A 57,671-nucleotide genomic window follows, 5' to 3' on the forward strand; every position below is an offset into this window, starting at 1 on the left:
CCGGAAGTTAAGCTCTTCAGCGCCGATGGTACTGCACCGGGGACGGTGTGGGAGAGTAGGTCGCCGCCGGACAATCTTTTGAGGGGAGGGTCACCTGTTGAGGGTGGCCCTTCCTTTGTTTTTGCGTGTGGACAGTGTGTGGGGGGCTGCGGCCCCCCTTTTTTGTGCCCAAAAATAGGACCGTCCGGGAATCGAATAAGCCCGCCCGGTGGAGGAGGAGCCGGGCGGGCTTGCTTCGGAGGGCAAGGCGGCGGAGTGCGTGCCATACCCGAGGGGACTGTGCCCCTGTCAGACGGTCCCGGTCAGGCGGCGACGGGTGTGACGGAAGCGATGGGCGAGTAGATCGAGGCGTCGCCGGACAGTACCTCGCTCGGCCGGCCGTCGATGCCCACCGGGACGTCACCGGCGACGGTGACCCGGTGCAGGCGACGCGGCTGCGCCCCGAAGTCGTGCACGACCCGGTGCTGGGTCGCCCGGTTGTCCCAGACGGCGACGTCGCCGGGAGCCCAGCGCCAGCGGACGGTGTTCTCCGCCAGCGTGACCTGCTCCTGGATCAGGCGGATCAGTGAGGCCGACACGTCGTTGGGCAGGCCGATGATCCGTCTGGCGAAGTCGCCGAGCAGGATCGAGCGCTCCCCGGTCTCCGGGTGGACGCGCACGACGGGATGCTCGGTCTCGAACGTGATCGAGGAGAAGACCTCGGCGTACTTCCGCGCCTTCTCCGGGTCGTCGGAGGTGCTGACCCGCGCGTAGTCGAACTGGTTGGTGTGTACGGCGCGCAGCCCGTCGAGCAGCCTCGCCAGCTCGGAGGGGAGGTTCTCGTAGGCGGCCACCGTGTTGGCCCACAGGGTGTCGCCTCCCGCGGGAGGGACGACGACGGCCCGCAGCACCGAGGCGAGCGGCGGACGGTCGACGAACGTGACGTCGGTGTGCCACCGGTCGACCTTCTGCCCGCCGCTGTAGTCCAGGTCGAGGATGGGGAGGTCGTCGTTGAGGGCGGGGACGGTCGGGTGGGCCGTGGTCAGCGGGCCGAGCAGACGGGCGAAGGCCACCTGACCGGACTCGTCGAGGTGTTTCTGACCACGGAAGAAGATCACCTTGTGGCGGAGCAGGGCCGCGCGGATCTCCTTGACGGTCCCGGCGGGCAGGTCACCACCGAGCTGGACGCCGACTATCTCGGCGCCGACGCGTCCGGCGACGGGGGTGATGACGAGTGACGACATCGTGTCTTCCTTCCAACGAGCCAACGGATCTTCTCAGGATCGGAACCGGGCGGAAGGACACAGCGCGCTGGCCACGCGGCAGAGGTCCACGTGACCTCGTGTCGTGAGGTACAGCGGGGAGGTCATGCCCTCACGGTAGGCTTCCCCGCCGATAATTGTCAACTAATACGGTAGGAAATAAGGGTTATTGCTGGAGCCTGGTTCGCCCCCATGGAATGAGCCTGGTTCGCCCCCGGTGAGCGGGGACGAACCAGGCGGAGCCGTACCGGATGTCAGCCGACGAGGTCGAGATCCCTGACCCGAGGGTCACCCTCGTCCGCGCCGTAGTGGTCGGGCTGGGTGAGGTCCCCGCCGTCGGCGAGCCCCGCCGTACGGGCGACGAGGGTGCCGAGGACGGCGACGAGCAGGTTGACGGCCAGGGCGAGCAGGCCCGCGTAGACCGTCACCTTGGTGTCCAGGCCCAGGTTGCTCAGCGGGAACGCCGATCCGGCGAAGTGCGCCTTGCCGGTCGCCGGGTTGCCGATGCTGTAGAGCATCAGCACCCCGGCGGCCATGCCCGCGGCCCACCCGGCGACCAGGCCGCCCCGGTGGAACCAGCGGGTGTAGAGGCCGAGTCCCACCGAGGGCAGCGTCTGCAGGATGATGACGCCGCCGACGAGCTGGAGGTCGATGGAGAAGCCCGTGTCCAGGAACAGGATGAACAGCACCGCGCCGACCTTGACGAGCAGGGACACGATCTTCGAGACCCTGGCCTCGTCGGCGTCGCTCGCGTCGGGCCTCAGGAACTCGCGGTAGATGTTCCTGGTGAACAGGTTCGCCGCGGCGATCGACATGATCGCCGCCGGGACCAGCGCGCCGATGCCGACCGCCGCGTAGGCGACGCCGGTGAACCAGTCGGGGAACATCTGGTCGAACAACTGGGGGACGATGGTGTTGTTGTCGGGTCTTCCGTCCGTCACGACCGGCTTCACCCCGGCCGCGATCGCCATGTAGCCGAGCAGTGCGATCAGGCCGAGCAGCAGGCTGTAGGCGGGCAGCGCGGACATGTTGCGCTTGATCACGTCACGGTTGCGCGAGGCCAGCACGCCGGTGACGCTGTGCGGGTAGAGGAACAGCGCCAGCGCCGAGCCCAGCGCGAGCGTGATGTACTGCAGTTGGTTGCCGCTGCCGAGCAGGATGCCGTCGCCCGGCGCGGGCGTGGCGGCGAACTTGGCCTCGGCCGCGTCGAAGATCGAGCCCCACCCTCCGAGCTTCAGCGGGATCACGACGACGGCGGTCAGGATCACGACGTAGATCAGCGCGTCCTTGACGAAGGCGATCAGCGCCGGGGCGCGCAGCCCCGACTGGTAGGTGTAGGCGGCGAGGATGGCGAAGGCGATGATGATCGGCAGGTGTCCGGTGACGCCCATCGACTTCAGCACCGCCTCGATGCCGACGAGCTGGAGCGCGATGTAGGGCATGGTCGCCACGATGCCGGTGATCGCGATGAGCAGCGCCAGCGTCGGGGAGCCGAAGCGGACCCTGACGAAGTCGGCGGGCGTCACGAACCCGTGCACGTGCGAGACCGACCAGAGCCGCAGCAGCACCAGGAACACGAGCGGATAGGTGATGACCGTGTACGGCATCGCGAAGAAACCGGCCGCGCCCGCTCCCCAGAGCAGGGCGGGTACGGCCACGAAGGTGTAGGCGGTGTAGAGGTCGCCGCCGATCAGGAACCAGGTGACCCACGAGCCGAAGCTCCGGCCGCCGAGTCCCCATTCGTCCAGGCTGGCGAGGCTGTGCGGGCGGCGCCAGCGGGAGGCGACGAACCCCATGCCGCTGACGGTCAGGAACAGCGCGGTGAAGACGATGATCTCGGTCAGGTGCGCGCTCACGGGTCACCGCCTCCGCTTGGTCAGCCGGTAGACGGCCGTGGTGCAGACGACGCCGAGGGGAACGAAGGCGAGCTGCAGCCAGTAGAACCGTGGGAAACCGAGCAGGCGGGGATCGAGGGCGTTGTAGAGAAAGGGCAGCAAAGGCACGACGATCGGGATGGCCAGCAGCCAGTTCCACGGGCTGCGGTCGCTTCTCTTCCTGTCAGGAGTGGTCAATACGGTCTCCTCGGGGCTGGAGAACGGACAACCGAATGGGGGGTTGACTCCTTCGGCTGACCGGAAGCGTAATTACGTGGTCGTTTCATTGCGATCACGGAGCGCCGAACGGGGTGCTTTGCGCGGCGAACGGTAGCCGTCACCTCCGGTGACCCGGACCGTTGCCGGAGATGTGCGCCTGTCGGCTGTCCTGACCGGATTCACCGGCCGAAGCCCCATGAACGGAATTCGCAATATGCTGGGAACATGCCGAATTTAGGGCCAACGGAACTGCTCATCCTCGGTCTGCTTCTCATCCTGTTCTTCGGCGCGATCGTCACCGGTCTCGTCCTTCTCGTACGGCGCGCGGCCCGGCCCGCGACATTCCTTCCGCATCCTGCGAACACTTCTTCCTCGCGTGGCGGCGCCGACCTGGCCTCCCGGGTCCACGACCTCAAGGTCTCCGGCCGTGCCGAGCAGGCCGTACTGCTCGTCAGGGGCGAGACCGGCATGACCGAGCCCGACGCGCGGCGCTTCGTCGACGCCATCGGGTGACCGGCCCCCGCCTCCTCGACGAGGGCGGCGGGAAAACATGACATGAGGTGTCCTCTTTCTTGGAGAGGGTCGATCTCATGCACACGACACTGCGAGAAAAGGTCGCCCTCGTCGCCGGGGCGACACGGGGGACGGGCAGGGCCATCGCGACGGCGCTCGGTGAGGCGGGGGCCACGGTCTACTGCACGGGCAGGACGACTAGGCGGCACCGCTCGGAGATGAACCGCCCCGAGACCATCGAGGAGACGGCCGAGCTGGTGACCCGGGCGGGCGGCAGGGGCGTCGCCGTACAGGTGGACCATCTGGAGTCCGAGCAGGTGCGGGCCCTGGTCGAGCGGATCGACCGCGAGCAGGGCAGACTCGACCTGCTCGTCAACGACATCTGGGGCGGCGACCCGCTGGCGGCCTGGGACATCCCGCTCTGGAAGCACCCGCTCGAAGACGGCCTGCGCCTGCTCAGGCTGGCGATCGACACCCACGTCATCACCAGCCACCACGCGCTGCCCCTGCTGACCAGGAACCCCGGTGGCCTGGTCGTCGAGGTGACCGACGGGACCGCCGAGTACAACGCCGCCAACTACCGCGTCTCGTTCTTCTACGACCTGGCCAAGGTCTCGGTCAACCGGCTGGCCTTCTCCCAGGCCCACGAGCTCGGGCCGTACGGCTGCGCGGCGGTCTCCCTCACGCCGGGCTGGCTGCGTTCGGAGATGATGCTCGAACACTACGGCGTCACCGAGGAGACCTGGCGGGACGCCCTCGTCAGGGAGCCGCACTTCGTGATCTCGGAGTCGCCCGCCTACACCGGGCGCGCGGTCGTCGCCCTGGCCGCCGACCCCGACCGTGCCCGCTGGTCGGGACAGTCCCTCTCCAGCGGGCGGTTGGCCCAGGTCTACGGTTTCACCGACGTGGACGGCAGCCGCCCGGACGCCTGGCGCTACGTCGTCGAGGTCCAGGACCGGGGCAAACCGGCGGACGCGACCGGTTACCGCTAGGCGGGGCCGTACAGGCCGTGCAGTCGGGTGGCGGCCTCGGCCAGGCGGGTGCGCAGGGACGGCGGGTCGAGGACCTCGGCCTCCGGGCCGAACCTGATGATCTGCGAGTAGGCGACCTCGGGGGACTCCACGGGCAGGGAGAGTGTGACCCATCCCCGCTCGTCGGGTTCCCCGGCGGAGGCGAGGGCGTCGTCGAGGGCCGCGGGGTCGGCGAAGACGGGCAGCGCGCGCAGGCCCTCGGGGCTGAGCCGTACGGTCACCCGGGTGGTGAGCAGGGAGCGGGCGAACTCGGCGGCGCGCCCGGTCCAGAAGGCGGCCAGGTCGAAGCCGGGGTCACGGGTGAAGCACCGGTCGGCGTGGACCTCGACCTCGCTGAGCCGCCCGACCCGGTGGATCACCGAACGGGTCGCCACGTACCAGACCCCCGCCTTGAGCACCAGGCCGTACGGTTCCAGGGTCCGCCTGGCGCCCCGGTAGACGGCCGTCACCGGATGGTCGCCCCACACCGCCCTGGCCAGCGGCAACAGGGACTCGGGGGGCGGCCGGTCGCGGGCGAACCAGCCGGGGGCGTCCAGGTGGAAGCGCTGCGCCGCGCCCGCCTGGGCGTCCCGCACGTCCGGGGGCAGCGCGGCCGACGCCTTCAGCCGCGCCACGGCCCCGACCTCCTCAAGACCCATCTCGCGCAGCGCGTCGGGCACGCCGGACAGGAACAGGGCCTGCGCCTGCGCCCGGTCGAGACCGGTGAGGCGGGTGCGGTAGCCGTCGAGCAGCCGGTAACCGCCGCCCCTGCCCCGGTCGGCGTAGACCGGGATCCCGGCCTCCGACAGGGCAAGCACGTCCCGGTGGACGGTCCGCTCGGAGACCTCAAGCTCCTCGGACAACTCGGCGGCGGTCATCCCGCCCCGGGCCTGGAGCAGCAGCACCAACGACATCAGCCTGGCCGCGCGCATCCCCCGACCCTAACCGCCCCCGCCTCAGCCGGTCACCAGCGGCAGGATGACCGCGGAGGGGTGGGCGGGGTCGTGGAAGACCTCGTGCTCGCAGGCGACCATCGCGCTGCCGGTGCCCAGCGGCTCCCCGGTGCCGAGGTTGCGGGCGATGCGGGGGTAGGCGCCGCCCGCGACCTGCAGGCGGACGCGGTGACCCCTGCGGAAGCGGTGGCCGATCGGCCACAGGTCCACCAGGACCCGGCGCACGCCGTCCGCGTCGGGCAGGGGAGAGCCGGGGACCAGCCGCCGCACCCCGTCGCACACGTCGTAGGAGGTGCCGTCCGGGTGCACGTCGCAGACGCGGACGACCACGTCGGCGTGCTCGGTGCTCGTCCTGACGTACAGCTCGGCGCGGACCGGGCCGATCATGTCGGTGTCCTCGCGCAGCTCGGGCCCGGTGTAGACGAGCACGTCACGGCGGGCTTCCAGGCGCCAGTTGTCACGCGGCTCGGAGTTGCCCAGCAGCACGACCCCGCCCAGCGCGGGGGTCGGGTGCGCGGGGTCGTAGCGGTAGCGGTCGGGCTCGCCGGGGGAGGGGTTGTCCGGGGACAGGGCGAGGCCGGGCTGCAGGTGCCAGCGCCGCTCCCGCATGCCGGGAACCGGCCAGTCGGGGTAGTCGCGCCACTCGCCCGCGCCCGTCACGTACAGCCTGACCGGCTGCTCCCGCAGACCCGAGGGGTCGCCGAGCAGGTGCGCCCTGAACCAGGCGAGCGCGTCGGCGTTGGCCGCCCTGCCGTGCCGGAGGTCGGTGTGGTACCACGGCCCGATCGTCAGGTAGGGGCGCCTGCCCGCGGCCCGCATCGCCGCGTAGTCCTTGAGCTGCCAGGGCAGGAACACGTCGTACCAGCCGCCGACCATGGTGACCGCGGCCTCGACCTCGCCGACGGAGGCGGAGAAGTCGCGCGTCGCCCAGTACGTCTCGGGATCGGCGTGGTGGGACAGCACCTCCTGGAAGAACGGCAGGTCCCGGCCCGCCGACAGCGTGTCCATCTCCCCGAGCGGCCGCCCCGACAGCGCGGCCCGTCTGGTCCTGCGCGGCGCCAGAAGGGCCGCGGCCCCGCCGAACGGGCCGTCGACCGAGACGGTCAGCGTGATCCACATCAGCGTGGACTCCAGCGCGAACGCCCCGCCCACGTAGGCGGCGTCGCGGAACTGGGAGGCGGTGACCGAGGTCGCCATGGCCCTCAGGTCGGGTCCGGCGAAGGGGGCGATCGCCCACTGGGTGTAGCCCAGGTAGGAGGGGCCGTGCATCGCGAGGCTTCCGCCGTACCACGGCTGGGCGCGCAGCCAGGCGAGGGTGGCAAGGCCGTCGTCGTGCTCGTCGCCGAGCGGGTCGAGCATCCCGCCGGAGCCGAACCCGCCCCGGCAGCTCTGCAGCACGACCTGGAACCCGTGCCGGGCGAACGTCCTGCCGTAGGCGAACCCGAACATCCCCCGTCTGCCGTACGGCGAGCGGACCAGGATGGTCGGCGGGCGCACGGCACCGACGGGCACGTAGCGGTCGGCGAGCAGGGTGACCCCGTCGGCCATGGGCACCGGGAGGTCGCGCTGGATCGTGACCCGGTGTGCGACACGCGGCCATGTGATCGTCATGCGGCCCTCCTCACCTGGCCTTTTGCATACCTTACTCGCTGGTTTACCCGTTGGTAACAGTGCTGACCACCTTTGTGCCGACAGCGGAGGGATGGTCCCGTACGCCACGCCGGGAAGGAACGGCGACGTTGCATGATCACAGCTCCCGCCGCTAGGCTTGTGGCATGCGACACCTTGACACCCAGCAGTGGTGGCGCCGCTTCTAGGCGGCGCGGGTTTCGCATTCGCGAGAGCAGACGGACGGCCGCCCCGAGTGAGGCGGCCTTTTCTGCGTCCGCCGCCTCTTTGAGGGCCCAGGAGAACCAAGAGGGACGAGGCAGTAGTGGAGACGAGCGGATATACCACCGCGGGCGGCATAGAGGTCGAGGTCACCGCCTCCGACGTGCCCGAGACGATGCTTGAGGATGTCGTCACGACGCTCGGTGAGCGCCGGGGCGGTGTGCTCTCCTCCGGGATGGAGTACCCAGGCCGCTACAGCCGGTGGCACCTCGCCTACGTCGATCCCTGCCTGGAGATCGTGGCCAGGGGGCGCAGGATCTCCGCCCGCGCGCTGAACGCCCGTGGCCGGGTCGTGCTGCCCGCCGTCGCCTCCTGCCTGCTGGCCGCGGGCAAGCCGACCGGTGAGCCGACCGCCGACCACGTCGAGGTCCACGTCGCCGAGTCGGAGGACATCCTCCCCGAGGAGCTGCGCAGCCGCCGCCCCACGGTCTTCACCGCGATCCGCGAGGTGGTCGCGGCCTTCGCGGGCCAGGATGAGCACCTGGGGCTCTACGGCGCCTTCGGCTACGACCTGGCCTTCCAGTTCGAGCCGATCAGGCAGGTGCTCACCCGCGCGAAGGACCAGCGCGACCTTGTCCTGCACCTGCCCGACCGGGTGATGGTCATCGACCGCAAGCGGGAGACCAGCAAGGAGTTCCGCTACGAGTTCACCGTGGACGGCGTCTCGACCCGGGACCTGCCCCGCGAGGGGGAGAACGTCCCGCTGCCCCCCACGCCGACGGAACTGCCCGCCGACCCGGAGCGGGGCACCTACGCCAAGGTCGTCGCCGCGGCCAAGGAGAAGTTCGTCCGCGGCGACCTGTTCGAGGTCGTGCCCGGCCAGGTCTTCCACGCGGCCTGCACCGACCCGGCCGCCTTCTACCGGACGCTGCGCAAGGTCAACCCCGCGCCCTACGAGTTCCTGTTCAACCTCGGTGAGGACGAGCACCTCGTCGGCGCCTCCCCGGAGATGTACGTCAGGGTCAACGGCGACCGCGTCGAGACCTGCCCGATCTCCGGCACCATCGCGCGCGGCAGCACCCCGATCGAGGACGCCGACGCGATCCGCACCCTCCTCTCCAGCGTGAAGGAGGAGTCGGAGCTGACCATGTGCACCGACGTGGACCGCAACGACAAGTCCCGCATCTGTGTGCCGGGGAGCGTCCAGGTCATCGGCAGGCGCCAGATCGAGATGTACTCGCGCCTCATCCACACCGTGGACCACATCGAGGGCCGCCTGCGCCCCGGCTTCGACGCGCTGGACGCCTTCCTCACCCACATGTGGGCCGTCACCGTCACCGGCGCCCCAAAGACCTGGGCGATGCAGTTCATCGAGGACCACGAGGCCACCACCAGGCGCTGGTACGGCGGCGCGGTCGGCTACATCGGCTTCGACGGCTCGATGAACACCGGCCTGACCCTGCGCACCGCGCAGATCCGTGGCGGCGTCGCCACCGTCAGGGCGGGCGCCACGCTGCTGTTCGACTCCGACCCCGACGCCGAGGAGCGGGAGACCGAGCTCAAGGCGAGCGCCCTGCTCGGCGCCCTGGCCACCGTCGGCGCGGGGCAGCGGGTCGAGGTTGTCGAGGAGAAGACCACCGAGCGGCCGGGCGAGGGCGTGAAGGTGCTGCTCGTCGACCACGAGGACTCATTCGTCAACACGCTGGCCGACTACTTCCGCCAGCAGGGCGCCGAGGTCGTCACGCTCAGGCACGGCTTCCCGGCGACGATGATCGACGAGATCGCGCCGTCGCTCGTTGTGCTGTCCCCCGGTCCCGGCTGGCCCTCCGACTTCGGCCTGACCGGTCTCATCGAGGCGCTCTACGAGCGGGACCTGCCGGTCTTCGGCGTCTGTCTCGGCCTGCAGGGCATGGTCGAGCAGGCGGGCGGCTCCCTCGAACTGCTGTCCTACCCCGAGCACGGCAAGCGGGGCAGGGTCAGGCGGCTCGGCGAGAGCGCGCTTCTTGAGGGCCTGCCCGAGGAGTTCACCGCCGCCCGCTACCACTCGCTGCACGCCAAGCAGCCGGGGGTCGCGGGCTTCACCCCCACCGCCCTCACCCCGGACGGCGCCGTCATGGCGATCGAGGACGTGGAAAGGCGGCGCTTCGCCGTACAGTTCCATCCCGAGTCGATCCTCACTGCGGAGGGTGGCGCCGGGGCGAGGATCATCGCCAACGTGCTGAGACTCTGCCGGACCTCTCGCTAAAGACACACCCGATCACGCCGGGTAGCCGTAGAGTGCTGCTCCTGGTGTGAGGTTGGTGCCAGACCACGGGCGGATCGCGATGCCGGTTCGCCCGTGGTCGTTTCCGTGTTCGGGGAGGAAGAACGGCATGAGAGCGGGTGACACACTCCCCGTCGAGCTGCCCGACGCGGTCAGGGAGGCCGTCCTGGCCCCGCTGGTCGACCACGACTTCCATCCGGTGCGCGGCGACGACCTGACCCGCGCCCGCTTCGAGACGCTGATCACCGTGGCGGACGCCCCCGCGCCCCCGGGCACCACCCACTTCGACACCCCGGCCGGGCTGGCGGTCCGCCGCTGGTGCGCGCCGGTCCTCGGCCTCGACCCGCACGTCCCCCCGGCCGTCTACCTGGCACGCAGGGCCGAACTCGGCGCCGCCGAGGTCAACCGGCGGCTGCTGCGCGCCGCGAGGATCACGGCCTTCCTCGTGGACACCGGGCGGGACGGCCCGGAACTGCTGCCCGCGGAGGAGATCTGCCGTCTCGACGGCGCCGCGGCCGGTGAGGTCGCCGGGGTCGAACGGGCCGAACAGGCAGTGGCGATCTCCGCGGTCTCCGGCGTCTCCTACATCTCCGACCTCAACCACGCCCTGGCCGACCTGGTTTCCCGGGCCGTGGCTTTCACTGCGACCCTCCCCGTGGTCTTCGACGCGGCACGACCGAGCCGGGGAGCGGTGATCGCGGCGGCCAACCGCCGCCTCGCCGCCCCGAAGGAGGAGCTCACCGACCCCGTCCTGCTGCGCCACCTGCTCTGGGCGGCCTTCGACGCGGCCAGGGAACGCGGCCTGCCGGTCCGCTTCCATCTTCCGAGGTACGGCCCGCACCGCGCGCTGGCCGCCTTCCTCGGGGCGACCCAGCAGTTCGGCGTGCCCGTCGTGCTGCTGGGCCCCCTCGACGGGGAGGCCCTCCACCTGGCGGCCACCTTCCCGCACGTCTACGTGGACGTCGGCTCCGTCCCCGCCCACGCCGCCTCGGGGGCCGCCGCCGTCGGGCGGCTGCTTGAGCTGGTCCCGTTCCACAAGCAGCTGTTCGGCTCCGGTGGCAGGGGCGCCGCGGAGAGCTGCCACCTGGGCGCGCTCCACTGGCGGCGCGGCCTCGCGGGGGCGCTCGCCGTACGGCTGGCGGCGGGGGAGTGGAGCGTCCCGGACGCCGCGCGGGTGGCCCTGATGGTCGGCTCGGGCAACGCGCGCCGCGTCTACCGCCTTTGAAGGTGGCCGGGGGCGCGACGGTAAGGTTGACCCGCCCAACCCCGACACAGGAGGTCTTCGCCCGTGGAAGACAGCAGGCCCCGTTTTCTCGACGACGTCACCGTCGAGCTGGTCAAGCACAGCGCCTCGGACTCCGACGTGCTCTGGGCGGCCCGGGTGTCCACCGCGGGGGAGCAGTCCATCGAGGAGATCAACAAGGACCCCGAGCGTTCGAAGGGCCTCATCAACTTCCTGATGCGCGACCGCCACGGCACCCCCTTCGAGCACAACTCCATGACCTTCCTGGTCAAGGCGCCGATCTTCGTCTTCCGTGAGTTCCAACGCCACAGGGTTGGATGGTCTTACAACGAGGAGAGCGGGAGATACAGGGAGCTTCAGCCTGATTTCTACATTCCCGGTCCCGAGCGCAAACTGGTGCAGGAGGGGCGGCCGGGCAAGTACGTCTTCGTCGATGGCACCGAGAAGCAGCACAAGATCGCCGTGGAGGTGATGGAGTCGGCCTACCGGAGCTCCTACGAGGCATACCGGGAGATGCTGGAGGCCGGGATCGCCCGTGAGGTGGCCAGGGCCGTGCTGCCGGTCGGGCTGTTCTCCTCGATGTACGCGACGTGCAACGCCCGTTCGCTGATGCACTTCCTGTCGCTGCGCACCAAGAGCGAGCAGGCCAAGGTGCCGTCGTTCCCGCAGCGGGAGATCGAGATGGTCGCCGAGCGGATGGAGGCGGCCTGGGCGGGGCTCATGCCCCTGACCCACGCCGCCTTCGTGGCCAACGGCAGGGTCGCTCCCTAGCGGTTTCTCCTCAGTGGGCGGAGGCCTGGTAGAGGTAGAAGCCAAAGGACCAGTAGCCGCTGTTGTCGCCGGGGTTGGGGTCGTTGACGCCGAACAGCAGCCGGACGGGCGGTCCCGACCAGACCGTGCAGCCGGCGAACGCAGTCGCCTGGTGGACCGGCCCCACCCAGCCGCCGGGGTTGTTGTTGAACCGCAGGATCGCGGAGTACTCCAGCGACCCCGGGTACGGCCAGCCGCTCGGCGCCGTGACGCCGTTGCCGTCCTCCAGGTAGCTCGGTCCCCAGGGCCAGCTGTCGAACTTGACCCTGTAGTAGTGGGACGGCAGCAGGAGGAAGACGTCGCCGTTCTGGAGGAGGTTGGGCGGGTTGGCGCCGCCGGGGATGCCCCCGCCGCCGTTGCCGTAGACCCTGAAGTCGCTGGTGCTGACGTCGGCCGCCTCGCCGCGGCGGCAGGCGGCCAGGGCGCCCGCGGTGTCGGCGTGCGCGGCCTGCGGTGTCGCGGGTACGGCGAGCAGCGGGAGGAGGGCCAGTGTGGCGCAGGCGAGTGCCCTGGCGGCGGTGTGACGTGACGATCCTGATGGGAACATGGCGACCCTTTCGAGGACGGGGTGTGTCCTGAGGATCAGGTCGGGTCCCACCCCCGGTGAAGGGGAGGCCATATGTCCGTACAAGGCCGTACAGCCTCCCCGGCTTTCACGCCAGGCGCCTCTCCAGGCGGGTGCCACGGCGCAGGGTGATGGACATCAGGTCGCTGGGGCCGTCGAGTTCGAGGCGGTGCCAGCGGCCGCGCGGGACGACGAAGGCCGTTCCCGAGGTGAGCGTGACCGGCTCCTGGGGCTCCTCCTGGCCGTCCTCGGGCCGCAGGTAGAGGCGGGCTCCGCCGTTCAGCACGCACACCGCCTCGTCGGCCTCGGGATGCATCTCCCAGTGGTCGCCGTGGACGTCCTCGTCGGTCTCGACGTGGAAGGCGGCGACGGTCCAGCCGTCGGAGTCGCCGCTCATCCGCCGTGGTCCCGGCAGGACCGTCCCGTCGTCGTTGAGGTTGATGCCGAGGGCGAACATGTCGATGGGGTTCATGAGATGGGTTCCTCTCTCTGTTATCCGTGGGTCGCCGCGGGTTCCCGCGGGGACGTGGAGGCGGTCGGCGGTGCCGTACGGCCCGGCCTGGGCAGGACGGTCAGGGCGACGGCGACGGCGACGGCGAGCAGGAGGCCGGAGACGGCCAAGCCAAGGGAGTAGCCCGAGGTGAGGGCCTCGGGGGTCGCGGCCGCTCCGGTACGGGCCGCGGCGACGGTGGTGAGGACGGCGAGGCCGACGGAGCCGCCGAGCTGTCGTGAGCTGTTGAGCAGCCCGGAGGCCATGCCCGCCTCGCGGGGCGCGACGCCGCTTGTCCCGGCCGCGGCCAGCGGGGCGAAGCACATGCCGAGGCCGACGCTGGTGACCAGCGAGGGGCCGAGGATGTCGGCGGCGAAGCTCCCCGAGGGGTCGATCAGGCTGAACCAGCCGAAACCGATCGCGGCGAGCGCGCCACCGGGGACCAGCAGGGCGCGGGGGGCGTGGCGGGCGGAGACCCTGGTGGCGATCACGGCTCCGAGCACGGTGCCGAAGGTGAAGGGCAGGAACGCCAGGCCCGTCGCGGTCGCGCTCATGCGCAGCACGCCCTGCATGTAGAGGGAGACGAAGTAGAAGGCGGCGAACATGCCCGCGCCCGCCAGGAAGATGAACAGGTTGGCCCCGGCGACCGAGCGGTCCCGCAGCAGGCCGAGCCGGATCATCGGGGTTCTCGGCCCCCCTGCCCTGGCGGCCTCGACCCCGGCGAAGGCGGTCAGCAGCGCCACGGACGCCACGAGCGTGCCCAGGGTGGCCGGGGAGGTCCAGCCCCCCTCTCCCGCGCGGACGACGCCGAGGACCAGCAGGGTCACCCCGCAGGTGCCGAGGAGCGCGCCGAGCAGGTCGGGACGCTCTCCCCGGGGGCGGGGCGGGTCGGCGGGCACGGCCAGCATGGCGAGCGCGAGTGCTGCCACCACGACGGGGACGTTGACGAGCATCACCCAGCGCCATCCGGCGTGGTCGGTCAGCAGGCCTCCGGCGAGCACTCCCGTCGCTCCGCCCGCGGCGTTGACCGCGCTCCACACCCCCAGCGCCCTGGTCCTGGACGGCCCCTCGGGGAAGGTCGTCGTCAGCATGGCCAGCGCGGCGGGGACCAGGGCCGCGGCGGCCACACCCTGGACCGCGCGGGCGGCCACGAGCAGGTCCGCCGACTGCGCCAGCCCTCCGGCCAGGGAGGACAGGCCGAACAGGGCGAGGCCGGAGGCGAAGAGCCTGCGCCTGCCGTACAGGTCGGAAAGTCTGCCGCCGAGCAGCAGCAGGCCGCCGAAGGCGAGCGCGTAGGCGTGGACCACCCACTGCAACTGGGCGGGACCGAAGTCCAGGCCGACGCGGATGGCGGGCAAAGCGACGTTGACCACCGATATGTCGAGGGCCGCCATGAACTGCGCGGCGGCCACCGCGGTCAGAATCAGCCCCGGTTTTTTATACATGTATAAAAATTAGCCCGACATGGGCGTGGGCGTCAACGGAACCGGGTGGGGTGGGCCATCATGGACCCCATGGCACAGTCGGTTCCGCAGCGCCCACGGGTGGGCAGGCCGCCACGGATCTCCCGGGAGGAGGTCCTGGCCGCCGCCCGCAGGGTCGTCGAGGAGGGCGGCGTGGGAAGCCTGACGATGCGGCGGCTGGCCGCGGAGGTCGGCAGCACGCCGATGGCGCTCTACCACCACGTCAAGGACAAGGAGGAGTTGCTGCTGCTGCTCCTCGACGACTACGCCGCCGGGCTGGCGCGCCCGGCCCTGCCGGAGGACCCCCGTGAGCGGCTGGTCACCGCCGCGCTGGCGATGCACGACGCGCTCGCCGGGTGCGCGTGGGTCGTGGAGGTCCTCGTCGCCGACGACCTGATGTCGGACGCCGGGCTGTGGTACGCGGAGAACATCGTCGATGCCGCCGTGGCCTGCGGCCTCACCCCCGAGCGGGCCGTCCACGCCTACCGGTCCATCTGGTACTACACGGCCGGGGAGATCATCATCAGGGCGGCGGGGCGCCGACGCGCCGCCGACGACCGGCCGACCCACCGCGAACGGGTCTTCGCCGACCTGGACGAGGAGACGCTGCCCAGGCTGGCCTCGATCGGCGGCAGGTGGGCCACGCTCACCGCGCAGGACACCTATCGCCAGGGCCTCGAAGCGCTGGTCGAGGGACTGCTTCCCTAGATGCCGAGCGCTCTGGCGAGCACGTCGTGCAGGTGGGTGTTGGGGTGTTTGCCGGTGAACAGCTCGGCGAGAGGTCCCTCCGCGGTCACCGGGACGTCGACGCCGGTGTGACCCGTCGTGGTCCAGTCCATGACGAACCTCAGGGTGCTGCCGTGGACGGGGAAGGGGCCGTCCTCGGTCGAGGGGGCGCTGCCGCTCTCGTCGGTGTCCGAGGTGTTCTCGACGGTCAGGCCGCCGCACTCGTGGTCGCCGGTGACCACCAGGAGCGTGTCGGGGTGGGTCGCCACGTAGGCGCGGGCGACCTCGACGGTCCTCTCCAGGGACCGCATGGACTGCAGCACCCGGGTGGCGTTGTTGTGGTGGGAGAACTCGTCCACACCCTCCTCCTCGACGAGGAGGAAGAAGCCCTTCCTGTTGCCGCCAAGGATGTCCAGAGCCTTGCCGGTCATGGTGGCCAGGTCGACGGGCGGGGCGTAGACGTCGCCCTCGCCCTCCGGCCGCTGCTGGAACATCTCCTCGTTGGCGAACAGGCCGAGCAGCCTGCCGCGCGGCGCGGAGGCGAGCCCCTCGGCGCTGGAGACGTAGTGGTAGCCGTCCCTTCTCGCCTGTTCGACGAGGTCGCCCCTGGTGCCGCGGCTGCCCTCGGAGGGGTCCTCGGCGGGCCTGTCGGGCCAGGCGCCGGGGGCGCCCCTGGGCAGCCACCAGTCCTCGCCGCCGCCGAGGATGACGTCCGGCCTGCTGAAGGTGAGGTACTGCCGGGCGATCTCGTCCTGGGCCGAGCGGTCGGCGGTCCTGGAGAAGAACGCGGCGGGGCTGGCGTCGGTGACCTGGGCGGTGGTCACCAGCCCGGTGGACTTTCCCGCCGCCTTGGCCTGCTGCCCGAGTACGGCAAGCGGCCTGCCGTCCACGTCGACGCCGGTGGCGCCGTTGTAGGTCCTGACGCCGGTCGCCCACGCGGTGGCCGCCGCGGCGGAGTCGGTGACTGCCGCCGAGGGGTCGTGGGGGCTGGTGGTGAGCTGCCCGGAGACGGGGAGCCGGTCCATGGCGAGCCGGCCGTCGAGCCCGGCGAGGTAGAGGCGGGCGGCCTCGCGGTGGGCCGCGGCCATGCCGTCGCCGTTGATGAGGATCACACTGGTCGCGCGGACGTCCTGGCCGTTGCCGGGGGTCGTGGTGGAACGGGCGAACAGGACGGGGGTGAGCACGCTCGTGACGGCCGCCGTGACCACCGCGGTGACCGCGACCGTGAGCAGGCACCGCCTGTGTGAGAAGTCCATGTGGAACCCCCATGACGCTAAGGAACGGCTTCGCCCACGCGCAAGCCTGGCCGACACCGGCGATGCCGGCCAGCACCTTCCTGACCCCGGTGTGTCGCCTCCCTGGAAGGGTCAGTGGTCGATGACGTACAGGGACCGGGAGCCCTGACTGAGCCTACGGGCACCACCCGGGGCGCAGACGGCCACGTCGGCCACCCGCGCGCCGAACAGCTCGGGCAGGTAGATCGCGGGCTCGACGCACACCGTGGTGCCCTCGGCCAGCACGGTCTCGTCGCCGGGCAGGAAGCGGGGGTCCTCCTCGTGCCCGAGGCCGATGCCGCGCCCCGGGCAGGGAGCCGCGTAGTTGCCGTAGCCGCTGCCCTCGATCACCTCCCGGGCGATCCGCCCCGCCTGCGCCGCGGTCAGGCCGGGGCGCAGCGCGTCCAGGAGCGCGTTCTGCGCGGCGAGGACCACCGAGTACATCGCCTCGAAGTCCTCGGGGGGTTCGGCGACCGCGAAGACGCGGGCCACCTCCGAGCAGTAGCCGCTCCACCGGCCGCAGACCGAGACCAGCAGCGCGTCACCGGGGTTGATCACGCGGTCGCACGGCGTGTGCCCGGCCAGCGCGGTGTGCTCGCCCGCCGCGACGACGACGGAGAGCACCTCCTCGCACCCGGTCTCGACCATCATCGCCCACAGCCTGCGCGCCATCGCCCGCTCGGTCGTCCCGAACCACGACAGCTCACGGGCCATGAGCAGCACCGCCTCCGCGGCCGTCGCGGCGCGCTCGGCCGCCGCCAGCTCCTGCGGTCCCCTGCGCAGCCGCAGCGGTGCCAGTACGGCGGAGGCCAGCACGAGTTCGGCCTCGATCCGCAGCGAGAACAGCTCCCACGCCCGCATCTCGGAGTCGATCCCGACCCGGCGCGCCGAGGAGGGGATGAGCGCCGCGGCCTCAAGCGGCCCGGCGACCAGGGCGGGTGGCCCCTCACCGGTCAGGACGAGGAAGCCCTCCCCCTCCCCGCCCAGGTAACGAAAGTCGGGGGAGGGGCGTAACACCAGGGCGTCGATCCCCTCCTCGGCCATCCTGAGCCGCACCTCGTCGATCATGCGGCGGTCACGCGGGCTCGTGCAGCCAGCAGGCGACCGGACCGAAGTCGGGTTCGCGCTCCCGGCACACGTCCATCGCCACCGGGCAGCGGGGATGGAAACGGCATCCCGGTGGCGGGGCGGCCGGGTCGGGCACGTCCCCCGGCAACTCGGCGGGCAGTACGCCCGCGCCGTCCGGGGCGGGGATGGCGCCGAGCAGGGCCCGGGTGTAGGGGTGGCGGGGGTCGTTCCACACCTCCTCGGTACGGCCGACCTCCACGATCTTCCCGAGATACATCACCGCGATCCGGTCGGCGATCAGCCGTACCACGGAAAGGTCGTGACTGATGAACAGCAGGCCCGCGCCCGAGGAGACCGCGAGGTCGCGCATCAGCCTGGCCACCTGCGCCTGCGCCGAGGCGTCGAGGGCGGAGATGGGCTCGTCGCCGATCAGCAGGGACGGCCTGGCGGCCAGGGCCCTGGCGATCGCGATCCGCTGCCGCTGGCCGCCGGAGAACTCGTGCGGGTGCCTTCCCGCGAAGTCGCGGGGCAGCCCGACCCGTTCCAGCAGGTCGGCGGGGGAGGAGGTCGTGTCACGCCCGGTGCGCAGGCCGTCGGCGATCTGGGCACCGACCCGGCGCCGGGGGTTCAGCGACGAGTAGGGGTCCTGGAAGACCATCTGGATGCCCGACAGCGCCGGGTTCCTGCGGCGCAGCCCGAGCGGGGTCACCGGGTGACCGCCGAAGGTGATCGACCCGGAGGTCACCGGGTTGAGCCCGCACACCGCGCGGGCCAGCGTCGACTTGCCGCAGCCCGACTCCCCGACGAGGCCGACGACCTCGCCCTCGGCGACGCTCAGGCTCGCCCCGGCCACGGCGCGGACCAGGGGGCGGCCCGGGGTACGGTGCTCGACGACCAGGTCGTCCACGCTCAGCAGCGTCGCGCGCTCCGTCACGGCCGTTGGGTCTGTCATGCCTTCTCCCCGGGCAGCGAGTCCAGCAGGGCGCGGGTGTAGGGGTGCTCGGGGTCGCGCAGCACCCGCCCGCGCGGGCCCGTCTCGACGACCAGGCCCTCCTTCATCACGCTCACCTCGTCGGCGACCGCCGACATCACGCCGAGGTCGTGGGTGACGAGCAGCACGGCCAGGCCGAGGTCGTCGCACAGGCCGCGCAGCAGCCGCAGCACCCCGGCCTGGACCGTCACGTCGAGGGCGGTCGTCGGCTCGTCGGCGATGAGCACCTTGGGCGAGCAGGCCAGCGCGATGGCGATCGCGATGCGCTGGCGCATGCCGCCGGAGAACTGGTGCGGGTAGCGGTCGATCGCCGAGGCGGCGCCGGGGATACGGACCTGGCCGAGCAGCTCGATCGCCCTGGCCCTGGCCTCTTTCCTGCCCAGGCCCAGGTGGTGGCGCATGTGCTCGGTGAGCTGGCGGCCGATCGTCAGCATCGGATGCATGCTGGTCGCCGGGTCCTGGAAGACCATGGCGACCTCGCCGCCGCGTATCTTGTTGAGCTCCTTGGCGGACATGCCCAGCAGGTCGCGCTCACCCAGGGTGATCCGGCCAGTGGCCTTGGCGCCGTGCGGGAGCAGGCCGAGCACGGCCAGGCCGGTCATCGTCTTGCCCGAGCCGCTCTCGCCAGCCAGGCCGTGCACCCGGCCCGGCTGGAGGTCGAGATCGACGCCCCGCAGGATCTCCCGGTCGCCGACGGCGACCTTCAGTCCGGAGATGGTGAGGGTCAAAGCGCACGCTCCTTGATGGCGCGGGCCGTACGGGGGTCCAGGGCGTCGCGCAGCGTGTCGCCGAGGAAGTTGAAGGCCAGGACGACGGTCAGGATGGCCAGGCCGGGGAAGGTCGCCACCCACCAGCTGTCGAACACCTCGACGCCGGAGGCGACCATGGCGCCCCACTCGGGGGAGGGCGGCTTGGCGCCGAGCCCGAGGAAGGACAGGCCGCTCAGCAGCAGCAGCGCGGTACCGATGTCGAGGGTCGCGAGCACCAGGATCGGGCCGGTGATGTTCGGCAGCACGTCCACGCGCAGGGAGCGCCAGGCGGAGAAGCCGAGCAGCCGCCCGCTGATCACGAACTCCCGCTCGCGCACCCCGAGTACCAGTCCGCGGGTCACCCTCGCGTAGGCGGGCCAGGCGACGACGAGTACGGCGAGCACGGCGTTGGCCAGGCTCGCGCCGAGCGCGGCGGCGACGACCATGGCCAGGATAACGGTGGGGAAGGCGAAGACGAGGTCGGCGAACCGCATGATCGTCTCATCAGCCCATTTACCGAAATATCCGGCGCAGGCGCCGAGGAGGCCACCGACCAGCACCGACAGCGCGACCAGCAGCAGCGTCAGCGGGATCGACAGGCGCGCGCCGTACATGACCCTGCTCAGGATGTCCCTGCCGAGCTGGTCGGTGCCGAACCAGTGCCCGGGACCCGGCGGGGCCAGCCTGGGCAGGTCCTGGGCCAGCGGGTCATGCGGCGCCAGCAGCGGGGCGGCCACCGCGATCACGAGCCAGGCGACCGCCACGACCCCGCCGACGATCGCCAGCGGCTGCCGCCAGGCTTGGGGGAGTTTCACGTGAGTCTCACTCTGGGGTCGATGACGCCGTACAGCACGTCGACGATCAGGTTGATGACGAGGTAGACCGCGCCGATGACCAGGCCGACGCCCATCACGGCGGGCAGGTCGAGGGTGGTCGCGCTCTTGAACGCGTACTGCCCGACGCCCGGCCAGGCGAAGATCGCCTCGACCAGGACCGTGCCGGACAGCAGGCTGCCGAAGGCGAGACCCGCGACCGTGATGATCGGCACCAGCGCCGAGCGCAGCACGTAGCGGAACAGGATCACCCTGCCGGGCAGGCCCTTGGCCCGCGCGGCGCGCACGTAGTCCTGACCCATGACCTCCAGCACCGCCGACCTGGTGAACCGGGTGAGCAGGCCGATCGTGTAGAGGGCGAGCACCAGCGCGGGCGTGGCCAGGTGGCCGACCGCGGAGGCGAACACGTCCCACTGCCCGGCCAGCGCCGAGTCCACCGTGTACAGGCCCGTCACGTGCGGCGGCGCGCTCATGCCGGGGTCGATCCGGCCGCTGCCCGGGGTGATCTGCAGGCGGTAGAAGAAGATGTAGAAGGTCGTCAGCGCCAGCCAGAACGTCGGCACCGAGATGCCGACCAGGCTCAGGACCCGCAGCACGTGGTCGGAGAGCCGGTCACGGCGCAGCGCCGCGATCACCCCGAACGCCACACCCGCCACGAGGGAGATCAGGATCGCGGTGCCCGCGAGCTCCAGGGTGGCGGGGACGGCCTCGGCCAGGTCGTCGAGCACCGGGCGGTGACTCTGCTGGCTGGTGCCCAGGTCACCCTGCAGCACACCCTGCAGGTGCAGCAGGTACTGCTGGGGGAGCGGCTTGTCCAGGCCGTGCTCGGCCTTCCACTGCGCGACGATGGCCGGGTCCCCCAGGGCCCGCTGGCCCAGGTTGGCCGCCACCGGATCGCCGGGGACGAGGTTCGTCAGGACGAAGGTGACCAGCGTGATGCCCACGGCCAGCAGCAGCGCCGTGAGCACCCTGCGGACCAGGAAGCGGACCAGCGGGCTCGGGCCGCCGCCCCGGCGAGGGGCCGCCCCGGCGCTCTCGCGCTTCGGGGCGGCCTCCGAGTTCTTACTTGGTACCGAGGTCGGCGACATCGACGGTCCAGACCGGGTGGAACTCCAGGCCGGTGACGGAGGCGGCCGTCACGATGTTCTGGCTCGGCTGGATCAGTGGGATGAACGGGCTTGAGGCGTTCAGCTTCGTCTGGACGTCCACGTAGGCCTGCTTGCGCGCGTCGTCGCCGATCGCCGCGGCCGCCTTGTCACCGGCCGCCTCGATCTCCTTGTCCGCGCCCGCCTTCCAACCGGCCCGCAGACCGACGGTCTTGCCCGGCAGGAACACCAGGTAGTCGCTGGGGTCCGGGTAGTCGGGACCCCACCACCACAGGCCGAGCTCCTCCTTGCCGTTGCGGTAGTTGTCCAGCGCGGTGGTGACCGGCGAGGGGGCCAGCTCGACGGTGATGCCGACCTCCTTGAGGTTGGCCTGGATCCGCTCGGCGATGCCCTGCAGGGACAGGCCGTTGAGGGTCAGCTCGCTGGGGTACTCCAGCTTGACCTTCGGGTCGGTCACGCCGCTCTCCTTGAGCGCGGCCTTGGCGCCCTCGACGTCGCGCTTGGCGCCCTGGTCTGCGGGGAGCGCGCCCAGGATCATCGAGGGGATGACACCCGGCGCCTGGACGGAGCCCTCACCGGCCAGCTCAAGCAGGCCCGTGTAGTCGATGCCCTTGCGGACGGCCTCGGCGAACTTGGGGTTGGAGGTCGTCTCGCTGACCGCGGAGTTGCGGTTGGCCAGCAGGAAGACCACGTTCGCCGACGGCGTCTTGTTGACCTGCAGGTTCCCCGGCAGCCCCTTGACCTGGTCGCCGGACAGGTCGAGCGCGACCTGGCTGTCGCCACGCGCGACGTTGAGCTTCTGCGTGGCGGACTCGACGTTGCGGAGGACGACCTTGTCGTAGACCGGCTTCTTCGGCCCCCAGTACTTGGTGTTGGCCTTGAGCACGACCTGGCTGCTGATGTTCACGGACTCGATGGTGTACGGCCCGGAGCCCACGGAGGCGGAGTTGAGGTACTGCTCGGCCTTGTCGCCGGGGTCGGCGGTGGCGCCGTGCTCCTTGGCGAGCTTGGAGTTGATGATGCCCAGCGCGGGGTTGGGCAGGATGTACGGCAGCGCCGGGTTGGCGGTCTTCGAGGTCAGGGTGATCGTCGTCTCGTCGGTCTTCTCGACCTTGACCCCGTCGAGCAGGAAGGACGGGGTGCCCTTCATGTCGCGCACCCGGTCGAGGGAGAAGACGACGTCGTCGGCGGTGACGGGGGAGCCGTCGGCGAAGGTGGCGCCCTGGTGGAGCTTGAGGGTCAGCGTCTTGCCGTCCGCGGAGAGCTCGTAGGAGTCGGCGAGGGAGGGCACCGGCTTGGTGACGTCCGAGCCGTCGAAGGTGAGCAGGGTGTCGTATGCGGCCTTGCCGACGATCAGGCCGGTCGGCTCGTAGGTGCGCCCCGGGTCGGCCGTCTTGAGGTTGAAGGACGTGTCGATCACGAGCGTCTTGGCGGCGGTGCCGCCTCCCTGTGACGCGGGGGCGGAGGAGCCGCCGTTGGAACAGGCGGCAAGGGCGAGGGCGCCGGTGAGCAGCACCGGCAGCAGCGCCGCCTTCGCCCTGGGGCGCCGGGAACGGATCGCCATTTTTGTGTCCTCCGAAAAGGGGCTGTGGTGGACGTTTGGTGGTCGATCGTCCAGGATTGGCGGGCAGAAAGTCCAGGTCATGGCGTTAAGCTGAGACAAATCTGACCCGAGAGGTATGATCATGACCGAAACGTCAAGGAACTCGTCTCCAGATGGCGGTCAGGCTGGACGGATCGGTATCGGCCTTGACCTCGACGCGACGCACCTGAGGATCCTGGAGGTGCTGCGGGAGAACGGCAGGATCTCCGTGGCCGCCCTCGCCGAGCGTGTCGGCATCTCCAGGGCCAACGCCTACACCCGTTTCGAGGCGCTGCGCGCCGACGGCGCCATCAGGCGTTTCACCGCCGAGATCGACCATGTCCGCACCGGACTCGGCATCACCGCGCTGATCTTCGTCACCGTCAGGCAGCAGATGTGGCGCCAGTTCCGCGCCCAGCTCGCCCAGATGCCGGAGGTCGAGTACTGCGCGATCACCACGGGCCAGCACGACGCGATGATCCAGGTCCGGATGGCGGACGTGGCCGCCGTGCACACGATGGTGACCGAAAGGCTGGCCAACATCCCCGCGGTCAAGGCGACCGAAACCGTCTTCATCCTCGACGAGGTCCTCAGACGTCCCTACGTCCTGCCGAGCGACCGCGGCCCGGCGTGGACGGCTCGCCGCCCGGCCCCCGATCCGGCGGGCGGCGAGGTCCCCCTCGGCAAGATGCGCTTCGTGGGCGCGGCGGAGGGCCGCGCCCAGCTCCAACGCGACCTCTGACCCGGCCCTGGCCGTTTGGTCAGGCGGCGGGTTTTGTCGTGACGGTTCTTTTCCCGGGTGATTTTGTCCTGTGGCCGGGCTGTAGTCAGGCGACTTCGGCGCACACGCTGACGTGCACCGTTTCGTCCCCGGCGAACTGGAACTCCTCGACCAGGCGCAACTGTCCGTCGGCGAGCGGCTCGATCCGGCTGCCGCTCCTGCCGCTCGCCCGCTCGCCGTTCTTGAGCAGGTGCACGTAGGTCAGCTCGATCCGGTCGCCGTCCCTGATGCCGACGAAACGTCCGGTGACCACGGTGTCGCCCGTGTAGTCACCCCAGACGAGGCCGTCGGACTCCCGATAGGTGAACTCGGTAGGTCCGTCAGGATCCACGGCGCTCGCGGTCGAGCTGACCATGACGAACCTACGGCCGTCGAGAAGGTTGTTGTCGTTCACGCCTTCGTATCGTGCCGTTCTGCGAGCCGTACGCAACCCGGGCTGGACGTTTCGACGGCGGGGAGGGGCGACGCCGGTGATCCGTCCAGCCGGACGCCCGCTCTGCGGGAGACGCCGAGATCCCGACGACATGACCGGCACCGACCCGTGCCGGAGCGGGCGCTGTCGTGACCTCCGGCCGCGAGAACTCAATCTCTCACATCGGGTGAAAGGGGTGACAAGACCCGAAGGAACGGAGATGGATCCGGACGACGCGGAGGTGATCGAGCGTGCCCGGCGCGACCCCGACTCCTTCTCGGCGCTGTTCGACCGGCACGCGCCCGCTCTCCACCGTTACGTGACGCGGCGCCTGGGCGACTCGCTCGCCGACGACATCGTGGCGGACACGTTCCTGACCGCCTTCCGGCGGCTCGGACGCTACGACGTCGGTCACCGTGACGCCCGCCCCTGGCTGTACGGCATCGCGGCCAACCTCATCGGCAAGCACCGCCGCGCCGAGGTCAGGGCCTACCGCGCCCTGGCCAGAACCGGCTTGGACGAGGTGGCGGAAAGCTACGCCGACCGGGTCGACGCCCGGGTGACGGCCTTGGCCGCGCACCGCGAGCTGGCGGGGGCGCTCGCGGTGCTGTTGATGATCGCCTGGGCGGACTTCAGCTACGAGGAGGTGGCCCAGGCGCTCGGCATTCCCCTCGGCATTCCCATCGGCACGGTGCGCTCGCGTCTGCACCGCGCCAGGAAGAAGACCCGTGAGGCTCTGGGCGGAACCGATCCGTCCGCCGTCAAGGAGGAGTCCGGCCGTGGATGGCCTGAAGCTGCTGAGCGACCTGCGCGGCGACGCGCCCGAGCCCGGCGCCGACCGCCTGCACTCCCTGCGCGCGTTCCATGAGGCGCCGCCGGCCCTGGCTCCCGGCCTCGTTGCTGGCCGCCGCGGTGATCGTGGTCATGGGCGGCGACGGGCGGCCGGTCATGCCGCCGCCCGGCTCCGTGGAGACGACACCGGTGAGGCTGGAGGGCGTGCTGGAGCGGGCGGCACTGGTGGCGGGGAGACGCGGTCCGGACATCACGCCGAAACCCGACCAGTGGATGTACAGGAAGGTCGTCGACAGGCAACCGAACGACACCAGGAGTACTGGACGCGCTATGACGGCACCCGCCAGGCCTCTCGCCAGAACGAGGGCGCGATGGGGATGAACATCTTCACGCCGAATCCCAAGGACGACGACCTGACCCCGCAGGAGTACGCGGCCAAGCTGGCCGCACTGCCCACCGACCCGGACAGGTTGCTGGCCCAGGTCAAGGGTGACAGGCACTGGGCGGCGAAGCCGGAGGGCGACCCGGGGGACAGGGAGCACCCGGACGCGCGGGCGTTCCGCGTGCTGTCGGTCTATCTCGATCAGGAGGTCCCTGTGCCGCCCAAGCTCGCGGCGGCGATCTTCCGCGCTCTCGCCAGGATTCCCGCGGTGCGGACCTACACCGGCGTGCGTGACGCGCTGGGCAGGCCGGGCATCGGTATCGTCTACGACCCCGGGGCTCCCGGCGCCCCCGGCGTGGGCGTGGGGTACGACGAGAAGGGCGAGGTCGTCTCGCGGAGCTACATCGTCCTCGACCCTACGACCTATCGCTACCTCGGCAGGCGGGTGGAATACCTGCGAGACGAGATCATCAACGGTGAGGTGGCCTTCCGGAAGGGAAGCTTCTACGCGAGCGCCGAGGTCGCGTCGGGAGTCGTCGACAAACCCGGACAGCTCCCTTAGGGTCCGCGCCTTTCGGCGGGGCCGTACCAAGGGCGAGGGAGCGTCGCGTTCAGTCGGCGCTCGGGGCGCCCTCGCGGGAGCTGACGCCGACGATCTCCCGCATCTCGCCGAGGGCGGCGGTCAGCTCGGGGATCGACCCCTTGCCCTCCAGCACGAGCGTCACCGCCACGGTCCTTCGCGGCTGCCGGAGCTCGCGGTCCCGCCCACGATCACGGCCGCGGTCGCGCCCCGGCTCCTCCTCGGGTTCTTCGGGTTCTTCGGGGAGGCCGGGCATCCCGCGTTCGACCGAGACCTCGGTGACCGCGAAGTCGCGCTGGGTGCACTCGACCAGCACCCGGCGCAGTGCCCCGGTCCCGTCGAGGTAGACGACCCGTAACTGGGTCGGCGTGTGCCGCGAGAGGGGCAGCCTGCGCCCCAGCGCGTTGAGGCCGTACACGGTAAGGAAGTGGCAGGCGGTCACGGCCACGGCGAGGATGGGAAGCCCGCCCCCGCAGGCCATCCCGACCGCCGCGGTGACCCACACGACCGCGGCGGTGGTCAGTCCTCGTACGGCGTCGCGCCGTACGAAGATCAGGCCACCCCCGATGAACCCGATGCCCGAGACGATCTGCGCGGCGACGCGGGAGGGGTCGAGGGAGACGTGCTCCCCAGGCACGTCGCTGAAGCCGTACTTGCTGACGAGCATGAACAGCGCCGCACCCAGACCGACGAGCGTGTGGGTGCGCAGCCCGGCGCTCTTGTTGCGCGCCTCGCGCTCCAACCCGATGGCGGACGAGAGCACCAGCGCCAAGACCAACTCGGCGATCTGCGGCACTCCCTGCCCCGGGGACAACGTGATCACCTGAGGGGTTCTACCCACTGTCTCATATCCGATTCGGTTGGATATAGCGGCGAAACCACTACCAACAGATGGACGTTGTGCGACGCTAGGGGGCAGCAACTGACCGTGTTTTGTTGCGCACCGACGGTCGGGCGCCGTCGTGGCCGCGGCGCGATTTCGAGATTCCAGACGAGGGGCGCGGGGCGTCTTCACGCTCGTGAGCGAAGCTGTGAGCCGCTCTCGCGCGGTCGGCGAACGAGCGGGTCGACTGGAGCCTGATGACGACGTTTTCTCGCTCGAAGCGTATGACCGTGAACCGCAACGACGGGGCCGTTGCCTCCCTTTGAGACGACTTGGTGTGAGTCGCATGCGTTGAGTTTGTGAGTCAAGTTCACAGCATAATGTCTGCATATTGCAGTTCAAGTAGAACTGATGTAATTTCCAGCACACAGAAGCCATCTCCACGGGAGATATGCGCGTCTCTGGTCGCACGAGGCGGCTTCCAGATAGGCAAACCCATCCGTCCTAGGGCTTCGGCGTGCTCCGCCGGAGATGGAGGTGGCCTGGATCGTGAAGCGGATCCGTTGCCAATGCGGCGACTCCGAACACCCGGCCCCGCTGGGGCCGCTCTCTCGTTTCGACTGTTTTCGGCATGTGGACCGGGTGCTGGTGGGCGCCGCGGTAAGGGTGACCGCCGAGGACTTCCTCGCCGCCATCGGGCATTACCCCCCAGAGGGACGGCAGGCGATCTTCCGTTTGGTGGGGCTGCCCAGCCTGAAGGCGATAACCCCTTCGGCTGCCGCCAACCTCGTCCGCATGCTGTGCGGTCCGGACGGCACGAGGTCAAGGCTCATCGACGCCCTGAGCAGGTTGGTCACGTGGGCCTTCGGAAACCGCGACGACCTGTCCGCCGAAGACTGCGTCCTCCTGCTGAACGCGGAGACCGCGGAGAAGGTGCTGGTGGAGGCCGGCTACATCGGGACGGCGCTGCAGAGGACGGCGCCGCTGCCCGCGAACCTGGTCGACCTCATCCTCGCGGACGTCGTCCGCAGGGATCTGCCGCTCTCCGCCGTCGCCCTGGGCATGCTGGTCCCGTCGGCTCACAGGCTGGGAGTCGAGGCCGAGACGGTCGTCCGGGAACTGTGGCGACAACTCCGGGACGAGACGCCCGGCCTGCCGGAGCCCCCCGCCGGAGCCGATGTCCTCTGCGGGATCGCCCTTACACCTCCACGGGAACCCCTGCCGGGCGCGGGCACCATCGAAGAGGAAGGCGGGCAGATGCCCGAGAAGCACCTGATCGACCCTTCCACCCCTGACCTCCGGCACTCCCTGCGGCGGCTCGAAGAGCACTTCGCGGCGGCCGCCGAGGCAGCCGGGCGCGTGCATGGGGACCTGTCCGGTGGGGTGAGGCCTTCCGACGTGGACATTGACGTGATCGTGCGGGCCCTGGACGGATTCGACGAGGTGAGGGAGCAGCTCCGGGGCGCGGGCGCGACGGAGATCACGGTGACCACACTGGACGGGTTGGGGAAGGCCCTCGACCACGCCGAGGCCGCGCGGTCCCGGGCCGAACGCGTGGGCGCGCTGGCGGGTCTGCGGGGACCGGACCTTCTCGACGAACTGCTCGCCGAGGTCCGTGAGGCTGCGATGAAGGGGCCTTCGGCCGGGCTTGAGGCTCTGGCCGAGCTGATCGAGCTGTCCGCCGATCCCGACGCGGTGTTGCTCGCCGACGACCTTGAGGATTCTGCCAGGAGGGAGCTGCCACCGCGGTGGCAGCCGGTGATCCGGGCGGCCCTCGGCGGACGTCTGAGACTGGAACCACAGGTGGACGACGACCTTCCCACGAGGGCTCCGGCCATGGAGGCACAGGAGGAGGAGCCGGGATCGGATGACGAAGGAGGGGTGGAGCCTCCCACCGTCCCCGACGACGAGCCCCCCTCGGGGAACGCCACGGCCGAACCGGACAGTGCGGAGGAGCCGGATCTGGCAGGTTTGGATCGCATGCTGGAGAGCAGGTTCAGGCCCCGGTCCGAGACGGGTGTGGCTCAGCCGGGTAAGGCGCGGCCGGCGCCGAAGCCCTCGGTGGCTGTGGAGCCGGAACCGCCCCGGCCCGCACAGGCCGCCGATCCCGGGCCGCCGTTCGCCGAGAGCTCCGAGGAGACACCCGGGAGGTACGGCCAGGAGGAGGCCGTGGCGCTTCGCGCGCGGCGGTTCGGCCTCGCGGCCTGGATTCGCGCCGCCGAGGGACGTCCGGAATCCGAGATCGCCGCGCGGCGGTGCGCCGCCCTGGCCGCCGACATGAGCGCGTTCGCCGGGCGGCTCTCCGCGGCGTTCGGCGAGACGGCCCAGCGGATCGTGGCCGACGACCTGGCCGACGACGCCGCAGGTCGCCTCCTCGCCTGGGCGGCATCGATCCGCGCGGGGCTCGTCCATCCCACTCACGCCTCCGAGCGCCTGGTGGAGGATCTGGCCTCGACGGTCCTGGGGTATCCGGCCATGACCGCGTGCGGGGAGGCCTTTCAGCAGGCGCTGCGCTCCGGCGTCTATCTCGTCCCCGGTCTCTCCGGCCAGATGCGCGACTCGGCGCAGGCTGAGCGCGACCACGAACGCACGGTTGCCGCGTGCGCGCGCCTGCTTGAGGAGGGGCCACACCGGAACATCAAGTTCGCCGCGGCCACCGTGGTGTGGAAGTCGCTCATCCAGCCGGACGGAGCCGTGGGCAAGCTGGTCGGAGTCGCGGCCCGCGACGATGTCCGCCTCCTGGAGGAGACCGTCCAGAAGCTGGACGGGCTGCGTACGGCCGGCAGGATCGACCGCCTGATCGACGACGAGGCGAAACGCCAGTCAGGCTCCCGCAAGGCCAAGATCATCGCAGGGGCGCGGGCCAAGCTGGTCGAGATGGTCGAGGAGGCCCTGGACCTCGTCGCGGACTGGGCCACCGCCGTCCGGGGAGTGCAGATCCGCCGAGGCAACGGGTCGAACGAATGGCTGTCACAGGGGCTGGCGAAGCTCCGGGAGGCGGTCGGCCCCCACCGGGCGAGCCTCGCCGAGGAGTTCGGTGCCCTGGCGAAGACGGGAGACCTCGTGCTGGCGGCCGCCGCGGCGGGAGCGGCGCACCTGATCACCGACACCTTTCACCTGCTCGACGGCGAGGCGCTGAGCGAGACAGAACCGACGGTGGCCGCGGTGCTCAACCAGGACCTTCTACTCGCTCCCGAGGTGAGGCTTGACCCGGAGACCCTGCGTCCCCGGGAGACTCCGGCACCGGAGGCGCTGGCCCGGCTCGCGACGGCGGACGCCCCCGACTGGAAGGAGGCCTTCGAGGCCCGGGCCGCCCTCGGGGACCACGAGGGGACGCGCGCGGTGGTGACGGCGATCGAGCGCCAGGACCCGGAGCTCGCGGCGGAGCTGTGGGCACGCAGGAAGAAACTCGTCGAGGAGGCACGAGAGAGCAGGGACGAGCGGATCGAGGCGCTCAGGGACCTGCTGGCCGACCGGCGCAGGAAGGGGGTGCTCACCGAGGCCGACACGAGGAGGATGACCGGCAGATTGCAGGCTCTGGCGGAGCCCGGCAGGGAGGACTTCGGCGTCATCGCGGAGAGTGCCGAGAAGACGGAGACCGAGATGGAGGCGGTCTACGCCGCACGGATCGCCGAAGAGGAGGCCCGATTGGCGAAGAAGAGCGCCGAGCACCCCGACGTACGAGCCGCGGCGCCTCGCATCAGAGAGCACATCGCCAGGGGTGAGCTGACGACCGCCCGTGAGTATCTGGCCCAGGCCGAGGCGGGTAGGCCGCTGCCCGCGGATCAGGAGTCCTTCAATCATTTCAGTCGTTTCTTCCCGAGTTTCCCTCAGGCCTTCGAGAACATGTCCATCCTCTCCTCGGGAGGGCGAGCCAGGAAGCGGGAGAGCGACGAGTGGGTCAGGAACCTGTTGGAGGCCGTCCGGGCCGGTCGGGACGTCGCCGATCCGGACCTGCACAGTGCCATCTCCGAGGCGGGGCTCGACCTCCAGGCGCTGCCCGCCGGACGGCGTGAGGAGCTGAGAAACGGGCTGCGCCTGTGGAGGTCGCTGGCTGAGGGGCCCAAGGCCGCCAACAACCTGAGAAGCGCGATCGAGGCCGTGCTGCGGATGATCGGGCTGGAAGGCCGGCAGGAGCCGGGAGAGGTGGCGCAGAACCGGTTGTGGGTGACTCTGAAAGAGGTTCGGACCGGTGACGCGCTGCTGCCGGAGTTCGGTTCGAGGATGAGCCCGTCGGGAGACAGCCTGCGGCTGCTGTTCGTCTGGCGCAGACCGGGGCCGCAGCAGCTGATCGAGTGGCTCAAGGACGAGCCCCAGGACCGGACCGTCCTGGTGTTCTACTTCGGGGTGCTGTCGCCGGGCCAACGCGAGCAGCTGGCCACCGCCGCCCGCAGGCGCCCCCGGCCGGTCGCCGCGGTGATCGACGACGCCGCGATCAGCTACCTCGCCGCGCTGCCCGAGGCGAGCTGGACGGCCGTGGTCAGCCTGCTCGCGCCGTTCGGCGCGGCCAACCCCTACGCCCCCACCGGGGACGTGCCGATGGAGATGTTCTACGGCCGCGACGCCCAGCTGGAGAGTGTGACCAGCGGCTCGGGCTCGTCGATCGTGTACGGCGGGCGCCAGCTCGGCAAGTCGGCGCTGCTGCGGGAGGCCGAACGGAGCCTCCGCAGAAGCGACCCCGACCGTGTCGTGATCCTGGAGACCGTCCAGGAGATCGGGAAGATCGTCCCGGAGAGCGCGCTGTGGCCACGCCTGGCGGGCAGGCTCGCCGACGCCGGAGTGCTTCCCCAGTCGGGGGCGGTGATGAAGGACCGCGGGGACATCTGCCGGGCGGTCAGGCAGTGGATCGAGCACGACCCCACCCGGCAGGTGCTGATCCTGCTCGACGAGGCCGACGCCTTCCTCAACCAGGACGCGGCCAACGCGAAGTTCACCAACGTCGAGGCCCTGCGCGACCTCATGCAGAGCACCGACCGGCGGGTCAAGGTGGTCTTCGCCGGACTCCACCAGACCGCCAGGTTCCAGAGCCTGTCTAACCAGCCGCTGCCGCACCTGGGCACGCCGATCCCCATCGGCCCGCTGGACCCGCAGGACGCCTTCGACCTGCTCACACGGCCCCTTATGGCGCTGGGTTTCCGCTTCCCGGACACCCTGGCGGCACGTGTCATCGCCGAGGCGAACAACGCGCCCGCGCACATCCAGCTCTTTGCCGATGTTCTGCTGAGGCGGCTGCGCCGGATGCCGGTCCACGGTGGCGGCCTGCCGTACGAGATCACGTCTGAGGACGTGACCACGGTCTGGCGGGACAAGGAGCTCACGGTCGGGTTCAAGGACCGGTTCGAGTGGACGCTGGACCTGGACAAACGCTACAAGGTGATCGCCTACTCGGTCGCCTTCCACGCGCTGTCGAACGGCATGGACGTGACGATCGGGGTGCAGAAGCTGCAGGAGGACTGCCACACCTGGTGGTCCGAGGGTTTCGAGGGGTGCACGGGTGACGGCTTCCGCGGCCTGCTTGAGGAGTGCGTCAACCTCGGAGTGCTCTCCTCTGACGCCGGAGGGTACCGTCTGCGCACGCCTCACATCCTCACCCTGCTGGGCGGGGCGGAGGAGGTCTACGCCGTGCTCGACAAGGCCGAGGAGTTCGAGCGGCCGGACTCCTTCGACGCGCACTCCTACCGGGCCCCCTACCGCAACGGCCCCGACCGCTCCCCGCTCACCGGTGCCCAGGTGACCCGGCTGCTGAGCCACCGGGACAGTCTTCATCTCATCACCGGCTCCCCGGCTCTCCACCTCGAACGTGTCGGCGCGGCGCTGGAGGAGGAGGCCGGACGACAGCACGTCGCCCAGGTGTGGCGGGCGGGCAGGGAGTACACCTTCGAGGGCGCGGTTCAGCGGGCCAGGGACAGCGGCGGACACGGCGTCGTGGTCGTGGATCTGTCCGGGCGCTCGCGGGAGCAGGCGTCCGGGTTCCTCAGGACGGCGGTGACCGCCCTGTCGCAGGAGGGAGGCGGTGGGACGCTGGCGCTGGCGTTGCTGGCACCCCCCGAGCTGATTCCCCTCTGGCTCGCCACGGGTATGGACACGGACGACCTGTCACACCTTGTCTGGATCATGGAGCTGCGGCGTTACGGAGAGGCGGACGTACGCCAGTGGATGAACGACGTCGATCTCGGCTATCGCGGACCGGCCAGCCAGGAGGCGCTGTTGGGATGCACCGGGGGATGGCCGATTCTGATCAGCAAGGTTATCGAGGGCGGACCCGCCGACCGCGACGACGCGCTTGAGCGCTGCCGTGAGTGGACCCGGGCCAACGCCGAGGAGTTCGTCAGGTCGACAGGCGTGCTCAGGGACGCCACGCTCGGCTGGGCCTGGCGGCAGGTGATCGACGTGGGACCCGCACGCCCGGACGAGCTGGCCGAGTACCTGGAGGGGATGGCCGACAGCGAGGCGGGTACGGCGCGTCGCGACCGCCTTCACGCAGACGGATACCCCTCCTGGGCCGCTACGGTCGAGGCGCTCCGGCTGCTCGGCGCGCTGGAGACGAGGGCCGACGGCGTCTTCACGTGCGAGCAGATCCTGGCCGAGGCGACCGGGGCACTGGAGACCCGCCCATGACGGCTGATCCGCTGATTCCGCTGCTGCGCGCGGCTGCGGAGGCCGTTCTCAGCCGCCCCACGATGGCCGGGCACACGGGCGGAGCCGAGAGGTTCGCCGCCGACCACAGGGCCGCGCTGCTCGACATGCTGGCCCAGTCGGACGACCTGCGGAGACTCTGCCGGGAACGACTGCGGATTCCGCGTTCGCGGCAGGCCGAGCGGGATTTCGCCGGGCTTCTCCTGCACGCCGACCCGGAGGTCCGGGCCGCGGCGGTCAGGTTCGCGCAGACGGCGGACGGCAGACAGGCCGACGCGACCGCCGACCGCGGGATCCGCCGCCTGCGTGACAGGAACAAGCAGCTGCAGGAGAGGCTGCGGACGGCCACAGGCAGGCTGGACAACGCCCTGGCCGACATGGAGGCGAACCGGCAGACGGCACGCGAGGCGGGGGAGCGGGCCGAACGGCTCGACGCCGAGCTCTCCGCGACGCGGCGGCGCCTGCGCGACCCCGCGTCCACGGCGTCGGCGCTGCTGGCGTTGTTGCAGGAGGAACCACGGGAGCCCGAGGGCGATTCACGGAGCCGTGATCCGCACCTACGGCGGGAACCGCCTCCGGCCCCGCTTCCCTCTCCGCTGGAGACGGCGGCTCGGCTTGCGGAAATCAGTCCCGAGTCGTTCGCCCGCGCGCTTCGGGCGTTGATCGAACCTCCGGTGCCATCGGCCACGGTTGTCGTCTCTCAGGAACGAGACCTCAGGGTCGTGCCGCTCGGGGGAGGCACGGGGATCGGTGGCTCCTGCCTGCTGGTCGAGGCCGGAGGCACCCGCGTGCTCATTGACGCCGGTCTCGTTCCGGGGGACCCGTCCAGGCCGCCCGCGGACATCGGACAAGCGCTGGACGGCCCCCTGCACGCCGTCGTGGTGACGCACGCCCACAACGACCACTGTGGATACGTCCCGGCGCTGACCGACCGGCTGCCGGACCTGCGGATCATCGCCACGCCGGAGACCACCCAGCTGATGCCCGCCATGTGGCTCGACTCCGTGAAGATCATGGATCAACGGCGGCGGCTGGCCGACACCTGGAGTGTGGACACCGAGCCGCTCTATCCGCGCGAGGCGGTCGCCGAGGCGTCGCGACGCTGTGAGGAGCTGGCCTTCGGCGTGCCGCGGCGGATCGGGGACCTGACGGTCGAACTGTTCCCCGCGGGCCACATCCTGGGAGCCGCGGGAGTCGTGGTGCGAGCTGGGGAGTCCCGCGTCGTCATCACGGGGGATATTTCAGGATTTCGGCAGGAGAGCGTTGACGGCTACGCCGTCCCCGAGTCAGCCCACTACGCCGACCTGTTGGTGATGGAGTCCACCTGTTGCGCGGAGAACCACCGCGAGCGAGAGGGCATGGTCGGTGAGCTCGTCAGGGCCGTTGAGGGAATCTACGCCCAGGGAGGCCGGGTGCTCATCCCGGCGTTCGCGCTTGGCAGAGCACAGGAACTGGCCCTCGTCATGCGAAGCCATCTTCCGCACGTGCCGGTTCTGGTCGACGGCATGGCCGCCGACATCAGCAGGTCGTTCGAGGCCGTGACCGCGGACGGCCCCCACCCGCTTTCGGTCTTCGGCGGCAACGTCGGCCGCGCCAGACCCGGCGACATGGACAGGTTCACTCGCGGAGTGGTGATCAGCACCTCGGGAATGCTCTCCGGAGGGCCCGCCGTACGGTGGGCGGCGAAGATCCTTCCCGACCCCAAGAGCGCTCTGTTCCTGTCCGGCTATCAAGACGAGGAGTCGCCGGGCAGGAGGCTCCTGATCTCGGCCCAGAGCGCCTCTCCCCATCTGATCGTCGACGACATGGGTGAGGAACGGAAGATCCCGATCAGGGCGCGGGTGGACATGATGAGGCTGTCCGCGCACGCGGACAGGCGAGGACTGCTGGAGATCGCCGACGAGGTGTCGGCGCACGAGGTGATGCTGGTTCACGGGGAGGCCAGGCGTCAGGCGGAGTTCCGCGAGGTCCTGCGGCTTCGGAGGCACACCACGACGGGAACGGGAAGCTGGAGGGTGAGCTGACATCTTTGAACGGGTTTCACGACACGGTCCAGTGATGCGATGGCTGGTGGGCGCCGGAGATCGAGGGGCAAGGCCGCAACACCTGGTCCACACGCGGGGGCGAAGGCTTGACCAGGTGAAGGAACCCATACGTGATCTGCCGGCTGTTCGCTTCGAAGCCGACGACCGTTCGATCCCTCCTACCAGGCGGTGAGTAAGCTCCTCACGGCCCCTTCCGTCGCCTGCTCCTCCGACAAGGAGAACGATTACGACGCGTTACCGGCCCCAACCCTCGGAGAAGGTATATTCCCAGGTCGTCGGCCTGTGTGCGTGAATGTGATTCACGTGCACGGCGTTGGTGGTCGACGCACAGTAAAATCGTGGGATATCTTGACGTCCACATATTTCCGCCCGAGGGGGTGGAGTCCATTCGGGGAGTGCGGGGCCGATGATGGCAGGAGACGAGGCGACCGTCACCGCGGCCGACATCGCGCGGATGGCGGGGGTCGGGCGTGCGGCGGTGAGCAACTGGCGCAAGCGGCACGAGAACTTCCCCGAGCCCGTCGGAGGTACGGCGACCAGCCCGGCGTTCTCCCTCCAGGCCGTCGAGGCGTGGTTGCTCGAACAGGGCAAGGTGGAGGAGCTGCCGCTGCGGGAACGGGTCTGGCAGCAGATCCGTGCGGTCTCCGACGATCTCCGACTCGGTGAGAGCGTCGCCGAGGCCACTGAACTACTGCGTCGCGGCGGAAAGCCGTACACCCTCTCCGCCTCCGTGTGGGGGGCCGTCCGGCAGTACGCACAGCAGGAGGGAGAGGCTGAGGCTGTCCGCTTCCTGCTGGACCGCTACGCCGACGTCCACTCCCGCAGGCTGGCCGAGACCCCCGTCGAGGTCGCCGACCTCATGGCGCGGCTGGCCGGACCGGACATTCGATCGGTTCTCGACCCGGCCTGTGGGCTCGGAGTCCTTCTCGCCGCGGCGCACGACGTTGAACACGCCTACGGTCAGGAACAAGAAGACTCCCTCGCCAGGCTGGCGCAGTCACGCCTGACGTTGAGTGGGGTGGACGGTACCGTCAAAACGGGTGACTCCCTGCGTGAGGACGCCTGGCCCGGTCTGACCGTCGACGCGGTCGTGTGTCATCCGCCCTTCAACGAGCGCAACTGGGGATACGACGACCTCACGGCCGATCCTCGCTGGGAGTACGGCCTGCCGCCCAAGACGGAGCCCGAGCTCGCCTGGGTCCAACACGCGCTCGCCCACCTGAGACCGGGTGGAATCGCGGTGCTGCTCATGCCCGCGGCGGTGGCCAACCGCAGGTCAGGCCGTCGAATCCGCAGCAACCTTCTGCGCGGTGGGGTTCTTCAGGCCGTCATCGGCCTCCCTCCGAAGACGGCCTCGGGCACCGGGCTTCCCGTGCACGTCTGGGTGCTCCGCAAGCCGTCGGGCGACGGCCGTACCCCGTCCCGGGTGCTGATGGCCGAGGTCGATCCCGGTGACGCCGATGCGATCGTCGAACGCTGGCGCGGGTTCCGGACGGACCCGGAACTTGACGTCGACCGGCCCGGCGAGAGCCGTACGGTTCCGATCATCGATCTGGTCGACGAGGACGTCGACGTCACCCCGGCCCGCCACCTGGGGACGCGGGCGGTTCCCGCCGACGCCTATCCTCTTCTTCGCGAACGCCTGGCCGGGTGTCTCGGGCGCCTGTCCGCCCTGCTGCCCGAAGCCATGGCGGGAGCGGGCCGGGAGTTGCCGACGGTCGGCCTGGCGGAGCTGGAACGGGTCGGTGCGCTGGTCATCCGTCAGGCTGGACGGTTCGAGACCGACGGTGTGGGCGTCCCCGTGCTGACCGACCGGCACGTGCTCGCTGAAGAACCGGTGGAGACACGCACTCTGCCCGAGGGAAGGACAGCCGTCGAACCCGGAGACGTGGTCGTCGCCGCCAGGGGAGACAGCCTGGCGACCCTGGTCGTCGAAACTCCGGGCCTGCTGCTCGGGCCCCGGCTCGTCCTGCTCAGGCCGGATCCGGACCGGCTCGACCCGTTCTTCCTTGCTGGGTTCGTCAGGGCGTTGTCCTCCGCCGTGACGGTCGGCACCCAGTCGGGTGCGACCCGCTTCGACCCACGCAAGGCCCAGGTGCCGCGCCTGGCGCTGGAGGAGCAGAAGCGGTATGGAGAGGTGTTCCGCCAGGTCTTCGCCTTCGAGATCGCCTTAAGGGAACTGAACGCGTCTGGCCGTTCGACGGTGACCGTGCTGCTTCACGGCCTCACCCATGGAACGTTAACCCCGCCCGGAGCGATCTCCTAGGGAAGAGCTGTCGTTCCCCTGTTCGGCTGGCTGCCACGGCGTTAGGATTCGGCGACCTACCGCAAAATCCTGGGTTTGTGGTGTTACCGCCATCCCCGAACGTGACTCCCAAGAGGTCTTATGGCGTTGGACAACCGGAAGGTTCAAACGGCGGTTCTTGACGACCCCGGATCGGAGATCCCGCTTTCCCTGCCCGAGGATTACCGGTACGCCAAGCCGTATCTCGACCAATACGAGGGACGCACCTTCTGGTGCGGTAACAAGTGGCTCGACGGGTGCGGTTGGCAGCTCATGAGCAAGGTCTACAAGGACAGGGTGTGCCACTTCGCGCACTACCCGGACTTGAACGGCACGGCTCCCAAGTGTGAACGCAGATACGTCGGAGTGGACGGCGCTGACCACCTCTACATTCACCGGGGACTGAACGGCGCGTTCAGAGGCGCTCGGCCACAGCGCTTCCAGGGGAGCATGGCCGACGGGCAATGCACGGACCTGACCGTGAGCGCACCGAAGGGCAGATCCTTGATTCGGGTTCAGCTCACGAACCTCCCTCCGGAAGAATGGACCGAGGCTGACCGAACACTTCGCCGGGGCGCCCGTGATGTCGAGTGGATGTTCGGGCCGAGAGCGACCCGCACTGCCAGAAACCTTGTCGATCGTGACGGATACGCCCTCCGGGTCAGATGTGACACGGAAGACGGCGCGCGGATCGTCAAGGTGGGAACCGAGACGCGAGACGGTGACCTCCTCTGGAACGATCTAAGCGAATGTGAGATCTCCGAGCGAGGGATCGTCACCCCCATTCTCCGGGACGTACGGCTCAAGCCCCACAGGCGGACCACCGGGCCGGTGGGCCTGCCCCAGGCGCCGACCGAGGCCGCTAACTGGGTAACCCAGGCGCGCACCGTCAACATGCGCATGGTCCTGCGCGATGAGGAATGGGTTCATGCCAGTCTGATTCCGCTGACAGGCCAAGTACGCAAGGCGCGATCTGCTCGGGACGTTGAGGAGGTGGCACGCCTGCTCGGTGAGGTGTATCACCTCCTCGCCGTGGATGACAGACAGGCGCTGCTGAGACTGCCGAGGTTCCGCCGCAGGTGGCAGGAGATCGACGAGTGGAAACGGTGGGTTCTGGACCAGCGGCGGGCGAAGATCTCCTCTGGACCCGCCTGTAGAGCGGGCGTCGATCGGAAGAAAGCCGCACCTGCGCGGCCCAAAGCCAAGAAGCAGCGAACCCTTCCGCCTCAGCAAGCTGATCGAGTCAGGCAAGAAGAGATCCGCGCCCAGCTTCACGACCTGCTGGAACAGGTAAAAAGTGCGAGGAGAAAGGGAGAGGTTGCTCTTATGGTCGACCTTCTCTCCACAGCTAGAAAGGTGGTGGCCACCGCTCCGGCTTCGGACCTCAAGAGCGAGCGCACGCAGATCGAGAGTTACAAGAAATGGCTGGAAACGTTTTCTGGATGGAAGGCTGCCGCTGACCAGGCTGCCGCGATTGACCCTCCTACTCGTAAGGTCGGCTCTCGGAAAATCGCGGGGGCCGATACCAAGCGTTGGCAGACATCCGAGCCGAAACCAGCGAAGAATGGATTTGCGGAGCGCCAGAGGAGAATTTTCGCGTCCGCGAGAACGGTTGATCTGGTGAACGGTGTGCGACGTCTCCTGACCGGTGTCGCGCAGGAGCAGGCGACCATCGACTGGAAGCAGGTCATGGGCCGGGTGGCCACCGGGCCGGTGTTTCAGGAGCCCGTCGACTGGCCTGCTGTCCTTGTAGCCGTGGACACACCGGCCGTCGAGGTTATCCCGATGTTGTCGGCGCTCATCACGCTGCCCGGCGGAGGCATGGATCCGGTGTTCCGTCAGGTGTTGAAGGGACTTGGCTTCCAGGTTCCGTCGACGGACGAAGAGCTTCGGATGGTGTGGAAGAGGGAGGTGGAACGTGTGCACGCCCGCTACGCCAAGCCGTCCCGGTCGATGCCTCCGCGTCTGGTGCCACGACAGGTCTGATGTCCGAGGGACAGGCCCAGACCAGAGATTGAAGCCTGTGAACTGAAGACACAAAATAAACGGTGGTTGCTTTTGTCGTCACGCGAGGTGCGGTAGTCTTGGGTGTGCGGGCTTCCTGGGGTGTTCGGCGGAGACTTTCGTGTCCCGGTGGACGGACGCTGGTGTGACGATGTCTCCTGTGGCCTGGGAAGTTTCCCCGTCTGTCGCGTCGACCGGTCGTGGTTGGCGAAGATGGGGAGCGCGAATCATTGGAAACACGGAGGGACGACGGTGAGCGGTAACCACCAGAAGTATGCGGACTTCATCTGGTCGGTGGCCGACCTGCTGCGCGGTGACTACCGGCAGTCGGAGTACGGCAAGGTCATCCTGCCCTTCACCGTGCTGCGCCGGATCGACTGCGTGTTGGAGCCGACCAAGAAGGCCGTGCTCGCCGAGGCGGAGAAGCTCAAGGTTGGGTCGCTGCCGCCCAGGTTGGTCGAGATCAAGCTGAGGAACGCCTCGGGGGCGAGCTTCTACAACACCAGCCCCCTGGACCTGGGGAAGGTGAGTGCCGACTCCGGCAACGTGCTCAAGAACCTTCAGGCCTACATCGGGGGCTTCTCCCCGGGCGCGGTCGAGGTGCTGGACAAATATCGCTTCGACGAGCAGATCACCCGCCTGGACGAGGCCGGGCTGCTCTATCTGGTGCTGTCGAAGTTCGCCGCCATCGACCTGCACCCAAGCGTGGTGGACAACCACCAGATGGGCTACGTCTTCGAGGAGCTGATCCGGAAGTTCTCCGAGATCTCCAACGAGACCGCCGGTGAGCATTTCACCCCGCGCGAGGTCATCCAGCTGATGGTCAACCTGCTGATGTCCCCCGACGACCAGGACGTGATGACGCCCGGCATCGTCCGCACCGTCTACGACCCGGCCTGTGGCACCGGCGGCATCCTCAGCGCGGCCGAGGAGTACATCAAGGGCTACAACGCCAAGGCCACGGTCAAGGTCTTCGGCCAGGAGCTCAACCCGGAGTCGTGGGCGATCTGCCGCTCCGACATGATGCTCAAGGGCCAGGACCCTTCGAAGATCGCCTTCGGTAACTCCTTTACCCAGGACGGTCACCCTGACGGCAGGTTCGACTACCTGATGGCCAACCCGCCGTTCGGCGTGGAGTGGAAGAAGGTCCAGACGCAGATCGAGGACGAGCGCGACAACCTGGGCTGGGCGGGCCGGTTCGGCGCGGGCACTCCTCGCATCAACGACGGCTCGTTCCTCTTCCTCCAGCACATGATCTCCAAGATGAAGCCGGTCGAGCAGGGCGGCTCCCGCATCGCGATCGTCTTCAACGGCTCCCCGTTGTTCACCGGCGCGGCCGGGTCGGGAGAGTCGGAGATCCGCCGCTGGATCCTGGAGAACGACTGGCTTGAGGCGATCGTCGCGCTGCCCGACCAGCTCTTCTACAACACAGGCATCTCCACCTACTTCTGGATCCTGTCCAACCGCAAGGCCGCCGCCCTGAAGGACAGGGTGATCCTGCTCGACGCTCGTGTCTCCTGGGCCAAGATGCGCAAGTCCCTCGGCGACAAGCGCAAGCTCATCCCCGAGGACCAGATCACCGAGCTGACCGCGATCTACAAGAACGCGCTCGCCATCGCGGCCGACCCCGAGCACGAGCACCACGCCAAGGTGAAGGTCTTCCCCCGCCACGCCTTCGGCTACCAGCGCATCACCGTGGAACGCCCGCTCCGCCAGCGCTTCGAGGTTACGGACCTAACCACTGAAGCAGTGGGGGAGACCAAGGCGGTGGCCAAGTTCGCCCAGCGTGACGCGCTGCTCGCCGCTCTTGGCTCCCTGGTCGGTACGGCCTGCGGCACGAAGTTGGAGTTCGCCGGCAAGCTGGATGCGGCGTTGGCCGAGCACGGGCTGAGCAAGCTGCCTGCCCCGGTGGAGAAGGCCGTCTGGACGGAGGTCGCGGTCAGCGACCCCGAAGGGCAGCTCCAGACCGACCGGAAGAACAACCCGCTGGCGGACACGGACCTCCGGGACAACGAGAACGTACCGTTGACGTCGATGAACTCCACCCCTGCGGAGCGGGAGGCGGAGATCGAGGAGTACATGAGGGGCGAGGTGCTGCCGCATGTACCGGACGCCTGGGTGGACCACTCCAAGACCAAACTCGGCTTCGAGATCCCGTTCACGCGGCACTTCTACGTGTACAGTCCCCCCCGGCCGCTGGAAGAGATCGACGCGGAGCTCAAGGGACTTGAGGCCGAGATTCAGAAGCTTCTCGGTGAGGTGACCAAGTGAGCTTGATGCGTCTTCGTTACGTGGCTCAGATCAACCCTTCCTGCCCTGCCTTCGACGGTCTTCACGACGAAGCTGAGTTGACGTTTCTCCCCATGGAGAACGTATGGCCTGGTGATCGCCTCGACCTCGGTCAACGGCGAACCAAGAGCAGTGTGGCGACCGGGTACACGCGTTTTCAGAACGGAGACGTTCTAGTTCCCAAGATCACCCCTACGTTCGAGGCTTCGCGATCCGTTTGGGTCGCCGATGGACTTGTTAACGGAACGGGGGCTGGCACGACTGAGTTGCATGTCCTACGTCCAGGAGCAGAGATTGATCCAAGGTTTCTGCTATGTATAACTCACTCACACCCGTTTCTGAAGTTAGGCGAGGCCGAAATGTATGGCGTTGCCGGCCAGAAGCGGGTTCCTGATGAGTTCATCCGAAACTTTGCGGTTGAGGTTCCTCCTCTAGAGGACCAGCGACGAATCGCCGACTTCCTCGATGCGGAGGTTGCGCAAATTGCGAGGATCGAGCTGGTTCAGCGTGCCGCTCTCAGTAAAATCGATGAACGTGACCGGGCATTCCTGGATTTTGAGCTTGATCGGCTATTTGCGCGATTTGGGGCCATTCCCTTTCGTCGGGTAATCCGTAGGATTGAACAGGGATCCAGTCCGCAGTGTGACAGCACTCCTGCAGAGGATGGGGAGTGGGGTGTGCTCAAGATAAGTAGCGTGAAGCGTGGAACTTTCTTTCCGAAGGAAAACAAGCGACTTCCGGAAAGTGTGATCCCTGTGCGGCGCTACGCAGTGAGAGACGGTGACTTACTCATAACCCGGGCGAATACGCCCGAGCTGGTTGGAGATGTTGCCGTGGTCGATCAAAGCCCCAGGATGCTTCTCCTGCCAGACCTTATCTATCGCGTGGAGCTTTGGGGTGGACTGCTGCCTGAATTCTCCTCTATCGTTCTCCGGGGCAGCCGTGTGCGTGGGCTGATTCAGGCAACAGCGCGCGGTACATCTCAATCAATGGTGAAGCTACGGGGCGAAGACATTCGAGAGTGGCCAATCCCAAACGTCGATCTTGCTGAGCAGCGTAAAGTGATCAAGAGAGTGGCAGTCCAGCAAGCGGTGACCAGCTCGCTTCGTTTCCGGATTGGCCGTCAGCTTGAGCTTCTTGCTGAACGAAAGCAAGCGCTGATCACGGCGGCGGTTACCGGGCGGATTGATGTCACCACGATGAGGGGAATTCGGGAGTGAGTCGTCCACCTGGTCAGCAGATGCCGAGGCAGGTGGCCCATGTGGCTGCCGCGATCAAGAGAGACTTCGCGGACCTGGTCTCCATGAAGGATTTCCTCAAGAAAGACGAGGGAGAGAGGGAGTCGGCTTTTCTCTCTCGGGGGCTCGCGGCGCTCTTCGCGCGGGACGTCACCGGCTGCGACAATGCGGCGGCGGCCGCCTGCGTCGTCGACGGCCGGGCCGACTACGGTATCGACGCCGTCGCCATCATGGACGGGGCCCCGCAGATCTGGTTGATCCAGTCGAAGTGGAGCAACAAGGGTACGGCGGGCTTCGGCGTTGGAGAGGCACTGAAGCTGGTCAACGGGCTCAGGCGGATCGACCAGCGGCAGTACGACCGGCTGAACGATCGTTTCTCCGCCCTCGCTGACCGTGTGAACGCCGTACTGGACGACGCGCGCGCACGCATCACACTCCTCGTCGTGACGATGGGACCGGGAGAGCTTTCCGCCGAGGCGGTCGAATGCTTCGAGGACGCCAAAAGTGAGTTCAACTCGCTCGGCGCCATGTTGGATTACGAGGTTCGCAACGCGGCGGACGCGTGGCAGATCGTTCGCAACGAACTGACCGATCAGGTCACGCTCCAGGCCAAGATGGCCAACTGGCTTCGAGTTCAGGCTCCCTTCGAGGCTTACCAGGGAAACGTTTCCGCCGATGAGGTCGCGCAGTGGTTCGGTGACCATCATGGAAGGCTGTTCGAGCAGAACATTCGCAAGTCACTGGGGCTCACCAAGGTCAACAACGAGATCGTCAGAACCCTTACGGAGAATCCCGACGCCTTCTGGTACTTCAACAACGGGATCACGGTTCTCTGCGACACGATCGAGGCCACGCCGTTCAGCAGGAGCGACCCTCGCGGGCCGGTGACCCTCAAACTGGCCAACGCCAGCGTCGTCAACGGAGCACAGACCGTGGCCGCCGCCTATGAGGCGTCGAGAAAGAACCCTGACGCCTTGCTCGATGCTCAGGTGAGCGTCAAGGTGATCTCTATCCAGGACTGCCCTGACGGATTCGCTACGAACATCACGACCGCCACCAACACGCAGAACAGCGTGGAGCGTCGCGACTTTGTCACCTTGAAGCCGGCCCAAGGGGAGATCCGGGACGACTTCCTGTTCCACCTGCAGAAGACCTATGTTTTCAGGCGTGGTGAGTTGGACCCGCCCCCGGAGGCGGGATGCTCAATTGTGGAAGCCGCTTTCGCCCTCGCCTGCGCGCACAACGACTCCCGTCTGGCGGTCCGGATCAAGGTTGAGCCAGACGAGTTGTGGCAGGAGGGAACGCAGGGCATCTACACCCGCATCTTCCAGAAGCCCCCGCCTGTGCAGCAGATCTGGAGAGCGGTCCTCCTGCACCGGGTCATCAGGGAGGTGCTTCACAAAGCTGTCGCGGAGCGTCAGGGGCGTGCGGCCGGAGTCGCCGAGCACGGCGGCCTCCTCCTGGCGCACCTCGTCTTCCAGCATGTCGGCAAGAACCACTTCGACGACTCGGACGAGGAATGGGCGGAGTTCGTTGCGGATGCTCCCGGCATCGCGGTTGACCTGCTGAACCGGATGACTCACTACGTGGACGCGGAGTTCTCCAACACCTCCTTCATCAGAAGTACGTTCATGAACGAGGTCCGTTGTCGGGTCCTGGTCAAACGGGTGCTTGACGACATGGCGTCCAATGCGCCGCTGCCGGTGGCTTCGAGGGAATATCTCCGACCGATCCCCAAAAAACCACGTAAGCCGAACGCGGTTTCTCTCCTTGTGGACGCCGCTCGCATCCCCGAAGGTGCCTCTCTCACATTCAAGACCGGCAGCGCCGTCGAGGCGGCCACTATGCAGGATTGGTTCGCGGAGAACCCCAGCCGTAAGCAGGCGACATGGGTCAACGAGAGGTCCAAGCCAATTCTTTGGGCTGCTGACGGCGAACGTTATTCGCCTTCCGGACTCGTCACGCACATGTGGCGACTCGCGCAATGGGAGAACGCACCGGTTGCCGTTCAGGGCACACTCAGATGGGTGGTTCCAGGACAGGGCACCCTTGTGGAGCTGGCCGACGCCGTATGGAGGGAGCGAGAGGCCGACGATCAAGGAGAGCTGGAGTTGGAGAGCGAACCTCAATGACGTTCAGGGCCATGCGACGAGTTCGAACCAGACGGATTTGCCGTTGGGGTGGGGGAGCCAGCCCCAGTTGTGGGCGAGTTCCCTGACGACGGTGAGGCCCCTGCCGGAGGTCGCCGTGGGGGCCGCGTTCCTGATCTGGGGGATCGTGTTTGAGGAGTCGCAGGTCTCGACCACCATCAGCTTTCCCTCCCGCATGACCGTGATGTGAACGGGAGGTGCGGCGGCGGGGTTCACGGCGCCGTGCACGATGGTGTTGGTGACGATTTCCGAGGTGAGGAGTTCGGCGGTTTCCGGAACGGTTTCCGCCGTGTTCCATTCGATGGCGATGTCGCGGACGAAGCGGCGGGCGGATGCCACGTTTCTGGCCTCGTGGGGAATGCACTTCTCGCCCAGTATGCAGAGGGCGGGGTCCACTATGTGGAGGCATCCGGTTCGTGCTGTGTACGCGTTGAGAATCTCTTCCATGGGGTTTCTCTTCCGGTCTCGGTTCTGTATGTTCAGGATGCCGAGAGCCGACTACGCTTGGTGATGAAACGATTACCAAGGTTGGGCTTTGGGGTTCAGGGCGTCGTCATTGAATTCCGGCAAGGGGGGCATCGTGGTCAACCTCTACACGCCTCAGGCGATATGGGGCAGGGAGCTGCGTCACTACCGGAGGGCCGCGGACCTCACCCAGGGACAGCTCGCCGAGCGCATCCACTTCAGCGAGTCCCTGATCAGCGGGGTCGAGACGGGGCAGCTCCCGGCCAGCCCGGAGTTCGCCGAGAAGTGTGACCGGGTCCTCGACACGGGCGGGGCACTCCACCGCCTCCTCGACTGGAGGAAGGGCCAGGTCTTCCCTTCCTGGTTCGGCAAGTGGCGAGACAAGGAGCGGGAGGCGACCACTATCCGGACCTATCAGCCGCTGGTGTTTCCGGGGCTGCTGCAGACCAAGGCTTACGCGCGTGCTCTGCTCGGCGACGATGTCGCGGCCGCGGCCCGACTTGAGCGGCAGGCCATCCTGACCCGCGAAGACCCTCCACCGCCCACCCTCCGGTGTGTGATCGACGAGTTGGTCCTGCACCGTCCGGTGGGCGGGCCGGAGACCATGCGTGACCAACTGAATCATCTGCTGGAGGTCGCCAGCCCCCAGATCAGCGTGCAGGTCGTTCCGCGTGACTGTGTACGTGCGGGCATTCTGGCGGGGTTCGCGATCGCCACCCTGCCGGGCGGAACCGAGATAGCGTATTTGGAGACGGCCACTCGCGGATTGACGACCGGCGACCGGGACGAGGTGGCGATGGCCGTGAAGCAGTTCGAAGCCATTCGGATAGAGGCACTGCCTCTGAGCATGTCGTTAGATCTCATCAAGAGGACTGCAGAGGAAAAATGGACGTGAGCAAGGCGCGGTGGCGCAAGTCGAGCCTCAGCGGCAACAACGGTGGTGATTGCGTTGAGGTCGCGGAGCTGAAGGGGGTCGCCAAGGGGCATGCCGATCTGGTCGCCGTGCGTGACTCCAAGGACCCCGAGGGCCCCAAGCTGTTCTTCACTCCTGCTGAGTGGGACGCCTTCCTCAGCGGCGTGAAGGCCGGACAGTTCGGCTCGCCTCTCGGAGACCGATAACCCCGAGGTCGTCCGCTCCGGCCTACGACGAACCGCAGGGCCGGGAGGTTCTGATCTCGGCCCTGGCTTCACGTCGATCCGATGCGTCGACCTGAACGGCCATCACGGCCGTTTTTCCACGGCACGCCGTACCCCCTCGTCAGCTCATCGCCGTATCCCGTAAAAACTCACCTGCTCTACGTCACCGCATCAGGGTGAAAGGAACGTGATCGTGGCCCCCGTACACCACGAGAAGGTCTTCGAGGACGCCATCGAGTCGGTCCTTCGTAAGAAGGGCGGGTGGGTGAGAGGTTCGAACGACCTCTACGACCACGCCCTGGGGCTGAACCCGACCGAGTTGCTGCACTTCGTGCAGGCGACTCAGCCGAAGGAGTGGAACCGGCTGGTCGTCGCGCAGGCCGGGGACGAGGCGGGGGCGGCCCGGCGGCTGGCCGACGTGGTGGCCAAGGCGATCGACGCCGACGGTGCCCTTGAGGTGCTGCGGCACGGGGTGAAGGACCGGGGCATCACCTTCCGGCTGGCCTACTTCCGGCCCGCGCACACCATCGCCGCCGACGCGCTGGAGCCGTACGACAAGAACATCCTCAGTGTGGTCCGGCAGTTCCGCTACTCGGCGAAGACGGCCGACACCCTCGACCTGGCGTTGTTCGTCAACGGCATTCCGGTCGCCACGGCCGAGCTGAAGAACCCGCTCACCGGGCAGACCGTCGAACACGCCAAGCGGCAGTACCGCGAGGACCGTGACCCCAAGGAGTTGCTGTTCGCCAGGCGGGCTCTTGTGCACTTCGCCGTCGACACGGAGCTCGTGTTCGCGACCACGCGTCTGACCGGGAAGAGGACCCGGTTCCTGCCGTTCAACATGGGCAGTGGGGGAGCGGGTAGCAAGGGCGGCGCGGGCAACCCGCCGATCCCGCCGGACGGCACCTACCGGACCGCCTACCTGTGGGAGCGGATCTGGCACCGTGACACCTGGCTGGACCTGCTCAGGCGGTTCCTGCACGTCGACGACGAGGACATCAAGAAGGGCAAGGGGCGCAGGCCGTCCCCGGGGAAGGTCCATCGGCTGCCGTTGATCTTCCCGCGCTACCACCAGTGGCACGCCGTCCAGAAGCTGACCGGCCATGCGAGAAAGCACGGGTCCGGGCACAACTACCTGGTGGAGCACTCGGCGGGCTCGGGCAAGTCGAACACGATCGCCTGGCTGGCGCACGCGTTGTCGAACCTGCACACCTCCGCGACCCCGGGCGACCTCGACGAGACGGCGCTGGCCAAGGGATACGAACCGAACCAGCCGGTGTTCGACAAGGTCATCGTGATCACCGACCGGGTGATCCTCGACCGGCAGCTCCAGGAGACGATCTACCAGTTCGAGCACACGCCGGGCGTGGTCCAGCGGATCGACCAGGACTCCGCCCAGCTCGCCGAGGCGCTGCAGGGGGAGACCGCGAAGGTCGTCATCACCACGCTGCAGAAGTTCCCGCACATCCTGCAGCAGGTCGAGGGGCTGCGCGGCAGGAGGTTCGCGGTGATCGTGGACGAGGCGCACTCGTCGCAGACGGGGGAGGGCGCCGCCGCCCTCAAGCGGGTGCTGCGCAGGCTCGGCAGTGACGACGTCGATGAGGACGGCAACCTTCTGACGGCGAGCGCGCTGGCTCGGGGCAGGCACGACAACCTGTCCTACTTCGCCTTCACCGCCACCCCGAAGAACAAGACACTCACCCTGTTCGGCACCCCCGGCAAGGACGGCAATCCGCGCGCGTTCCACGTCTACTCGATGCGGCAGGCGATCGAGGAGGGATTCATCCTCGACGTGCTGAAGAACTATGTCACCTACAAGACGCTCTGGCGGCTGATGAGCACCGAGCCCGACGACCGCGAGGTGGACAAGCGCAAGGGGCAGGCGCTGCTCACCCGGTTCGCCCAGCTGCACCCGACGAGCATGGAGCAGCGGGCACAGATCATCGTCGAGCACTTCCGCAGGCACACCGCACCCCAGATGGGCGGCCGATCCAAGGCGATGGTGGTCACCCCCTCGCGTGAGCACGCCCTCAGGCTCGGCCAGGCGATCCGCGACTACGTGGCCGTCAACGGCTACTCCGGTTGCGACACGCTGATCGCCTTCTCCCAGACCCTGAAGCTCAAGGATGAGCAGGGCGTCGAGACGGAGTACACCGAGGCCAAACTGAACGGCTTCGGGGAGCGGGAGCTGCCGGAGCGGTTCGCCTACTGCCGGGCTGACGACACCTCGCCCAATGCCACAGAGAAGGCGGAGTACCGCATTCTGGTCGTCGCCGACAAGTATCAGACCGGGTTCGACCAGCCGTTGCTGACCACGATGTACGTGGACAAGAAGCTGGCGGGGGTGGCCGCGGTGCAGACGCTGTCGCGGTTGAACCGTACGCACCGGCTCAAGTCGCAGGGCGACGTCTTCGTCCTGGACTTTGCCAACGAGGCCGAGGACATCCAGGCGGGGTTCCAGCCGTACTTCGAGGGAACGGCCGTTGAGGAGGTGGACCCCAACCTGCTCTACACGCGGGCGGCGGCCGTACAGGGACACGCGTTGTTGGTGGTGTCGGAGATGCAGGCACTCGCGGAGGCGTATCTCCGAGCCGAGCGGTCCTCGGCGACGCAGCAAGAGTGGGAGAAGGCGCACGCGGCGCTCTACCGCTTCACCGAGCCCGCCGTCGCACGCTTCACCGAACGGCAGCGGGAGGACCTGGAGAACGACGACGACTCCGCCGAGCGGTTCCGCGCCGACCTGCGGGCCTACGTGCGGCTTTACGGCTTCCTGTCGCAGGTCGTGCCCTACACCGACGACGACCTGGAGCGGCTCTACCTGTTCGGCCGGTTCCTACTGAACAGGCTGCCGCGCAGGGAGGACCCGGCCGTGGACGTCGGTGAGATCGACCTCACCCACCTGAGGATCAGCAAGACCGGCGAGCACGACATCAGCCTCAGCCCCACCCAGACGGGCGAGGTGACGCTCCCCGCCCCTTCCGGCGCGGGCGGTGGCGCAGCGGACGCCGAGATGACGTCACTGAAGGCCCTGATCGCCTCGGTGAACGACAAGTACGGCCTGGGCCTGTCCGAAACCGACCAGATCTGGGTGGAGCAGCAGTTCGAGGAGGCCGCGCGCAACGACTCGCTCATCGCCGCCGCGCTGGTCAACGACGAGGCCAACTTCGGTGAGGTCTTCGCCGACCATCTGGAGAAGGTCGTGGTCGACCGGCACACCGGCAACACGGGCCTGGTGCAGCGCTTCTTCGACGAGTCACTGTTCCGCAGTCGGATCACCGATCTCGGGCGCAGGCAGGTCTACCGGATGATCCGCGAAGGCACGCTCGACTGATCTGGATCATTTGCCGCTCAACCGGTAGAACTAGGGGCGTCCTCCACCACGAACGGAGCCCCGGTGCAGCGTGGCACGGTTGTCGGCGACCGCTACGAGCTTGTCGAGGAGCGCGGCAGCGGCGGAATGGGCCAGGTCTGGAAGGGGTTCGACCAGACCCTTGACCGGCACGTCGCGGTCAAGTTCATCCGCTGGGCCGCCTTCACCACCGAGGAGCGCCGGGAGGCCGCGATCAAGCGGTTCCGGCGTGAGGCACGCGTCACCGCACGGCTGAGGCACCCGGGGGTGCCCGTCGTCCACGACATGGGCACCCACGCCGGTGAGCTGTTCCTCGTCATGGAGTACGTGGACGGCTGGACGATCGACGACCTCATCGACTCCCACGGTCCGCTCCCGCTGTCCTGGGCGGCGGCCGTGACCACCCAGGTCTGCGCCGTCCTCACGGTCACGCACGCAGAGTCGCTGATCCACCGTGACATCAAGCCGCGTAACCTCATGATCTGTCCGGACGGAAGCGTGAAGGTGCTGGACTTCGGCATCGCGGCGATCCTCGGCGCACCGGAGCTGACGAAGATCACCAAACTGGGTGAGGGGGTCGGTACACCGTTCTACATGGCGCCGGAGATGGGGATCTCCGGTAAGGCGAGTCCGCAGAGCGATCTGTACGCCGTGGGCTGCGTCCTGCACGAGTTGCTGACCGGTACGCGAGTCTTCGAGTCGGAGGTTCCCGCCGCCGAGTTGGGACGTCACCACACCGAACCTCCGCCGCCCCTGCGCTCCCTGCGTCCGGACGTCCCCGAGGGCGTCGAGAAGCTTGTTCTGGAACTGCTCGCCAAGAGCCCGGCCGACCGTTCCTCGGACGCCGCGGATGTCTACGCGAGGCTGCTGCCCTTCGTCGGGGAACCGCCTCCCATCCCCGGTGTCACGGTGTCGGCGCCGTCCCCGGATCCGGCGCGGATGTACGCGAGCGTGGTCGGCCGCATCGCGGAGACCGCGCTCGCCGGTCCTTGGCCTGCCACGCCTTCCCGAGGCGGCCGGGTCTCGGAGCGTGACGTCGCCGCGGCCAAGGAGCGCGCCGAGGAACTGGCCGAGGACGGCAGGTTCAGCCAGGCGATCGAGGTCATCCAGGAAGTGCTCGACCCGGCCGTCGAGACCCTGGGGGAGCGTCACCCGCTGGTCTTCGCGCTGCGGATGCACCTGGCCAACACCCGCTTCGCGGCCCACGACTACCGGCGGGCCGCACCGGAGCTCGAACGGGTGATTCCCGGACTGGCGGAGCTGCTCACCCCCGACCATGAGACGGTGCTGAACTGCCGCTTCAACGCGGCCCTCTGTCACGCGGCCCTCGGCCGCCACGACCGGGCGCTTGGCCTGATGACCGTCCTGCGCCGGGACATGGAGCGGGCATTGGGGGCGACGGCGCCGCTCACGATGGAACTGCGACGGCAGATCGGCGAGATCCACATCGCGCGAGGTGACATCGCTGCTGCCAGACGCGTCTTGGCGGACCTGCGTGCCGAGTACGGCACGGGCCACCCCGAGGCCCAGGAACTCGACGACCTGCTCGTCAACCTGGAGCCGGGTGTTTGAGAGGTGATGGGTTCGGCCGGCGACCTCATACCCGGTGCCGGAAGCGGTCCAACCGTGCCAGAGTGATCCACATGCTCCCCCCGCACATCCCCGACGAGCCACCGCTCACCTACGCCGACAGCTTCGATGTACCGGTCCTTTTCCGCAACGGGCCTGCGAAGAAGCCCTGGAGGCAGTGGCGGACGGCCAAGCACAAGCCGTGGGCGGGGTCAGGCGGGTTCCCGGCGACCGACGGCTGGTATGTCTCTACCACCACCTGGCGGGAGATCATCAAGGCCGCCATCGAGGTCGGCCGCGATGTCACCCCGCATTTGCAGAACCAGCCGCGGTATGCGCACGGGGAACTCGTCGCTCGGGTTTCCCCGCTGTACGCCTATCTCGGCATGCACCCCGTACGAGGCACCAAGGGCCGGCGCCTTACCCTGAACCCGGTGTACGCGTACGGCACCGAGCGCAGCGCGAAGAACGCAGCCGCCTACCGGCTGGGTATGACGATGACCGAGTGGGCCTGCCGCTCTCTACTGGGCCTCGGTCAGACCGAGCACCTCGAACTTGGTGGCCCGATCTTCGCCCTACGAAACGCGTTCAAGGATCCGCAGAACAAGCTGCCCGACCTGTGGGGACAGCACCAGGCAGAGGACCTGTACTGGCTGATCGAGGCCAAGGGTGGCAACGTGGGCCTCAGGACGCTCCACAAGGGGTGGGCGCAACTGGCTGCCGGCAGCAAGCTCCTCGGCTCGTACGCCCACCGCATCGTCCTGGTTGGGGCGTCCGTGCGGCCTGGAGACGACCTCTTCCTCACCATCGACCACGCCCGGTACCCCGGACAGTCGCCGCTCACTCCGGCCGGATTCAACATCAACGACGAGTCAGCGGTCGGCCCAGGCAACCTTGAAGACCGTCTCGGTGACAGCGATGACGCGCTCATCGGCGCGGCCCGCGCCCAAATGCTTACCTATCTGGCGCTGCGCTCCGCTCCCGTCTCGCAACTGCGCACCGTGCCCGTTCCCGCTGACCGCGCGTCCCGTCATCGACGCTTCGGGCTGACCACGCCTCTGGAAGGCGACGACCTCACCCGCGCCATGCGGGCAGAAGCCCGCAAAACAGCGCCCCACACTGAGCGGCACACCCTGCGCGCCCGTATCCGTTCCATGGGCCTCGACGACTTCCTCACCTGCCGCATTCCCGGAACCGAGGTTCGCCTCGGCATGTCCCGGAAGCTGTTCGCCGCCTGCGAGCGCCTCCACGAGGAAGACCTCGCCATCGCCCAGCGCACCCCGGGGCTGCGCGCCGAGGACCAACCGGCCGATAACCAGGAACTCAGCGACGACGCTCAAGAAGAACAGCGACTCACCCAGCGGCGAATCTTCCGCGACCAGCAGGAGGAAGCCCGACCCCGGTTGCGTCCTCTGCTCCGCCACGCCTACGAGCGAGGAGAGACAAGCGACTGGAGTGATCTGCTGCGCCGTCCCCAGGAGCCAGAACTCGACATGGAAGGCGACGAAGGGCTCCTCGAAGCGGCGACACCGGAGACGTACCTGGCCGTCAGCCACTACAGCCTGCCCCCAGCACGCGCCTAGCCATTAGGGCTGACCTCAGGTCAAGTGTCTGGAATGCGGGGAAGCCCCGAGGTGAGGTGGTCGGTGCTGCCGAGATGAGTTTCGGCCGGGCACAACAGGGATTGTTGACGTGCGGGGTGAATGCTACGTACGCATCTGATCATCCAGCCGAGGCCAGCGCTCGGAGAGCAGCTTCAGTGGGTGCTTGATCCCGCAGATTCCGTCTGACTTGGGCTTAGGTGTCTCGCCAGGTTCCAGTGAGGCGGCGGATCATGAGATTGATCATCGCGATGTGGATCATGGTTTCGGAGCCGACCGGTAGGGCTTCGTAGTTGCGGGCCAGGCGGCGGTGGAGCATGAACCAGCGATGGGGTAGGACGGTGAAGCCTCGGATGCCGGGGGTGGCGGCGTGCTCGACAAGGTGTTGCCGACGGCCGCCGTCAACTCTGGTCTTGCGGATGGCGGGGCGGACGGCGCTCGTAGTCCTCGATCAACGAACTGTGACCGGCTTCTATGATCCAGCCTTCGCTGAGGGTGGCATACGCGTTCCCCGACACGCCCGCGACACACCGGACCCCGGCCTCAGAGGACGGGGGAGAGCCGTGTCTGGTCACCGTACCCGACCATGTGGGCCACGCCAGGATGGGGCAGTCGCCGTGGTGGGGTGCCGTGGTTGTCCGGGCGGTACTCGAAGTGCCACCACTCGTTGTCGTAGACGCGGTACAGGTCGTGGCGGGCGCCGTACTCCTCAAGCCAGCGGGCACCCTCGTGCGGGCGCACGTCCAGTGCGATTCCCCTGACGTGGCTGGACTCCGCCGGGGGCAGCACGAGCATCCGTGCCAGGGCCGGGGAGCCGGAACGGCGCACCTCCTCGTCGAACATCCGCTGCTGGCCGAGGGGATCGCGGTATCCCGAGGTGAGGCCGATGAGCTGGCCGTGCCGCCAGAACGCCTCGGTGCGCGCCGCGGTGAACGCCGCCAGGGCGCCGTCGGTGAGCCCGGTGAGGTCCTCGGCGGGGAAGCGCATCCGCAGCGCCCAGCGGCACGCCGCTTCGTGGGCGCGGCGGGGATGGAGGACGAGTGCCACGGGCAACAGGAGTACGGCGAGCACCAGTGTGACCACGAGGAACAGCCGGTCTCGGGGCCGAGAGGGGATGGTACGTGGTTCGTTCATGGCGACTACGATTGGCGCCGAATGTGCGTGCTTTGTCTGCCGTATGTCACCGTTTCTCGACGGCGACTGACGGCGACCGGCGGTGCGGCCGTGACACAACCAGGACATGGCGCGGACGACACGGGGATATGCCTGGCGGACAGTGGATGAGGTCGGCCAGTGAGCGAGCTACGGAGCGTGCTGTGAAACTCGGCAGCGTGTCGCGAGTGTTGTTGATCGAGGACGACCCGGCCGTGCGGGAGGGCCTTGAGCTGGCCCTGACCCGGCACGGGCACCGGGTGCGCGGGGTGGAGTCCGGCGAGCAGGGACTGGAGTGGCTGCGCGCGGACCTCCCCGACGTCGTCGTGCTCGACCTGATGCTGCCCGGGATGGATGGTTTCGAGGTCTGCCGCCGTATCCGGGCCGCCAGGGAGGTGCCGATCATCATGCTGACCGCGCGCGGCGACGACATCGACGTGGTGGCCGGGCTGGAGGCGGGCGCCGACGACTACGTGGTCAAGCCGGTGCAGCCCAGGGTGCTTGAGGCGCGCATCCGCGCGGTGCTCCGGAGGGTCGGCCGGGACCAGGCGGAGCTGGAGCGGTACGGGGACCTGACCATCGACCGGGCCGGGCTGGTGGTCGCCAACCGCGGCGAGCAGATCAGCCTCACCCCGACCGAGCTGCGCCTGCTGCTCGAACTCTCCGGCACGCCGGGCCGGGTGCACAGCCGCCAGCAGCTGCTGGAGTCGGTGTGGGAGCACGGATACTTCGGCGACTCGCGTCTCGTGGACGCGTGCGTGCAGCGGTTGCGCGCGAAGATCGAGGACGACTCGGCGGCACCCGTCTACGTGCAGACGGTACGTGGGTTCGGCTACCGGTTCGGGCCGGTGTGAGGCTGCCGGTGGCGTCCTGGCCGAGCCTGGGGCTGCGTGCCCGGCTGCTGCTGGCGTTCGCGCTGCTGTGCGTGGTCACCACGGCGGCGGTGGCCGGCGCGAGTTATGTCGAGGCCCGCAACGCCATCCTGGAGCGGACCCAGAACGCCGCGGTCGAGGCGATGCGAGCCCGGCTCCAGACGCTCTTCCCGTTGCGGGACCCGACGCCGGACCAGGACAAACTCAGCGGGATCGTCAGCATCGTGGCCGAGAGGAACAACGACGCGGTCGCCGTCTACCACGGGACACGCTCGCCCGCCAGCCCCGCCCGGCCCTGTCTACCCTTCGGCAGCCCGTGCCGCCAGGGCCTGGATCCCGGGATGGTTCCCAAGAAGTTGCGGCGGAAGGTGGCCGACGGCGTCATCGCGTGGCAGCGCGTGGTGTGGGAGGACGGGCCTCACCTGATCATCGGCACGCCGTTGATGATCGTCGAGCCGGACAGGCCGACGCGGGCGTCCGGCATCGAGGTCTACGTCGCGCACAGCCTGGCCCCCGAACAACGCAGCATCGAGGACCTCGCCGCACGCGCCTGGCTCTACGGTGGGATGGCCCTGGCGTTCGCGGTCTTCCTGGCCCTGCTGGCCACCCGCAGCGTGCTGCGCCCGGTACGCGAACTCGGCCGGGCGGCACGTCTGCTGGGTGAGGGCGAGCTGCGGACCAGGATCGCGGTGCGCGGCTCCGACGAACTGGCCGACGTGGCACGCACGTTCAACGACACCGCCGAGGAACTGCAACGGCACGTCGAGCAGTTGCGCGAGATGGAGGCCGACGCCCGCCGCTTCGTGGCCGACGTGTCCCACGAACTGCGCACCCCGCTGGCCGCGCTCGCCGCGGTCGCCGAGGTCCTGGACGAGGAGGCGGCCCAGCTTCCCGAGCACGCGGGCAGGGCCGCCAGGCTGGTCAGTCAGGAGACGCTCAACCTCACCGCCCTGGTGAACGACCTCATCGAGATCAGCAGATTCGACTCCGGCGTCGCGGCCCTCGCGCTGAACGAGGTCGACGTGGCCGAACTGGTACGCGCGACCCTGCGCACCCGGGGCTGGTCGGACCAGGTGCGCGTCGAGCCCTCACCCGAGGTGACGGTACGGCTGGACCCACGCAGGGTGGACGTCATCCTCGCCAACCTGGTCGGCAACGCCCTGCGCCACGGCGACCCCCCGGTTTCGGTACGGCTGGACGCCGACCCGCACTGGATCGTTCTTGAGGTCCGCGACCACGGGCCGGGGCTGGACGAGGCGGTGCTGCCGCACGTGTTCGACAGGTTCTACAAGGCCAGCGCGGCCAGGGCCAGGTCCGAGGGCAGCGGCCTCGGCCTCGCCATCGCGCGGGAGAACGCGCGCCTGCACCGGGGCGACCTCACCGTCACCAACGCTCCCGACGGCGGCGCCGTCTTCACCCTGCGCCTGCCACGCGACCAGGACGGAGGCGCCACGTGAGGACCACCGCGCCCGGCACACGATCCGGACGGAGACCGTGGGCGCGTCGCGCGCTCGCCGCGAGCCTCGTGTCACTCGTCGCCGTGGCCGGCTGCGGCGTGCAACCCAGCGACGCCATCTCCGCCGGCGAACCGCCGAGCGGAGCCGTCGGGCCTGGTTGGAAGATCACCCTCTACCTGGTGAAGAACGGCAGGCTCAGCGCGGTGACAAGGCTCAGCGACCGGCCACTGTTCCGAGCGGACACCCTCGCGCTGCTGACGGCCGGTCCCAGCGTGATGGAACAGGCGGACGGATTCACCACCGACGTCCCACCCAAAGCCGCCCCGTTCTCGGTCACCACCAAACCGGACGGCCGCCTGGTGGTAACCCTGTCCACCCGGGCCGACGAACTGTCCTCCTTGGCCCTCGAACAGATCGCATGCACAACCGCCGCCACAAAACAGGAAACCCCCACCCAGATCACCATCACCGGCACCGGGAAGAGCATCGACCCCCGCAATTGCCCGGAGTGAGGGGGCGTCGTATCGGTTGGCTTGGTGGTCGTCCGGCAGGGCCGTTCACACGCCTTGTCGAGAAGCCGTGAGCGCCGGTTGAGGCCGCTTCCTGAGGGGGATTCTCCTGAATGTCGCCGTGCTGTGGAAAACGGCGACCCGCTTGTCGCGCGGACGAACACCTTCGAGTCTGTCGGCGGTCTCCTTCTTAGGGGACTTGTATATCGAACCTTCCTGGTTCCGCAGGGCCGTATTCGCGCGGTACGTGTCGGTCGATGTTCAGGGCCATGCCATGAGTTCGAACCAGACGGATTTGCCGTTGGGGTGGGGGAGCCAGCCCCAGTTGTGGGAGAGCTCCT

46 protein-coding genes and 1 rRNA gene (1 of these 47 running past the window's edge) are annotated in these 57,671 nt (G+C 68.7%); 26 read left to right on the forward strand and 21 right to left on the reverse strand.

Annotation, left to right across the window (positions count from 1 at the left end):
• Positions 1 to 72: ribosomal RNA gene (gene rrf, locus FHS44_RS42845) — 5S ribosomal RNA — on the forward strand; the annotation flags it as partial.
• 230 nt (positions 73 to 302) lie between these two features.
• On the opposite strand, the gene FHS44_RS30790 is transcribed toward rrf, so the two are convergent.
• The 4 genes from FHS44_RS30790 to FHS44_RS30800 all read right to left on the reverse strand — a co-directional run bounded on the left by FHS44_RS30790 (position 303) and on the right by FHS44_RS30800 (position 3,313).
• Positions 303 to 1,223, reverse strand: coding sequence for a TauD/TfdA dioxygenase family protein (locus FHS44_RS30790; RefSeq protein WP_184721086.1), 921 nt, complete (start codon positions 1,221 to 1,223; stop codon positions 303 to 305).
• Positions 1,224 to 1,256: 33 nt separating this feature from the next.
• Entirely contained in the window at positions 1,257 to 1,349 is a 93-nt protein-coding gene (locus tag FHS44_RS42775) for a putative leader peptide (RefSeq protein ID WP_364080238.1), read from the reverse strand.
• 146 nt (positions 1,350 to 1,495) lie between these two features.
• Positions 1,496 to 3,097 (reverse strand): monocarboxylate uptake permease MctP, encoded by a 1,602-nt coding sequence (gene mctP, locus FHS44_RS30795; protein ID WP_312863876.1) that lies wholly within the window; start codon positions 3,095 to 3,097, stop codon positions 1,496 to 1,498.
• Positions 3,098 to 3,100: 3 nt separating this feature from the next.
• Entirely contained in the window at positions 3,101 to 3,313 is a 213-nt protein-coding gene (locus tag FHS44_RS30800) for a DUF3311 domain-containing protein (RefSeq protein WP_184721087.1), read from the reverse strand.
• Between the two features lie 246 nt (positions 3,314 to 3,559).
• Between FHS44_RS30800 and FHS44_RS30805 the strand changes: the two genes are divergently transcribed.
• Together FHS44_RS30805 and FHS44_RS30810 are read left to right on the forward strand one after the other, a co-directional pair.
• Positions 3,560 to 3,847 (forward strand): hypothetical protein, encoded by a 288-nt coding sequence (locus tag FHS44_RS30805; protein WP_184721089.1) that lies wholly within the window; start codon positions 3,560 to 3,562, stop codon positions 3,845 to 3,847.
• Between the two features lie 77 nt (positions 3,848 to 3,924).
• Positions 3,925 to 4,839, forward strand: coding sequence for an SDR family oxidoreductase (locus FHS44_RS30810; protein ID WP_184721091.1), 915 nt, complete (start codon positions 3,925 to 3,927; stop codon positions 4,837 to 4,839).
• Here the strand turns inward: FHS44_RS30810 and FHS44_RS30815 are convergent.
• Entirely contained in the window at positions 4,836 to 5,789 is a 954-nt protein-coding gene (locus FHS44_RS30815) for a helix-turn-helix transcriptional regulator (RefSeq protein ID WP_184721093.1), read from the reverse strand. The two genes, FHS44_RS30810 and FHS44_RS30815, sit on opposite strands and share 4 nt — an antisense overlap.
• Before the next feature lie 24 nt (positions 5,790 to 5,813).
• A complete protein-coding gene (locus FHS44_RS30820; RefSeq protein WP_184721095.1) occupies positions 5,814 to 7,421 on the reverse strand; it encodes a CocE/NonD family hydrolase in 1,608 nt (535 codons plus the stop codon).
• 322 nt (positions 7,422 to 7,743) lie between these two features.
• Here FHS44_RS30820 and FHS44_RS30825 point away from each other — a divergent pair, with 322 nt between their 5' ends.
• The 3 genes from FHS44_RS30825 (at position 7,744) to thyX (ending at position 11,917) form a co-directional block, all read left to right on the forward strand.
• Positions 7,744 to 9,885, forward strand: coding sequence for an anthranilate synthase component I (locus FHS44_RS30825; protein ID WP_184721096.1), 2,142 nt, complete (start codon positions 7,744 to 7,746; stop codon positions 9,883 to 9,885).
• A 127-nt stretch (positions 9,886 to 10,012) separates the two neighbouring features.
• Positions 10,013 to 11,128, forward strand: coding sequence for an amidohydrolase family protein (locus tag FHS44_RS30830; RefSeq protein WP_184721098.1), 1,116 nt, complete (start codon positions 10,013 to 10,015; stop codon positions 11,126 to 11,128).
• 63 nt (positions 11,129 to 11,191) lie between these two features.
• Positions 11,192 to 11,917 (forward strand): FAD-dependent thymidylate synthase, encoded by a 726-nt coding sequence (gene thyX, locus FHS44_RS30835; protein ID WP_184721101.1) that lies wholly within the window; start codon positions 11,192 to 11,194, stop codon positions 11,915 to 11,917.
• 10 nt (positions 11,918 to 11,927) lie between these two features.
• On the opposite strand, the gene FHS44_RS30840 is transcribed toward thyX, so the two are convergent.
• The 3 genes from FHS44_RS30840 to FHS44_RS30850 form a co-directional block, all read right to left on the reverse strand.
• Positions 11,928 to 12,503 (reverse strand): hypothetical protein, encoded by a 576-nt coding sequence (locus FHS44_RS30840; RefSeq protein WP_184721103.1) that lies wholly within the window; start codon positions 12,501 to 12,503, stop codon positions 11,928 to 11,930.
• Positions 12,504 to 12,609: 106 nt separating this feature from the next.
• A complete protein-coding gene (locus FHS44_RS30845; protein WP_184721105.1) occupies positions 12,610 to 12,993 on the reverse strand; it encodes a cupin domain-containing protein in 384 nt (127 codons plus the stop codon).
• Between the two features lie 20 nt (positions 12,994 to 13,013).
• Positions 13,014 to 14,456 carry an MFS transporter gene (locus FHS44_RS30850; RefSeq protein WP_184721107.1) on the reverse strand — a complete coding sequence of 481 codons (1,443 nt, stop codon included), beginning with the start codon at positions 14,454 to 14,456 and terminating at the stop codon, positions 13,014 to 13,016.
• Positions 14,457 to 14,525: 69 nt separating this feature from the next.
• Here FHS44_RS30850 and FHS44_RS30855 point away from each other — a divergent pair, with 69 nt between their 5' ends.
• Positions 14,526 to 15,182, forward strand: a complete 657-nt coding sequence (locus tag FHS44_RS30855) for a TetR/AcrR family transcriptional regulator (protein ID WP_184721109.1) — start codon at positions 14,526 to 14,528, stop codon at positions 15,180 to 15,182.
• Here the strand turns inward: FHS44_RS30855 and FHS44_RS30860 are convergent.
• The 7 genes from FHS44_RS30860 to FHS44_RS30890 form a co-directional block, all read right to left on the reverse strand.
• On the reverse strand, positions 15,179 to 16,456 hold the full coding sequence (locus tag FHS44_RS30860; protein WP_184721111.1) for an alkaline phosphatase: 1,278 nt from the start codon (positions 16,454 to 16,456) through the stop codon (positions 15,179 to 15,181). The two genes, FHS44_RS30855 and FHS44_RS30860, sit on opposite strands and share 4 nt — an antisense overlap.
• Before the next feature lie 111 nt (positions 16,457 to 16,567).
• On the reverse strand, positions 16,568 to 17,542 hold the full coding sequence (locus FHS44_RS30865; RefSeq protein WP_184721113.1) for a M24 family metallopeptidase: 975 nt from the start codon (positions 17,540 to 17,542) through the stop codon (positions 16,568 to 16,570).
• A 7-nt stretch (positions 17,543 to 17,549) separates the two neighbouring features.
• Positions 17,550 to 18,494, reverse strand: a complete 945-nt coding sequence (locus FHS44_RS30870) for an ABC transporter ATP-binding protein (RefSeq protein WP_184721114.1) — start codon at positions 18,492 to 18,494, stop codon at positions 17,550 to 17,552.
• Positions 18,491 to 19,261 (reverse strand): ABC transporter ATP-binding protein, encoded by a 771-nt coding sequence (locus FHS44_RS30875; RefSeq protein WP_184721116.1) that lies wholly within the window; start codon positions 19,259 to 19,261, stop codon positions 18,491 to 18,493. The genes FHS44_RS30870 and FHS44_RS30875 overlap by 4 nt, the downstream gene beginning before the upstream one ends.
• Entirely contained in the window at positions 19,258 to 20,097 is an 840-nt protein-coding gene (locus tag FHS44_RS30880; RefSeq protein WP_184721118.1) for an ABC transporter permease, read from the reverse strand. The genes FHS44_RS30875 and FHS44_RS30880 overlap by 4 nt, the downstream gene beginning before the upstream one ends.
• The gene (locus tag FHS44_RS30885) at positions 20,094 to 21,203 is read right to left on the reverse strand and encodes an ABC transporter permease (RefSeq protein WP_246436348.1); all 1,110 of its coding nucleotides are present in this window, start codon (positions 21,201 to 21,203) and stop codon (positions 20,094 to 20,096) included. Before FHS44_RS30885 ends, FHS44_RS30880 begins: the two co-directional genes overlap by 4 nt.
• Positions 21,178 to 22,785 carry an ABC transporter substrate-binding protein gene (locus FHS44_RS30890; RefSeq protein ID WP_184721119.1) on the reverse strand — a complete coding sequence of 536 codons (1,608 nt, stop codon included), beginning with the start codon at positions 22,783 to 22,785 and terminating at the stop codon, positions 21,178 to 21,180. The genes FHS44_RS30885 and FHS44_RS30890 overlap by 26 nt, the downstream gene beginning before the upstream one ends.
• A 121-nt stretch (positions 22,786 to 22,906) precedes the next feature.
• On the opposite strand from FHS44_RS30890, the gene FHS44_RS30895 reads away from it, so the two are divergent.
• On the forward strand, positions 22,907 to 23,545 hold the full coding sequence (locus FHS44_RS30895; protein WP_184721120.1) for an Lrp/AsnC family transcriptional regulator: 639 nt from the start codon (positions 22,907 to 22,909) through the stop codon (positions 23,543 to 23,545).
• An 85-nt stretch (positions 23,546 to 23,630) separates the two neighbouring features.
• Here the strand turns inward: FHS44_RS30895 and FHS44_RS30900 are convergent, their stop codons facing one another.
• Complete coding sequence (locus FHS44_RS30900; protein ID WP_312863877.1) at positions 23,631 to 23,978, reverse strand: avidin-fold protein; 348 nt, start codon at positions 23,976 to 23,978, stop codon at positions 23,631 to 23,633.
• Positions 23,979 to 24,216: 238 nt separating this feature from the next.
• Here FHS44_RS30900 and FHS44_RS30905 point away from each other — a divergent pair, with 238 nt between their 5' ends.
• From FHS44_RS30905 to FHS44_RS30915, 3 genes are read left to right on the forward strand one after another with little or no spacing between them, the layout of a single operon-like run.
• Positions 24,217 to 24,864, forward strand: coding sequence for an RNA polymerase sigma factor (locus FHS44_RS30905; protein ID WP_184721121.1), 648 nt, complete (start codon positions 24,217 to 24,219; stop codon positions 24,862 to 24,864).
• On the forward strand, positions 24,861 to 25,169 hold the full coding sequence (locus tag FHS44_RS42520; RefSeq protein WP_184721679.1) for a hypothetical protein: 309 nt from the start codon (positions 24,861 to 24,863) through the stop codon (positions 25,167 to 25,169). The genes FHS44_RS30905 and FHS44_RS42520 overlap by 4 nt, the downstream gene beginning before the upstream one ends.
• Positions 25,160 to 25,732: a hypothetical protein gene (locus FHS44_RS30915; protein WP_312863878.1), complete on the forward strand. Its 573-nt coding sequence runs from the start codon at positions 25,160 to 25,162 to the stop codon at positions 25,730 to 25,732. Before FHS44_RS42520 ends, FHS44_RS30915 begins: the two co-directional genes overlap by 10 nt.
• A 49-nt stretch (positions 25,733 to 25,781) precedes the next feature.
• Here FHS44_RS30915 and FHS44_RS30920 read toward each other — a convergent pair whose 3' ends face one another.
• The gene (locus FHS44_RS30920; RefSeq protein ID WP_312863879.1) at positions 25,782 to 26,573 is read right to left on the reverse strand and encodes an MgtC/SapB family protein; all 792 of its coding nucleotides are present in this window, start codon (positions 26,571 to 26,573) and stop codon (positions 25,782 to 25,784) included.
• A gap of 633 nt (positions 26,574 to 27,206) precedes the next feature.
• Here FHS44_RS30920 and FHS44_RS30925 point away from each other — a divergent pair.
• From FHS44_RS30925 to FHS44_RS30955, 7 genes are all read left to right on the forward strand, one after another.
• Positions 27,207 to 33,191 (forward strand): hypothetical protein, encoded by a 5,985-nt coding sequence (locus FHS44_RS30925; RefSeq protein WP_184721125.1) that lies wholly within the window; start codon positions 27,207 to 27,209, stop codon positions 33,189 to 33,191.
• Entirely contained in the window at positions 33,188 to 35,233 is a 2,046-nt protein-coding gene (locus tag FHS44_RS30930; RefSeq protein ID WP_184721127.1) for an MBL fold metallo-hydrolase, read from the forward strand. Before FHS44_RS30925 ends, FHS44_RS30930 begins: the two co-directional genes overlap by 4 nt.
• Before the next feature lie 427 nt (positions 35,234 to 35,660).
• Positions 35,661 to 37,520 (forward strand): HsdM family class I SAM-dependent methyltransferase, encoded by a 1,860-nt coding sequence (locus FHS44_RS30935; protein ID WP_184721129.1) that lies wholly within the window; start codon positions 35,661 to 35,663, stop codon positions 37,518 to 37,520.
• Between the two features lie 120 nt (positions 37,521 to 37,640).
• Positions 37,641 to 39,524: a hypothetical protein gene (locus FHS44_RS30940; RefSeq protein ID WP_184721131.1), complete on the forward strand. Its 1,884-nt coding sequence runs from the start codon at positions 37,641 to 37,643 to the stop codon at positions 39,522 to 39,524.
• 270 nt (positions 39,525 to 39,794) lie between these two features.
• Positions 39,795 to 41,813, forward strand: coding sequence for a type I restriction-modification system subunit M (locus FHS44_RS30945; RefSeq protein ID WP_312863880.1), 2,019 nt, complete (start codon positions 39,795 to 39,797; stop codon positions 41,811 to 41,813).
• Positions 41,814 to 41,818: 5 nt separating this feature from the next.
• On the forward strand, positions 41,819 to 43,051 hold the full coding sequence (locus FHS44_RS30950) for a restriction endonuclease subunit S (RefSeq protein ID WP_246436368.1): 1,233 nt from the start codon (positions 41,819 to 41,821) through the stop codon (positions 43,049 to 43,051).
• Between the two features lie 41 nt (positions 43,052 to 43,092).
• On the forward strand, positions 43,093 to 45,201 hold the full coding sequence (locus FHS44_RS30955; protein ID WP_184721137.1) for an AIPR family protein: 2,109 nt from the start codon (positions 43,093 to 43,095) through the stop codon (positions 45,199 to 45,201).
• 3 nt (positions 45,202 to 45,204) lie between these two features.
• On the opposite strand, the gene FHS44_RS30960 is transcribed toward FHS44_RS30955, so the two are convergent.
• Positions 45,205 to 45,666 (reverse strand): ATP-binding protein, encoded by a 462-nt coding sequence (locus tag FHS44_RS30960; RefSeq protein WP_184721139.1) that lies wholly within the window; start codon positions 45,664 to 45,666, stop codon positions 45,205 to 45,207.
• A gap of 133 nt (positions 45,667 to 45,799) precedes the next feature.
• Between FHS44_RS30960 and FHS44_RS30965 the strand changes: the two genes are divergently transcribed.
• From FHS44_RS30965 to FHS44_RS30985, 5 genes are all read left to right on the forward strand, one after another.
• The gene (locus tag FHS44_RS30965; RefSeq protein WP_312863881.1) at positions 45,800 to 46,579 is read left to right on the forward strand and encodes a helix-turn-helix domain-containing protein; all 780 of its coding nucleotides are present in this window, start codon (positions 45,800 to 45,802) and stop codon (positions 46,577 to 46,579) included.
• Positions 46,570 to 46,803, forward strand: coding sequence for a DUF397 domain-containing protein (locus FHS44_RS30970; RefSeq protein WP_184721141.1), 234 nt, complete (start codon positions 46,570 to 46,572; stop codon positions 46,801 to 46,803). The genes FHS44_RS30965 and FHS44_RS30970 overlap by 10 nt, the downstream gene beginning before the upstream one ends.
• A gap of 211 nt (positions 46,804 to 47,014) precedes the next feature.
• Complete coding sequence (locus FHS44_RS30975; protein ID WP_184721143.1) at positions 47,015 to 50,152, forward strand: type I restriction endonuclease subunit R; 3,138 nt, start codon at positions 47,015 to 47,017, stop codon at positions 50,150 to 50,152.
• Between the two features lie 63 nt (positions 50,153 to 50,215).
• Entirely contained in the window at positions 50,216 to 51,742 is a 1,527-nt protein-coding gene (locus tag FHS44_RS30980) for a serine/threonine-protein kinase (RefSeq protein WP_184721145.1), read from the forward strand.
• A 62-nt stretch (positions 51,743 to 51,804) separates the two neighbouring features.
• Entirely contained in the window at positions 51,805 to 53,322 is a 1,518-nt protein-coding gene (locus FHS44_RS30985; protein ID WP_184721147.1) for a gamma-glutamyltransferase, read from the forward strand.
• A gap of 561 nt (positions 53,323 to 53,883) precedes the next feature.
• Here the strand turns inward: FHS44_RS30985 and vanY-N are convergent.
• A complete protein-coding gene (vanY-N, locus tag FHS44_RS30990; protein WP_184721149.1) occupies positions 53,884 to 54,474 on the reverse strand; it encodes a D,D-peptidase/D,D-carboxypeptidase VanY-N in 591 nt (196 codons plus the stop codon).
• Between the two features lie 197 nt (positions 54,475 to 54,671).
• Here vanY-N and FHS44_RS30995 point away from each other — a divergent pair, with 197 nt between their 5' ends.
• The 3 genes from FHS44_RS30995 to FHS44_RS31005 are packed head-to-tail and all read left to right on the forward strand — an operon-like array spanning position 54,672 to position 57,333.
• A complete protein-coding gene (locus FHS44_RS30995; protein ID WP_184721151.1) occupies positions 54,672 to 55,346 on the forward strand; it encodes a response regulator in 675 nt (224 codons plus the stop codon).
• Positions 55,347 to 55,354: 8 nt separating this feature from the next.
• A complete protein-coding gene (locus tag FHS44_RS31000) occupies positions 55,355 to 56,821 on the forward strand; it encodes an ATP-binding protein (RefSeq protein ID WP_184721153.1) in 1,467 nt (488 codons plus the stop codon).
• Complete coding sequence (locus FHS44_RS31005; protein ID WP_184721155.1) at positions 56,818 to 57,333, forward strand: GerMN domain-containing protein; 516 nt, start codon at positions 56,818 to 56,820, stop codon at positions 57,331 to 57,333. Before FHS44_RS31000 ends, FHS44_RS31005 begins: the two co-directional genes overlap by 4 nt.
• A gap of 258 nt (positions 57,334 to 57,591) precedes the next feature.
• Here FHS44_RS31005 and FHS44_RS31010 read toward each other — a convergent pair whose 3' ends face one another.
• Positions 57,592 to 57,671: the 3' portion of an ATP-binding protein gene (locus FHS44_RS31010; protein WP_184721157.1), read on the reverse strand. Its footprint extends 382 nt past the window's final position; the window shows 80 of its 462 coding nt (coding positions 383–462); the start codon falls outside the window, past its right edge; its stop codon occupies positions 57,592 to 57,594.

It is taken from the genome of Streptosporangium saharense (genome assembly GCF_014203715.1).
Taxonomy (GTDB): Bacteria; Actinomycetota; Actinomycetes; order Streptosporangiales; family Streptosporangiaceae; genus Streptosporangium; species Streptosporangium saharense.

Bases quoted from the DNA above. Each gene is read 5' to 3' on its own strand.
- FHS44_RS30790 (WP_184721086.1), bottom strand. From the start codon at position 1,223: ATGTCGTCACTCGTCATCACCCCCGTCGCCGGACGCGTCGGCGCCGAG.
- FHS44_RS42775 (WP_364080238.1), bottom strand. From the start codon at position 1,349: ATGACCTCCCCGCTGTACCTCACGACACGAGGTCACGTGGACCTCTGC.
- FHS44_RS30805 (WP_184721089.1), top strand. From the start codon at position 3,560: ATGCCGAATTTAGGGCCAACGGAACTGCTCATCCTCGGTCTGCTTCTC.
- FHS44_RS30810 (WP_184721091.1), top strand. From the start codon at position 3,925: ATGCACACGACACTGCGAGAAAAGGTCGCCCTCGTCGCCGGGGCGACA.
- FHS44_RS30815 (WP_184721093.1), bottom strand. From the start codon at position 5,789: ATGCGCGCGGCCAGGCTGATGTCGTTGGTGCTGCTGCTCCAGGCCCGG.
- FHS44_RS30820 (WP_184721095.1), bottom strand. From the start codon at position 7,421: ATGACGATCACATGGCCGCGTGTCGCACACCGGGTCACGATCCAGCGC.
- FHS44_RS30830 (WP_184721098.1), top strand. From the start codon at position 10,013: ATGAGAGCGGGTGACACACTCCCCGTCGAGCTGCCCGACGCGGTCAGG.
- FHS44_RS30840 (WP_184721103.1), bottom strand. From the start codon at position 12,503: ATGTTCCCATCAGGATCGTCACGTCACACCGCCGCCAGGGCACTCGCC.
- FHS44_RS30845 (WP_184721105.1), bottom strand. From the start codon at position 12,993: ATGAACCCCATCGACATGTTCGCCCTCGGCATCAACCTCAACGACGAC.
- FHS44_RS30850 (WP_184721107.1), bottom strand. From the start codon at position 14,456: ATGTATAAAAAACCGGGGCTGATTCTGACCGCGGTGGCCGCCGCGCAG.
- FHS44_RS30855 (WP_184721109.1), top strand. From the start codon at position 14,526: ATGGCACAGTCGGTTCCGCAGCGCCCACGGGTGGGCAGGCCGCCACGG.
- FHS44_RS30860 (WP_184721111.1), bottom strand. From the start codon at position 16,456: ATGGACTTCTCACACAGGCGGTGCCTGCTCACGGTCGCGGTCACCGCG.
- FHS44_RS30865 (WP_184721113.1), bottom strand. From the start codon at position 17,542: ATGATCGACGAGGTGCGGCTCAGGATGGCCGAGGAGGGGATCGACGCC.
- FHS44_RS30870 (WP_184721114.1), bottom strand. From the start codon at position 18,494: ATGACAGACCCAACGGCCGTGACGGAGCGCGCGACGCTGCTGAGCGTG.
- FHS44_RS30885 (WP_246436348.1), bottom strand. From the start codon at position 21,203: ATGTCGCCGACCTCGGTACCAAGTAAGAACTCGGAGGCCGCCCCGAAG.
- FHS44_RS30890 (WP_184721119.1), bottom strand. From the start codon at position 22,785: ATGGCGATCCGTTCCCGGCGCCCCAGGGCGAAGGCGGCGCTGCTGCCG.
- FHS44_RS30895 (WP_184721120.1), top strand. From the start codon at position 22,907: ATGACCGAAACGTCAAGGAACTCGTCTCCAGATGGCGGTCAGGCTGGA.
- FHS44_RS30905 (WP_184721121.1), top strand. From the start codon at position 24,217: ATGGATCCGGACGACGCGGAGGTGATCGAGCGTGCCCGGCGCGACCCC.
- FHS44_RS42520 (WP_184721679.1), top strand. From the start codon at position 24,861: ATGAGGCGCCGCCGGCCCTGGCTCCCGGCCTCGTTGCTGGCCGCCGCG.
- FHS44_RS30915 (WP_312863878.1), top strand. From the start codon at position 25,160: ATGGGGATGAACATCTTCACGCCGAATCCCAAGGACGACGACCTGACC.
- FHS44_RS30930 (WP_184721127.1), top strand. From the start codon at position 33,188: ATGACGGCTGATCCGCTGATTCCGCTGCTGCGCGCGGCTGCGGAGGCC.
- FHS44_RS30935 (WP_184721129.1), top strand. From the start codon at position 35,661: ATGATGGCAGGAGACGAGGCGACCGTCACCGCGGCCGACATCGCGCGG.
- FHS44_RS30940 (WP_184721131.1), top strand. From the start codon at position 37,641: ATGGCGTTGGACAACCGGAAGGTTCAAACGGCGGTTCTTGACGACCCC.
- FHS44_RS30950 (WP_246436368.1), top strand. From the start codon at position 41,819: ATGCGTCTTCGTTACGTGGCTCAGATCAACCCTTCCTGCCCTGCCTTC.
- FHS44_RS30960 (WP_184721139.1), bottom strand. From the start codon at position 45,666: ATGGAAGAGATTCTCAACGCGTACACAGCACGAACCGGATGCCTCCAC.
- FHS44_RS30970 (WP_184721141.1), top strand. From the start codon at position 46,570: ATGGACGTGAGCAAGGCGCGGTGGCGCAAGTCGAGCCTCAGCGGCAAC.
- vanY-N (WP_184721149.1), bottom strand. From the start codon at position 54,474: ATGAACGAACCACGTACCATCCCCTCTCGGCCCCGAGACCGGCTGTTC.